General features: G+C 62.2%; 46 protein-coding genes (1 of these 46 running past the window's edge). 32 read left to right on the plus strand and 14 right to left on the minus strand.

Going from position 1 to position 57,671, the window contains the following annotated elements; translation table 11 throughout:
* Nucleotides 1-137 precede the first annotated feature (137 nt).
* Nucleotides 138-536, plus strand: coding sequence for an integrase core domain-containing protein (locus tag AC57B6_RS22145; RefSeq protein WP_496422113.1), 399 nt, complete (start codon nucleotides 138-140; stop codon nucleotides 534-536).
* Nucleotides 537-733: 197 nt separating this feature from the next.
* On the opposite strand, the gene AC57B6_RS22150 is transcribed toward AC57B6_RS22145, so the two are convergent.
* On the minus strand, nucleotides 734-1,459 hold the full coding sequence (locus tag AC57B6_RS22150) for a GntR family transcriptional regulator (protein WP_030102283.1): 726 nt from the start codon (nucleotides 1,457-1,459) through the stop codon (nucleotides 734-736).
* A 162-nt stretch (nucleotides 1,460-1,621) separates the two neighbouring features.
* On the opposite strand from AC57B6_RS22150, the gene AC57B6_RS22155 reads away from it, so the two are divergent.
* The 4 genes from AC57B6_RS22155 to AC57B6_RS22170 all read left to right on the plus strand — a co-directional run bounded on the left by AC57B6_RS22155 (nucleotide 1,622) and on the right by AC57B6_RS22170 (nucleotide 8,160).
* Nucleotides 1,622-2,842 (plus strand): pyridoxal-phosphate-dependent aminotransferase family protein, encoded by a 1,221-nt coding sequence (locus AC57B6_RS22155; protein ID WP_030102282.1) that lies wholly within the window; start codon nucleotides 1,622-1,624, stop codon nucleotides 2,840-2,842.
* Nucleotides 2,843-3,041: 199 nt separating this feature from the next.
* Nucleotides 3,042-4,328: an MFS transporter gene (locus AC57B6_RS22160; protein ID WP_028196019.1), complete on the plus strand. Its 1,287-nt coding sequence runs from the start codon at nucleotides 3,042-3,044 to the stop codon at nucleotides 4,326-4,328.
* A gap of 37 nt (nucleotides 4,329-4,365) precedes the next feature.
* On the plus strand, nucleotides 4,366-5,115 hold the full coding sequence (locus tag AC57B6_RS22165; protein ID WP_030102281.1) for a 2-keto-4-pentenoate hydratase: 750 nt from the start codon (nucleotides 4,366-4,368) through the stop codon (nucleotides 5,113-5,115).
* A gap of 24 nt (nucleotides 5,116-5,139) precedes the next feature.
* Entirely contained in the window at nucleotides 5,140-8,160 is a 3,021-nt protein-coding gene (locus AC57B6_RS22170; protein WP_496422114.1) for an FAD-binding and (Fe-S)-binding domain-containing protein, read from the plus strand.
* A 13-nt stretch (nucleotides 8,161-8,173) separates the two neighbouring features.
* Here the strand turns inward: AC57B6_RS22170 and AC57B6_RS22175 are convergent, their stop codons facing one another.
* Nucleotides 8,174-9,094 (minus strand): AraC family transcriptional regulator, encoded by a 921-nt coding sequence (locus AC57B6_RS22175; protein ID WP_028196022.1) that lies wholly within the window; start codon nucleotides 9,092-9,094, stop codon nucleotides 8,174-8,176.
* Between the two features lie 162 nt (nucleotides 9,095-9,256).
* Here AC57B6_RS22175 and AC57B6_RS22180 point away from each other — a divergent pair, with 162 nt between their 5' ends.
* Nucleotides 9,257-10,156 (plus strand): DMT family transporter, encoded by a 900-nt coding sequence (locus tag AC57B6_RS22180; RefSeq protein WP_496422115.1) that lies wholly within the window; start codon nucleotides 9,257-9,259, stop codon nucleotides 10,154-10,156.
* Nucleotides 10,157-10,181: 25 nt separating this feature from the next.
* On the opposite strand, the gene AC57B6_RS22185 is transcribed toward AC57B6_RS22180, so the two are convergent.
* A complete protein-coding gene (locus tag AC57B6_RS22185) occupies nucleotides 10,182-11,099 on the minus strand; it encodes a LysR substrate-binding domain-containing protein (RefSeq protein WP_496422116.1) in 918 nt (305 codons plus the stop codon).
* 231 nt (nucleotides 11,100-11,330) lie between these two features.
* On the opposite strand from AC57B6_RS22185, the gene AC57B6_RS22190 reads away from it, so the two are divergent.
* The 7 genes from AC57B6_RS22190 to AC57B6_RS22220 all read left to right on the plus strand — a co-directional run bounded on the left by AC57B6_RS22190 (nucleotide 11,331) and on the right by AC57B6_RS22220 (nucleotide 18,987).
* Nucleotides 11,331-12,659, plus strand: coding sequence for an MFS transporter (locus tag AC57B6_RS22190; RefSeq protein ID WP_454808425.1), 1,329 nt, complete (start codon nucleotides 11,331-11,333; stop codon nucleotides 12,657-12,659).
* A gap of 120 nt (nucleotides 12,660-12,779) precedes the next feature.
* Complete coding sequence (locus AC57B6_RS22195) at nucleotides 12,780-14,039, plus strand: CaiB/BaiF CoA transferase family protein (protein WP_496422117.1); 1,260 nt, start codon at nucleotides 12,780-12,782, stop codon at nucleotides 14,037-14,039.
* A 40-nt stretch (nucleotides 14,040-14,079) separates the two neighbouring features.
* On the plus strand, nucleotides 14,080-14,880 hold the full coding sequence (gene scpB, locus AC57B6_RS22200; RefSeq protein WP_496422118.1) for a methylmalonyl-CoA decarboxylase: 801 nt from the start codon (nucleotides 14,080-14,082) through the stop codon (nucleotides 14,878-14,880).
* 630 nt (nucleotides 14,881-15,510) lie between these two features.
* Nucleotides 15,511-16,227 (plus strand): ABC transporter permease, encoded by a 717-nt coding sequence (locus tag AC57B6_RS22205; protein ID WP_046572056.1) that lies wholly within the window; start codon nucleotides 15,511-15,513, stop codon nucleotides 16,225-16,227.
* Nucleotides 16,224-17,120: a glycine betaine ABC transporter substrate-binding protein gene (locus tag AC57B6_RS22210; protein WP_454808424.1), complete on the plus strand. Its 897-nt coding sequence runs from the start codon at nucleotides 16,224-16,226 to the stop codon at nucleotides 17,118-17,120. The genes AC57B6_RS22205 and AC57B6_RS22210 overlap by 4 nt, the downstream gene beginning before the upstream one ends.
* 14 nt (nucleotides 17,121-17,134) lie before the next feature.
* Nucleotides 17,135-17,788, plus strand: coding sequence for an ABC transporter permease (locus tag AC57B6_RS22215; RefSeq protein WP_028196030.1), 654 nt, complete (start codon nucleotides 17,135-17,137; stop codon nucleotides 17,786-17,788).
* Nucleotides 17,785-18,987 (plus strand): osmoprotectant ABC transporter ATP-binding protein OsmV, encoded by a 1,203-nt coding sequence (locus tag AC57B6_RS22220; protein WP_028196031.1) that lies wholly within the window; start codon nucleotides 17,785-17,787, stop codon nucleotides 18,985-18,987. Before AC57B6_RS22215 ends, AC57B6_RS22220 begins: the two co-directional genes overlap by 4 nt.
* Nucleotides 18,988-19,092: 105 nt before the next feature.
* On the opposite strand, the gene AC57B6_RS22225 is transcribed toward AC57B6_RS22220, so the two are convergent.
* Both AC57B6_RS22225 and AC57B6_RS22230 read right to left on the minus strand, forming a co-directional pair.
* A complete protein-coding gene (locus AC57B6_RS22225) occupies nucleotides 19,093-20,088 on the minus strand; it encodes a LysR family transcriptional regulator (protein ID WP_081833023.1) in 996 nt (331 codons plus the stop codon).
* Complete coding sequence (locus tag AC57B6_RS22230) at nucleotides 20,085-21,521, minus strand: MFS transporter (protein ID WP_496422119.1); 1,437 nt, start codon at nucleotides 21,519-21,521, stop codon at nucleotides 20,085-20,087. Before AC57B6_RS22230 ends, AC57B6_RS22225 begins: the two co-directional genes overlap by 4 nt.
* Before the next feature lie 65 nt (nucleotides 21,522-21,586).
* Between AC57B6_RS22230 and AC57B6_RS22235 the strand changes: the two genes are divergently transcribed.
* The 3 genes from AC57B6_RS22235 to AC57B6_RS22245 all read left to right on the plus strand — a co-directional run bounded on the left by AC57B6_RS22235 (nucleotide 21,587) and on the right by AC57B6_RS22245 (nucleotide 23,362).
* The gene (locus AC57B6_RS22235; protein WP_496422120.1) at nucleotides 21,587-22,273 is read left to right on the plus strand and encodes a helix-turn-helix transcriptional regulator; all 687 of its coding nucleotides are present in this window, start codon (nucleotides 21,587-21,589) and stop codon (nucleotides 22,271-22,273) included.
* 136 nt (nucleotides 22,274-22,409) lie between these two features.
* The gene (locus AC57B6_RS22240; RefSeq protein ID WP_028196034.1) at nucleotides 22,410-22,667 is read left to right on the plus strand and encodes a hypothetical protein; all 258 of its coding nucleotides are present in this window, start codon (nucleotides 22,410-22,412) and stop codon (nucleotides 22,665-22,667) included.
* Nucleotides 22,668-22,762: 95 nt separating this feature from the next.
* Entirely contained in the window at nucleotides 22,763-23,362 is a 600-nt protein-coding gene (locus AC57B6_RS22245; RefSeq protein WP_028196035.1) for a LysE family translocator, read from the plus strand.
* 33 nt (nucleotides 23,363-23,395) lie between these two features.
* On the opposite strand, the gene AC57B6_RS22250 is transcribed toward AC57B6_RS22245, so the two are convergent.
* The 6 genes from AC57B6_RS22250 to AC57B6_RS22275 form a co-directional block, all read right to left on the minus strand.
* Nucleotides 23,396-24,619, minus strand: coding sequence for a winged helix-turn-helix domain-containing protein (locus AC57B6_RS22250; protein ID WP_496422121.1), 1,224 nt, complete (start codon nucleotides 24,617-24,619; stop codon nucleotides 23,396-23,398).
* A gap of 201 nt (nucleotides 24,620-24,820) precedes the next feature.
* Entirely contained in the window at nucleotides 24,821-25,108 is a 288-nt protein-coding gene (locus AC57B6_RS22255; RefSeq protein ID WP_496422122.1) for a hypothetical protein, read from the minus strand.
* A gap of 172 nt (nucleotides 25,109-25,280) precedes the next feature.
* Nucleotides 25,281-26,993 carry an FAD-dependent oxidoreductase gene (locus AC57B6_RS22260; RefSeq protein WP_406869037.1) on the minus strand — a complete coding sequence of 571 codons (1,713 nt, stop codon included), beginning with the start codon at nucleotides 26,991-26,993 and terminating at the stop codon, nucleotides 25,281-25,283.
* A 93-nt stretch (nucleotides 26,994-27,086) separates the two neighbouring features.
* The gene (locus tag AC57B6_RS22265) at nucleotides 27,087-28,082 is read right to left on the minus strand and encodes a DedA family protein/thiosulfate sulfurtransferase GlpE (protein WP_028196039.1); all 996 of its coding nucleotides are present in this window, start codon (nucleotides 28,080-28,082) and stop codon (nucleotides 27,087-27,089) included.
* Nucleotides 28,083-28,424: 342 nt separating this feature from the next.
* Nucleotides 28,425-28,676, minus strand: coding sequence for a hypothetical protein (locus tag AC57B6_RS22270; protein WP_028196040.1), 252 nt, complete (start codon nucleotides 28,674-28,676; stop codon nucleotides 28,425-28,427).
* Between the two features lie 477 nt (nucleotides 28,677-29,153).
* Entirely contained in the window at nucleotides 29,154-30,857 is a 1,704-nt protein-coding gene (locus AC57B6_RS22275; protein WP_496422123.1) for a methyl-accepting chemotaxis protein, read from the minus strand.
* 300 nt (nucleotides 30,858-31,157) lie between these two features.
* Between AC57B6_RS22275 and AC57B6_RS22280 the strand changes: the two genes are divergently transcribed.
* Nucleotides 31,158-34,709 (plus strand): ATP-binding protein, encoded by a 3,552-nt coding sequence (locus AC57B6_RS22280; protein ID WP_496422124.1) that lies wholly within the window; start codon nucleotides 31,158-31,160, stop codon nucleotides 34,707-34,709.
* 12 nt (nucleotides 34,710-34,721) lie between these two features.
* Here AC57B6_RS22280 and AC57B6_RS22285 read toward each other — a convergent pair whose 3' ends face one another.
* A complete protein-coding gene (locus AC57B6_RS22285) occupies nucleotides 34,722-36,122 on the minus strand; it encodes a GntP family permease (protein ID WP_028196043.1) in 1,401 nt (466 codons plus the stop codon).
* 311 nt (nucleotides 36,123-36,433) lie between these two features.
* On the opposite strand from AC57B6_RS22285, the gene AC57B6_RS22290 reads away from it, so the two are divergent.
* The 14 genes from AC57B6_RS22290 to AC57B6_RS22355 all read left to right on the plus strand — a co-directional run bounded on the left by AC57B6_RS22290 (nucleotide 36,434) and on the right by AC57B6_RS22355 (nucleotide 53,588).
* Nucleotides 36,434-37,900 carry a sigma-54 interaction domain-containing protein gene (locus AC57B6_RS22290; RefSeq protein ID WP_496422125.1) on the plus strand — a complete coding sequence of 489 codons (1,467 nt, stop codon included), beginning with the start codon at nucleotides 36,434-36,436 and terminating at the stop codon, nucleotides 37,898-37,900.
* An 87-nt stretch (nucleotides 37,901-37,987) separates the two neighbouring features.
* A complete protein-coding gene (locus AC57B6_RS22295; protein WP_496422126.1) occupies nucleotides 37,988-38,248 on the plus strand; it encodes a hypothetical protein in 261 nt (86 codons plus the stop codon).
* Nucleotides 38,249-38,757: 509 nt separating this feature from the next.
* A complete protein-coding gene (locus AC57B6_RS22300) occupies nucleotides 38,758-38,961 on the plus strand; it encodes a hypothetical protein (protein ID WP_028196045.1) in 204 nt (67 codons plus the stop codon).
* A gap of 91 nt (nucleotides 38,962-39,052) precedes the next feature.
* Nucleotides 39,053-40,252 carry a serine hydrolase domain-containing protein gene (locus AC57B6_RS22305; protein WP_496422127.1) on the plus strand — a complete coding sequence of 400 codons (1,200 nt, stop codon included), beginning with the start codon at nucleotides 39,053-39,055 and terminating at the stop codon, nucleotides 40,250-40,252.
* Nucleotides 40,253-40,487: 235 nt separating this feature from the next.
* Nucleotides 40,488-40,778, plus strand: coding sequence for an H-NS histone family protein (locus tag AC57B6_RS22310; RefSeq protein WP_454808405.1), 291 nt, complete (start codon nucleotides 40,488-40,490; stop codon nucleotides 40,776-40,778).
* 623 nt (nucleotides 40,779-41,401) lie between these two features.
* Complete coding sequence (fae, locus tag AC57B6_RS22315; protein ID WP_028196048.1) at nucleotides 41,402-41,926, plus strand: formaldehyde-activating enzyme; 525 nt, start codon at nucleotides 41,402-41,404, stop codon at nucleotides 41,924-41,926.
* A gap of 82 nt (nucleotides 41,927-42,008) precedes the next feature.
* On the plus strand, nucleotides 42,009-43,046 hold the full coding sequence (locus tag AC57B6_RS22320) for an aldo/keto reductase (protein ID WP_496422128.1): 1,038 nt from the start codon (nucleotides 42,009-42,011) through the stop codon (nucleotides 43,044-43,046).
* Nucleotides 43,043-44,482: an NAD-dependent succinate-semialdehyde dehydrogenase gene (locus AC57B6_RS22325; RefSeq protein WP_028196050.1), complete on the plus strand. Its 1,440-nt coding sequence runs from the start codon at nucleotides 43,043-43,045 to the stop codon at nucleotides 44,480-44,482. The genes AC57B6_RS22320 and AC57B6_RS22325 overlap by 4 nt, the downstream gene beginning before the upstream one ends.
* A gap of 127 nt (nucleotides 44,483-44,609) precedes the next feature.
* Nucleotides 44,610-45,995 carry an MFS transporter gene (locus tag AC57B6_RS22330; protein ID WP_496422129.1) on the plus strand — a complete coding sequence of 462 codons (1,386 nt, stop codon included), beginning with the start codon at nucleotides 44,610-44,612 and terminating at the stop codon, nucleotides 45,993-45,995.
* Between the two features lie 362 nt (nucleotides 45,996-46,357).
* Nucleotides 46,358-46,921, plus strand: a complete 564-nt coding sequence (locus tag AC57B6_RS22335; protein ID WP_025496028.1) for a fimbrial protein — start codon at nucleotides 46,358-46,360, stop codon at nucleotides 46,919-46,921.
* Between the two features lie 82 nt (nucleotides 46,922-47,003).
* A complete protein-coding gene (locus AC57B6_RS22340) occupies nucleotides 47,004-47,747 on the plus strand; it encodes a fimbrial biogenesis chaperone (RefSeq protein WP_025496029.1) in 744 nt (247 codons plus the stop codon).
* A gap of 134 nt (nucleotides 47,748-47,881) precedes the next feature.
* Nucleotides 47,882-50,611, plus strand: a complete 2,730-nt coding sequence (locus AC57B6_RS22345; protein ID WP_496422130.1) for a fimbria/pilus outer membrane usher protein — start codon at nucleotides 47,882-47,884, stop codon at nucleotides 50,609-50,611.
* Between the two features lie 37 nt (nucleotides 50,612-50,648).
* Nucleotides 50,649-51,680: a fimbrial protein gene (locus AC57B6_RS22350; RefSeq protein ID WP_496422131.1), complete on the plus strand. Its 1,032-nt coding sequence runs from the start codon at nucleotides 50,649-50,651 to the stop codon at nucleotides 51,678-51,680.
* A gap of 306 nt (nucleotides 51,681-51,986) precedes the next feature.
* Nucleotides 51,987-53,588 carry a peptide chain release factor 3 gene (locus tag AC57B6_RS22355; protein WP_025496032.1) on the plus strand — a complete coding sequence of 534 codons (1,602 nt, stop codon included), beginning with the start codon at nucleotides 51,987-51,989 and terminating at the stop codon, nucleotides 53,586-53,588.
* 87 nt (nucleotides 53,589-53,675) lie between these two features.
* Here the strand turns inward: AC57B6_RS22355 and AC57B6_RS22360 are convergent, their stop codons facing one another.
* Both AC57B6_RS22360 and AC57B6_RS22365 read right to left on the minus strand, forming a co-directional pair.
* The gene (locus AC57B6_RS22360) at nucleotides 53,676-54,839 is read right to left on the minus strand and encodes a fimbrial protein (RefSeq protein ID WP_281664050.1); all 1,164 of its coding nucleotides are present in this window, start codon (nucleotides 54,837-54,839) and stop codon (nucleotides 53,676-53,678) included.
* Between the two features lie 142 nt (nucleotides 54,840-54,981).
* Nucleotides 54,982-55,851, minus strand: a complete 870-nt coding sequence (locus tag AC57B6_RS22365; RefSeq protein WP_046572043.1) for a LysR substrate-binding domain-containing protein — start codon at nucleotides 55,849-55,851, stop codon at nucleotides 54,982-54,984.
* 376 nt (nucleotides 55,852-56,227) lie between these two features.
* On the opposite strand from AC57B6_RS22365, the gene AC57B6_RS22370 reads away from it, so the two are divergent.
* Nucleotides 56,228-57,671, plus strand: partial view of a bifunctional acetate--CoA ligase family protein/GNAT family N-acetyltransferase gene (locus AC57B6_RS22370; protein ID WP_281664048.1) — the 5' portion only. It continues 914 nt past the right edge of the window; the window shows 1,444 of its 2,358 coding nt (coding positions 1-1,444); the start codon lies at nucleotides 56,228-56,230; its stop codon lies off the right edge, out of view.

The raw sequence follows: 57,671 nt of genomic DNA on the forward strand, positions 1-57,671 counted from the left end.
GACATGCAGCTCACGACTGGAAGACGGCCATGAACCAATTCGCTATCCTCTATCAGGATCGCTTCATCAGATCACCCGTGTAATTCTCCAAACGCCTTAAACACGGAAATTCTGACACCCCCACGATGCGCGCGGCCATGATTGATCTGGGGGTCGAGCCATCGTTCAGCCGGCCACGCGTCAGTAACGACAACGCCTTTGCTGAGTCGCTGTTCCGTACGGCGAAGTACTGTCCGTTATGGCCTGAGAAACCGTTCGATACGCTGGAGGCAGCCCGGGAATGGGTGCAGCGCTTCGTGCAGTGGTTCAACGAGGAGCACTGTCACAGCGCATTGAAATATGTCAGCCCGGGACAACGGCACCGAGGTGAAGCCAACGACCTTCTGGCTAGACGGCGTGCGCTATACCAGAGCGCACGCATGCAAAATCCTGCCCGATGGTCGGGCGCCATCCGCAACTGGCACCTGGCAGACAAAGTCCATCTGAATCCGGAGCGCACCCTGGCATCGGCTCACAGATACAAGCAGGCAGCGTAACGGTTCAGACGACAACTACCTTGACACACACCGCAGGCAAAGAAAAGTAGGTGCTGCCCCGCACAGGGGCAACGCTAATAGACCACTAACAATTCAAGGAAAGGCCAAAAGACCAACGAGAGCAACGCCAAACAGACCACGAACCCAGCGGGGCAACGCCCAAAAATCCAGATCAACAACAAACCCGCCGGGCAGGCTCAAGCCTTCAACACCGAAGCCGCCACCTCCTCCCTCGATTGCACCTGCAAAACCGCATCCCTCTTATCCAGCAAATGCTGCCGAAGAATCGCGCTCAACTTCTTCCCATCCCGCGCTTCAAGCGCCTTCAACATCTCATCATGATCATGAATCGCGCTATCCCACTTAGGGATCTGAAAATTCGACCGAAACCGCAACGCCTGCAAGCGCCGATTCACAGCAACATAAGTCTGCCGCAGTGCTGAATTCCTCGCCGCTTCATTGATCTTGTCGTGAATCGCCTGGTTGCGGCTGTAGTACCCAGCCAGATCGTTCTGCGTCCGGCAAGCCAGCATCGCGTAGTGCAGCGCCTTGATCTCAGCAAGCTCCGCAGCCGTCATCCGCTCCGCCGCCAGTTCGCCGGAAAAAGCCTCCAGACCACTCATCAACTCAAAGGTCTCGCGCAACTCCGCTTCCGACATCTTCGACACCGACGCACCGCGGTTCGGCGAAATCTCGATCAGCCCTTCGGCGGCGAGCACCTTCAACGCCTCCCGCAACGGCGTGCGCGAAATCCCCAGCGTCTCGCATAACTCGCGCTCGTTCAGTTTCTTGCCCGGCTCCAGCACCCCCTCGACGATAAAACGGCGAATGTGCTCCACCACCGTGTCGTGCAAGCGCTGACGCTCAACCTTCGGCATCAGCGGGGACGCGGCCACACCCGCATCGAAATCCGAATTTTGCATACAAAAATCCTCAACATCGTGTTAGGCAGGATTTTAGCGGAAGCATCCAGATTAGTTAATAGCGCGGGTAAACACCGGTATCGACAGGCAATTTTCGCCTTGGATCCGTCACGGATCGTCTGATATAGTTTTTTGCATGCAAAATTCAATCGGAGGAGCCCAATGCTCAAGTTAGACTTTCACCCCGCTGGCCGTCACTTCCTGCAGATCCCGGGTCCGAGCCCGGTGCCCGATCGCATTCTCCGTGCGATGAGCTACCCGACCATCGATCATCGCGGCCCCGAGTTCGGCGAACTTGGTCTGAAGGTGCTCGAAGGCATCAAGAAAATCTTCAAGACGCAACACCCGGTGGTGATCTATCCGGCTTCCGGTACGGGCGCTTGGGAAGCGGCGCTGTCGAATACGCTCAGCCCCGGCGACAACGTGTTGATGTTCGAGACCGGTCACTTCGCCACGCTGTGGAAAAAGATGGCGGAAAGCCTCGGGCTGAAACCGGAGTTCCTCGGTCTGCCTGGCATCGAAGGCTGGCGTCGTGGTGTGCAACCGAACATGATCGAAGAGCGCCTGCGCGCCGACACGCAACACGCGATCAAGGCAGTGTGCGTCGTCCATAACGAAACCTCCACGGGCGTCACCTCGGATATCGCCGCCGTGCGCCGCGCAATCGACGCCGCCGGCCATCCGGCGCTGCTGCTGGTCGACACGATCTCGGGTCTCGCCTGCGCCGACTATCGCCATGACGAATGGGGCGTCGACGTCACCGTGTCGGGCTCGCAAAAGGGTTTGATGCTGCCGCCGGGCATCAGCTTCAACGCGATCTCGCCGAAGGCGGTGGCCGCCAGCAAGCAGGCCAGATTGCCGCGCAGCTTCTGGGACTGGACCGACATCGTCGAGATGAACAAGACCGGCTACTGGCCGTACACGCCGAACACGAACCTGCTGTACGGGCTCAACGAGGCGCTGGAGATGATTCTCGGCGAAGGGCTCGATAACGTGTTCGCCCGTCATGAGCGTCTCGCCGAAGCCACCCGCCGCGCGGTTCGCGCGTGGGGTCTGGAGATTCAGTGCGCGGACCCCGCCGTGTATAGCCCGGTGCTGACCGGCGTGATGATGCCGGATGGCATCGATGCCGACGCGGTGCGCAAGGTCATCTACGAACGCTTCGACATGTCGCTCGGTACCGGTCTCGGCAAGATGAAAGGCCGCATGTTCCGCATCGGCCATCTGGGCGACTGCAACGACCTGATGCTGCTGGCAACACTGGCCGGTTGCGAAATGGGTCTGCGGCTCGCGGGCGTACCGCTCAAGGAAAGCGGCTTGCCTGCCGCTATGGAGTGGTTGAGCCAGCCGACTCAGGCCTCGGGACTGAAAGCCGCAGCGTAAGCACCTTAAGCACCTGAGCACCTGAGCACTCAGGCGCTTCTCGCAGCAGGGGAGGGCGGGAGCACTTCCCTCACGAAGCCGCGCATAGAACGCGGCTCATGAACAACAGGCGATGTTCCCGCGGCGCAGGTCGCTGACGGGCGACGATGCAGCGCGCCATTCCAGGCGCGCCGTCGACAGACTGCAATGGAGAGAGACGATGAAGCGGTTTCGTGTGAGCAGTGCGACCAGTATCGTTATAGTGATGCTCTGCATCATGTACTTCATCACCTACCTTGACCGCGTCAACGTCAGCACCGCGGCGGCAGGTTTTGGCAAGGAATTTGGCCTGTCCCATACTGAGGTGGGCCTCGTGTTTTCCGCTTTCGCTTACCCGTATCTGATTTTTCAGATCATCGGTGGCTGGGTCAGCGACCGCTTCGGCGCGAAACGCACGCTGATCTTCTGCGGCGCCATCTGGGGTGTCGCGACGCTGCTGACCGGTCTCGCGGGCGGCCTGGTCTCGTTGCTGGCCGCACGCGTGCTGCTCGGTTTCGGCGAAGGCGCCACGTTTCCCGCCGCGACCTCGGCCATGGCGCGTTGGGTCGCGAAAGAAAAACGCGGGTTTGCGCAGGGCATCACTCACGCGGCGTCGCGTATCGGCAATGCGGTGGCACCGGGCTTGATCGTGCTGGTGATGGCCACATGGGGCTGGCGCGAATCGTTCTATATCTGCGGCGTGTTCAGCTTGCTGTGGGTCGCGGTGTGGGCGTTCACGTTCACCGAACATCCGAAAGATCATCCGCGCATCACGGCTGAGGAACTCGAAGTCTTGCCCGCGCCGAAACCGAAAGCGGCCGGCGTGCCGTGGGGCAAACTGTTTCGCCGCATGTGGCCGGTCACGATCGTGTACTTCTGCTATGGCTGGACCTTGTGGCTGTTCCTTAGCTGGATTCCGCAGTACTTCCTGCACAGCTATCACCTGCAACTGCAAAAGTCGGCGATCTTCGCCTCGGTCGTGTTCTTTGCCGGCGTGCTCGGCGATACGCTCGGCGGCATTGTGACCGACTGGATCTTCACACGTACCCGCAGCCTGAAGCGTGCGCGCAGCTGGATGGTGTCGGTGTGCATGTTCTTTTGTCTTCTCTCGCTGATTCCGCTGATGTTCACGCATCACCTGTATGTGTCGATGGCGTGCCTTGCGTCGGGCTTCTTCTTCGCCGAAATGACGATTGGTCCCATGTGGGCGATTCCGATGGATATCGCGCCGGAATACTCAGGCACCGCGAGCGGCATGATGAACACCGGCTCGGCTTTTGCCGCGATCGTCTCGCCGGTGGTTGGCGGATTCCTGATCGACTACTTCGGCAGCTGGGAGTTGCCGTTCGTCGGCAGCATGCTGTTGATGGCGCTCGGCGTGGTGCTCGCGTTCCGCATGCAGCCGGAAAGCAAGTTTGACCTCAATGCGGCCGACAAAGCGCATGCGACTACCGGCGTGGGCGCATAAGCAGGCAGCACCGTTCCTTCTTTTCGCCTTGAAAGCAATGACAACATCACTGAGTCAACGTCTCGCCGACGCGCGCCGCCATCACCTGACGCTCGATGCGTTGCCGGCGGAGCAGATTCCAGCAGACGGCGCCGCCGCCTACGCGATCCAGCACGACATTCTGCGCGCGCTGGATGCGCCGATCGGCGGCTGGAAGATCGGCGCGAAGTCCGACAGCGGCCCGATCCAGGGCGCACCGCTGCCGGCGAGCGATCTGCACGCCGACGGCGCACGCTTGTCGCGCAAAACCTTCACGCCACTGGGACTCGAACTGGAGATCGCATTCCGCTTCGGCCGCCGTTTCGAGCCATCAGCCACGTCTTATAGCGAAGCCGACGTGCTGGGCGGTATCGGCTCGATCGGCACGACCATCGAGATCGTGGCGAGCCGTTATGCCAACTGGCCCGACGTCGACAGGCTCGCCCAGCTTGCTGACTTGCAGAATCACGGCGCGCTGATCGTCGGCGAATTCACGCCGTATCGCGAGGATTTTCCGTTTTTGTCCCCGTCGTTGCGGTTCAGCTTTGAAGGCCTCGACGTGGTCGAGACGACGCCCGCCAATCCGGCCGGCGATCCGCGACGCCTTCTGACATGGCTTGTCAATCACGCGACGTCGCGCGGCATTGCGATCACGCCGGAGATGATCGTCACGACCGGTTCGTATACCGGAATGTTTTTCCCGCAGAGCGCGGGCACGGCCAGCGGGCGCATTGAAGGGCTCGCGCCGATCAGCCTGACACTGTACTAGTCCGTTTTCTTCCAGGCCGACGATATGACGAACCCCACCTCCGCTTTGCTCGTCAAGCCGATCCATCTCGTGCCGTCCGCCGCGCGCCTGACGACGCCGCTCGCACAGCATCTGCGCAAGTCCTTGCGCGGCGACGTGTTATTCGATGCGGCGAGCCGCGGCCGTTATTCGACCGACGCGTCGATCTACCAGATCACGCCGATCGGCGTGGTGGTGCCGCGCGATCAGGACGACCTGCGGATCGCGTTGGAGATTGCGCGTAGCGAGAAAGTGCCGCTGCTCGCGCGCGGCGCGGGTACCAGCCAATGTGGCCAGACGGTCGGTGAAGCGCTGGTTATCGATACCAGCAAATGGTTGAACAACATCGTCGCGTTCGATGCCGACGCGCGTACCGTGACGGTAGAGCCGGGCGTCGTGCTGGACCACCTGAACGCATGGCTGAAACCGCACGGTCTATGGTTTCCCGTCGACGTCTCGACGGCGGCGCAATGCACGATCGGCGGCATGGCCGGCAACAACTCGTGCGGTTCGCGTTCGATCGAATACGGCAACATGGTGCACAACGTCGAGGCGATCGACGCGATTCTCGCCGACGGCAGTGAAGCACATTTCGCGTCATTGCTGCAGGCGCCGCAAGGCGCGCGCCTGCAGCAGATCGTGGAAGGCGTGAAGCGGATTGCCGAGCGCGAGCATGATGAAATCGTCGAGCGCATCCCGAAGGTGCTGCGGCGCGTATCCGGCTACAACATCGACCTGTTCGATTGCCAGAACCCGCGCGCTTATACCGACGACGGTATCGCCAATCTCGCGCATCTGCTGATCGGTTCGGAAGGCACGCTGGCGTTCAGCCGGCAATTGACGCTGAAGCTCGCACCGCTGCCTCAGCATAAAACGCTGGGCGTGGTGAATTTCCCGACCTTCTGGCAAGCGATGGACCTCACGCAGCACATCGTCAAGCTGAAGCCGGTGGCCGTGGAGCTGGTCGATCGCACGATGATCGATCTGGCGATGAGCAATCCCGCTTTCCGGCCGGTGATCGAGAAGGCGCTGGTCGGCGAGCCGCAAGCGATCCTGCTGGTGGAATTCGCGGGCGAGAACGCGGATCAGCAGCTTGCGTCGCTCAAGCAACTCACCGAACTGATGGCCGATCTGGGCTTGCCCGATTCGGTTGTCGAGATGCCTGCCGCGAACGAACAGAAAGCGCTGTGGGAAGTCCGCAAGGCTGGGCTGAACATCATGATGAGCATGAAGGGCGACGGCAAGCCGGTCTCCTTCATCGAAGACTGCGCGGTTCCGCTCGAACATCTGGCGGAATATACGAGCCGCCTGACCGAGGTGTTCCATCGGCACGGGACAGAAGGCACGTGGTACGCGCATGCGAGCGTCGGCACGCTGCACGTGCGGCCGATTCTCGACATGCGGCGCGACGGGGCGCTCAAGATGCGCGCGATCGCCGAAGAAGCGGCCGCCCTGGTGCGTGAATACAAGGGCGCATATTCGGGTGAGCACGGCGACGGTTTGTGCCGCGGCGAATGGGTCGCATGGCAATACGGGCCGCGTCTGAACCAGGCGTTCACCGAGATCAAGGCGCTGTTCGATCCGGACAATCGTTTCAATCCCGACAAGATCGTGCGTCCGCCTAAGATGGACGATGCGCGCAATTTTCGCTTCGCGCCGGGCTACGCCGCGCGTCCGATCGAGACCGCGCTCGACTGGTCCGCCTGGAACGTCGAACGCGATCCGCTGACGGGGCAGGAGACCTTGCCGGGCAGCGGCAATGATTTGTCGGGCGGTCTCGCGAAGGCCGTCGAGATGTGCAACAACAACGGCCATTGCCGCAAGTTCGACGCGGGCACCATGTGCCCGAGTTATCGCGTGACGAAGGATGAGCAGCACGTGACGCGAGGACGTGCGAACACGTTGCGTCTGGCGATCTCCGGGCAACTCGGCGAAGCAGGACTTGCCAGCGACGATGTGAAGGACACGCTCGATCTGTGCGTCTCGTGCAAGGGCTGCAAGCGCGATTGCCCGACGGGCGTCGATATGGCGAAGTTCAAGATCGAGGCGCGGGCGGCGCGCGTCAAACGGCATGGACTGCGTCTGCGCGACAGGCTGGTGGCCTTCATGCCGCGCTATGCCGCAACGGCGAGCCGGGTGCCTGGATTGATGGCGTTGGCCGATAACGTGCCGGTGTTGTCGGCATGGTTCAAGCGGGCGGTAGGTTTTGCGCCGGAACGCACGCTGCCGCGTTTCAGGAAATCGTTTCTGGCGAGCGCGTTGGCGGCGAAGCCGCCTCGAGGCGGCGCGCTGAAAGAAGTGCTGCTCTTCGTCGATACGTTCAACAACAACATGGAGCCCGAGAACGCACGCGCCGCGCAACAGGTGCTGGAAGCCGCCGGCTACACGGTGCACTTCAATACGAGCCACGGCGAGCGGCCGGTGTGCTGCGGCCGGACCTTCCTCGCGGCCGGTCTGGTCGATGAAGCGAAGCAGGAAGCACGACGCATGCTCGATCTGTTCAAACCTTTTGTCGAGCGCGGCGTGCCGATTGTCGGATTGGAGCCGTCGTGTCTGCTGTCGTTGCGCGACGAGTTTCTGCACTACGGTTTCGGCGAAGAAGCACAACGGCTTTCGAAACAGGCGTTTCTGTTCGAAGAGTTTCTGGTGCGCGAGGAAAAGGCCGGACGCTTGCGACTCGCATTGAAGCCGTTGGCAAAGGAGCAGGCGCTCGTACATGGTCACTGCCACCAAAAGGCTTTCGATGCGTTCACACCCGTGCAAACCGTGCTGAAGTGGATTCCTGACCTGAAGGTGTCGACGGTGGAATCGTCGTGCTGCGGAATGGCGGGCAGCTTCGGCTACGAAGCCGAGCATTACGCGACATCGCAGGCAATGGCGGAACTCTCGCTACTGCCGGCGGTGCGCAAGATCGACGGCAATACGGTGATGGTCGCGGACGGCACGAGTTGCCGGCATCAGATTCACGACGGGGCGGGCGTCGACGCGATCCATGTTGCGCGTGTGCTGGCAATGGCTTTGCAGTGAGGGCGGTGAACCACTAGGCGGCGCCGACAACCTGTCGATATGCCGCCGGCGCCACGCCGACGCTTTCACGAAAGCGATGGCTGAAATGGCTGGCGTTGGCATAGCCGCATTGTTCGGCGACTTGTGCGAGCGGCAGCCTCGTGGTGCGCAGCAGCGTGCGGGCGCGTTCGAGCCGTTGCTGCGCGATCCAGGCGGCGGGCGGAAGTCCGAACGACGTGCGGAACATGCGCGCGAGATGGAACTCGGATAGTGCCGCCACACCGGCAAGCTCGCCGAGCGTGAGCGTTTGCGCGAGATGGTTCTCGATGTAATCGCGCAAGCGCCGCCGGGTCGCAACCGACAAACCGCCCTTCAGCGACGTGTCCGTGCGGCGCACGCCTTGTGCGCGCAGCAGCAGGCTCAAGACCTGATGCGCGGCCTCATTCGTCCGCAGCAGGCCGTCGGGATCCTGCCAGTCTTCGTTGGCGAGCGATTGACACAGGCTCGCGATGCGGGCGTCTTCGAAATAGGTGCGATCGGCCAGCGTCAGTTCGCGCGGCTCGCGATCGAGTTCCTGCACGGCGCGCTGCGTGAAGTGTTCAGGCAGGAAGTACAGATGCATGAAATGCATGTGACCGCGCACCCACCAGCGCGATTCATGGTCGCCCGGCAACGCGCAAAGCCGCGACGGCGCGCCGTAGCGCCCGGGCATCTTCTGCCGCTCGGTGCGATAGCCGCCGTCCAGATAGCACGACAGCGTGTGATGGCCGGGCCGCTCATAGATGGTCTCGGCTTCCTCGGTTTCGCGTGTCCAGAGCGCGATGGCAAGCCGGTCGCCCAGCCACGCGAAGCGTTCGAGATTCGCGTTGGCGCTCTGCAGCGTGTGACAAACCGACTGAAGGCCGAACGGCGTTTCAGTGGGTTCGATCACGGAGGCGGGCAGGGTGGTGTTCACGGAGAGGAGCGGGCTGCATTCGATGATAGGGTGAGCGGCCAGTATACGGCGAGCGGTCGCGGGCGGTGTATCACCCCGAAAAAGTGCGCAATCCTGGACAACTGCCTTTGCCGGCGCCGCAGCATAGTGGGACTCTCGCTTATTGCTGCCACAGGCTTCGTCATGAATTTTTTGCTCTATGCCGCCACCGTGCTGATCTGGGGCACCACGTGGATCGCGATCAAATGGCAATTGGGTTCGGTACCGCCGCCGGTGTCGATTGCGTGGCGGTTCTGGATTGCGGCACTGGTGCTATTCGCGCTGCTGCGCATCATGCGCCGGCCGATCTGGCCGCCGCGCGCCGCGTGGCGCTTTCTTGCCGCGCAAGGTCTGGCGCTCTTCTGCCTGAACTTTCTGTGCTTCTACTACGCGGAACAGGTGGTGCCGAGCGGCCTCGTCGCGGTGGTGTTTTCTACCGCGCCGCTGCTGAACTCGATCAACGGCCGGCTGTTCATGGGCCGTCCTTTGCAGCCGTCGGCGATTGCGGGGGCGGCATTGGGGCTGGTCGGCATCGTCTGCCTGTTCGTCCAGCAGATGGCCGGGCACCTGGGCGACCACGCGGTGTGGCTAGGGCTCGCTATCGCGTTCCTTGGCACCTTGTGCTTTTCGGCCGGCAATCTGCTGTCGAGCCGGATGCAATCGATGGGCTTGCACCCGTTCGCCACCAATAGCTGGGCCATGCTGATCGGCGCGAGCATCCTGACGGTGGGAAGCGTGCTGGCCGGTTTCTCGTTCTCTATCGAGCCTGACGTGCGTTATCTCGGCGCGCTCGCCTATCTGGCGATCTTCGGCTCGGTGATCGGTTTTACGGCGTACCTGATGCTGGTTGGACGCATGGGACCGGAGCGGGCCGCTTACTGCACCGTGCTGTTTCCAATTGTCGCGCTTGCCGTCTCGACGATATTCGAGGGCTACCAATGGTCCGCGTTGGCGGTGCTCGGGCTCCTGCTGGTGGTGGCCGGGAATCTGATGGCATTCGATCTCACGCGGCGGCTCTTCGTGCGGCGCGTGAGCGCGTCCTGAGCGCACCGCGCTTCGGCGCCGTGCCTTAATCCGCCGCGGCCCACTCCGGCCGCTTGCCAAGGCTGTCGAACAGTTCGAGTATCGTCGCCTTGACCTTCTGCACGGCATTGCTCAGCAACGCCGTGTCGTGCCAGCAGAGCGACAGCTCGCGCGAGAAAAGCGGGTGATCGACCTTGGCAAGCTTGAGCTTGTGCTCGTCGAGTTCAACGTGCGCGGCCGTCCACGGCAGGATCGTCACACCTAACTTTGCCATCACCGCGGCGAACAACAGCGCGGTGGAACTAGCCTCGAACAGAATCTCGCACGGCAGCCCGGCCTCGCGCAGCGCCCACTCGACGCGGCTGCGAATCGTATTCGGCGCGCTGGGCAGGATCAGAGGCATACGCCCGAGTTCGGCGATCGACACCGACTCGTGTGGCATCTGAAACTCCGGCCACGCGATCAGATAGAGCACCTCGGTGAGCAGCTTCTGCGCGGCGACCCCGCGCGTTTCGACTGCGTCTACCACCACAGCCAGTTCCACCCTGCCGCTGCCGATCAGACTGCCGAGTTCCGCGCTCGGCGCTTCGAGCAGTTCCAGCGCGATGCCTGGGAAGCGGTCGCGAATCGTGCGTGCAAGCGGGATCGCCACCATCCGCGCCGTGCTCGACGGCATGGCAACCGACACTTTGCCCTGCGGCAGCTCCGCGTCCTGCCGTAGCAACTCGCGCGTGCTGTCGGCCTGGCGCAGCAACTCGATCGCGTGACGGTACAGCGTTTGCCCGGCCGCGGTGGGCGCCACGCCCTGCACGCTGCGCTCGAGCAACTGCATCCCCAGATTGCGTTCCAGATTACGCATCTGCTGGCTGATCGCGGGCTGGGCGATATGCAGGGCCTCGCTCGCGCGCGTGACATTGCCGAACTCCACCACTTTGACGAAATACCGTAGCTGCCGCAGGTCCATGCTCGTCGCTCGCTCCTTGATCCCATAACAAAATCCGATTGAGCTAGAGAAATATCATATTTTTAGATTATCGAGTGGGTTCTTATACTCGACTCACAAAAACCGAAGCGTGCCCAGCGTGAGCTGTCCGGCGCAGCTTCAAAACGGCCGGCGTCCGTCGGCGGCAACCATGTTGCATGAGGCCCGGGTAGCGCGCTAAAGCGCGAACTCTGGTCGACACAGGAGACAAGAATGGCTAAAGCGATCACCGCGTCGGCGCCCGGGCTCAAGGCCGGGCGCACGCCTCTCACCCGCGAGCAGATCGGCGGATTCTGGGCGGTTTACTCGGGATGGGTGCTGGACGGCGTGGATTCCGTGATCTACGCGCTGGTGCTGATTCCGGCGCTCACCGAGTTGCTGCCCAACTCCGGGATTGCCGCGACGCCGGGCAATCTGGGCATGTACGGCTCGATCCTGTTTGCGCTGTTTCTGATCGGCTGGGGGCTATCGTTCATCTGGGGGCCGCTCGCCGACCGTTTTGGCCGTGTCAAGACTTTGGCCGCGAGCATTCTGATCTATTCAGTGTTCACCGGCGCCGCGGCATTCGCGCACAACGTCTGGGAATTGGCCGCCTTCCGACTGATTGCCGGTATCGGCGTGGGTGGCGAGTGGGCGCTGGCGGGGACTTATGTTGCCGAGAGTTGGCCGGAAGATCGCCGCAAGATGGGGGCGGGCTATTTGCAGACCGGTTACTACGTGGGGTTTTTCCTTGCTGCTTTGTTGAACTACACGGTCGGCGCGACGTATGGCTGGCGCGCGATGTTCCTGTGCGGTCTCGCTCCGGCGCTGCTGGCGATCTTCACGGTGCTCAGGGTGAAAGAGCCAGGGCAGTGGCGCAAGGCCACGCATGGAGTCGGTCAGACGAACGCCGCAGCCGCGCCGAAACGCCGGCCGCTGATGGAGATATTCGCACCCGCCTATCTACGTCGCACGTTGACGAGCGCGAGTCTCGTGGGCGTCGCGATCATTGGCTTGTGGGCCGGGTCGGTGTACGAAGCGAGCGCCGTCGTGACGCTGGCGACACGCGCCGGCATCGACCGCGTCGGCGCGGTGCATCTTGCTTCGATCGGCGCCGCGGTGTTGTCGGTCGGGACGATCCTCGGCTGCCTGGCAGCACCGTGGCTGGCGGAGCGGCTTGGGCGCCGCGTCGCGCTGGGGGTGTACTTCGCCGGCATGGCGGTGTCGATCGTGGTTGCTTTCGGCTGGATCTTCTATCTGCCGAACGGGCTCAACCCGTTCATGGTGTCGCTGCTGTTTCTTGGCTTCTTCGGCGGCAATTTCGCGATTTTCTCGCTGTGGCTGCCCGAGCAATACCCGACCCGGATACGCGCCACCGCGTTTGCCTTCAACGCGTCGGTGGGCCGCCTGCTCGGCGCCGGTGTGAACTTCCTGCTGGCTGCCGCGATTCATTGGCAAGGCTCGCTCGGGTTGCCGATTGCGTGGACCGCGGTGGCCTTTGGGATCGGCCTGCTGATCTTGCCGTTTGCTGTCGAGACCCGTCATCAGACGTTGCCGGAATAGCGCCTCGCCGAGCGCATCGATCGCGCTGCCTGCTCCGGTCTTTGGGTGTTGCAGTGCGGGCAGCGCGCAAGCGCGTCACACAGGTTATTCGCAGCCGTCATCAATTCGCTGGAGAACTGAATGCAAGCGTTACAAGGAATCAAGGTCGTCGAACTGAGCCGTGCGCTGTCGGGGCCGTTCTGCTCGATGGTGCTGGCCGATCTCGGCGCGGATGTCATCAAGGTCGAACCGGGTCCGGGCGGCGATATGAGCCGGACCTGGGGGCCATTCGACCGAGGTGTGAGTACCTACTATCTCTCCTGCAATCGTAACAAGCGCGGCGTGTGCATCGACTTTCGCAACCCCGAGGGACTGGCGGCGATTCATCGGCTGATCGACGATGCCGACGTCGTGATCGAGAACTTCAAGCCTGGCACCATCGACAGCATGGGGCTCGGTTACGACGTGCTCAGCGCGCGCAATCCGCGGCTGGTGATGGGCAGCATCAATGCATTTGGCGCGGATGGTCCGATGAGCGGCTGGCCCGGTTTCGACCAGATCGCGCAAGGGTATTCCGGCCTGATGAGCCTGACCGGTTTCGCCGATGGCGACCCCACGCGTACCGGCACCGCGATCGGCGATCTGAGTTCGGGCATGTGGCTCGCGATGGCGATCCTGTCCGCGTTGTTGGAGCGCGAGCGAACCGGGCGCGGCCAGCATGTGAGCACCTCGTTGCTTGCGAGTCTGGTGGGGCTTTTGAGCGTGCATGGGCAGCGCTACCTGAGCCTTGGCGACATTCCACGCCGCACCGGCAACGCGCATGCGGTGATCGCGCCCTATGGCGTGTTCGAAACCGCCGATGGCCCGCTCAACATCGCGCCGATTACGTCGGACATGTGGCTGCGCTTGTGCCAGTTGCTGGATTTACCCGCGTTGCCGGACGACTCCCGCTTCGCGACCAACGAAGCCCGCGTCGCGCATCGCGACGAATTGAAGGTGGCGCTGGAAACGCGTTTAAAGACGCGTAGCAAAAGGGAGTGGACCGAACTTTTCATCGGCGTGGGATTGCCGGCCGGCCCGATCAATACGTTAGACGAAGTATTCGCCGACCCTCAGGTGCAGCACTGCCGATTGGTGGAAACGGTCGAGCATCCGACACTCGGCGCGCTGCGCCAGGTCGTCACGCCGGTATCGGGTTCGACGATAACGGGTGAGGCTTCGCCTCACATCAGCCGGCATGCGCCGCCGGGTCTTGGCGAACATACTGTCGATGTATTGCGCGAAGCGGGCTTCGACGAGGTCTCGATCAAGGCATTGCTTGCCGCCCAAGCGGTGCATCAACAGGGCGAGTATCTGTCGAAGGAGAAGGCTACGGAGCGCGAGGCTGGCATTACCCAATGAGCAGGATGCAAATCTTGAAACATGCTGTAGAGGTCACACAATGAACACACCGAACGCGTTGCCGTTCACGGTAACAGTTGAGATAGCGGATGAACGGATCGCACGTTTAACGTTCAGCCATCCTACGCGCAGGAATGCGCTCAGCGCGGAGTTATTGCAGGCACTCGACTCGCACCTCTGCGAGCTTGCTGCGCGGCGAATTCCGGTCGTGATACTGGGCAGCGGCATCGGGCAGGACGTTTGGAGCGCGGGCCACGATCTTGGCGAGTTGATGCACGACCGCGATCCGATTGCGTACGGCAAGCCGTTGGAGCAGGTATTGCGCCGCGTGCGTGCGTACCCGGGCGTGGTGATCGCGATGGTATCGGGTTCCGCGTGGGGCGGCGCGGTCGATCTGGCGATGAGTTGCGACCTGGTCGTTGCCGATGGAAGCGCGCGCTTCGCGATGACGCCGGCGAACATTGGCTTGCCTTACACCACGAGCGGCCTGCTGCGATTCTTCAACAATGTGCCGATTCACGTGCTGAAGGAGATGTTCTTCAGCGCGCAGCCACTCGACGCAGCGCGTGCCGAGCGCTTCGGCGTAATCAACCGCCTGGTCGACAGCGACAAACTGGAAGCAACGGCGCTTGAAATGGCGCGGGGAATAGCGAGCAAAGCGCCGCTGGCGATCCAGGCGGTGAAGGAGCAACTGCGGATACTTGAGGACCTGCAACCCATGCCTGTGCAGGCGATGGAACAGATTGCCGAGCTTCGCCTGCAGGCCTGCGAGAGCGCGGATTTCAGCGAGGGACTGACCGCGTTTTCGGAGCGGCGGCCTCCGGTGTTTGGCGGCAAGTGAACCATGAGCCTGCCGGGGTGATGAATGCGTGCCGCACGCACCGGCAGGGTTCAAGGTGAGCGTTTTCGGGAGCGAAGAAAGACCCTGACGGTGAGCTTTTTCGGGGAAAAAAGGGCAGGCCCCCCGCACGGGGCAACGTTGATAGACCGCAAACAGAACGAGAAAAGGTGCCCCCAGTTCGCCTTGAAAGCAGCACCGTAAATGCTATGGATTAACCACATGGGTAGACGAAGCTGTCCAACATCCGTATAATCCCAGCATCCTAACCGTGAAATCCCGGCTACATAGCTAAAGTTAGAAGGGGTTGAGTGCACATTGGCAGTAAATCGCATTCAGCCTTGCAGATCAAAAACCAGCACCTAGGGGCTCTGCCCCGCCAAGCGGACAAGCTACCTGGCGTAGCTATCCGCATGATCGATGGATCTGGCACCAGTCTTCGCTGACTGGCAAGCCACCGAAGGCGAAAGCAAAACCACCGCCCTCGCGCCGAGGAAAAAACAGACTCCCCGGCACCACTCGGTTCAATTCGCGGCACTAGCCGCGTCCCGAACTTCCCATTCGCAGCGTCGTCACGACGCCTGTGCGGCGTGGCTATTTCCGCGCGTCGCTCGAACAAGGAGGCGCATCTTCATGATTCAACGTCCTGCCAGACTGATCGGCAGTCTTGTCGCCATCGGCATTGTCGTCGCGCTGCTGTGCCGCGCGATCGACCCCGGCGCATTGCACCAGTACGCACCCGATCTCGTCTACTACACGAAACGGCATCTGCTGCTGGTCGGTTACTCGATGGCGCTTGCACTGCTGATCGGTATCCCCTGTGGCGTGCTGCTCAGCCGGCCGTCGTTCGCGCGTCATGCCGAGCGTTTCATGCAGATCTTCAACATCGGCAACACGATCCCATCGTTGGCAGTGCTGGCGATCGCGCTCGGCATCTTCGGCATTGGCGATATACCTGCGTTGGTTGCGCTGTTTCTCGCGTCGTTGCTGCCGATCACCCGTAACGCTTACGAAGGCATGAAAAGCGTGTCGCCCGCCTTGCGTGAAGCAGCCCGAGGTCTCGGCATGACCGGCTGGCAATCGCTGCTGCGCGTGGAGTTACCCAACGCGATGCCGATCATCATCGGCGGCGTGCGCACGGCGCTTGCGATCAACGTGGGCAGCGCACCGCTCGCATATCTGATCGGCGCGGACAGCCTCGGCACGCTGATCTTCCCGGGCATCTATCTGAACAATCAGCAGCAGCTTTTGCTTGGTGCCGCGGCCACCGCGATTCTCGCGCTGGTGCTCGACGGCGTCGTCTCGGCCGGCAGCCGCTACCTGCTCGCACGACGCGGGGTGACGGCATGATGAATCTGTTCAAACGCTGCCGCTGGATCGCAGCCGGTGCGCTGCTCTTTACCAGCCTCCATGCAAGTGCGGCCACCCTGGTACTCGGCGGCAAGAACTTCACCGAGCAATACGTCCTGACCGAAATCACCTCGCAGTATCTGCGCTCGAAGGGCTACACGGTCGACGCCCGCACCGGTCTCGGCAGCACGCTGTTGCGCAGTGCGCAGGAGAACGGCCAGGTCGATATCACGTGGGAATACACCGGCACGGCCGCGATTGTGTACAACAAGATCACCGAGAAGCTCGATCCGAAGACGATGTACGAGCGCGTGAAAGCACTCGATGCAAAACGTGGCCTCGTCTGGCTCGACTGCTCCCCGTTGAACAACACCTACGCGCTTGGTTTACCGCAGCAGGTAGCGCAGCAAACCGGCATCCGCACGATTTCGCAACTCGCCGCGAAGATCGCCGCCGAGCCGAAGAAGAAGCACGTGTTCGCGATGGATGCGGAGTTCGCCAATCGTCCGGACGGTTTGAAGCCGCTCGAAGCCGCCTACGGTATGCAGTTCAGCCGCGCGGAAACGCGTCAGATGGATCCGGGCCTCGTCTATACGGCGTTGCATAACAACCAGGTGCCGATCGGTCTGATCTACACGACGGACGGCCGCGTGAAGGGCTTCAACATCGTGCCGCTCGAAGACGACCGCCACTATTTCCCCGCGTATAACGCCACGCCGGTGGTGCGCAAACCGATCCTCGACCAGAACCCGCAACTCGCCGCGCAGTTGAACGCGCTGTCCGACGCGCTGAACAACGACGCCATGCTGGAGATGAACAAGCAGGTCGACATCGACGGCAAGCCGGTGCGTGAAGTCGCAGCGGAGTTCCTGCGCACGCACAAGCTGCCCTGAGCGGAGACCTTGATATGACTGTATTCGACTACTTATCGGCCAACTGGCCGGAACTTCTGCAACTGACAGTCCAGCACATCTGGCTGGTGGGTATCGCGGTGGGATGCGCGATTATCGTCGGCGTACCCCTGGGTATCCTGATCAATCGGCATGAGTGGCTTGCCGCGCCGCTGCTGAGCGTTGCAACCGTGGTGCTGACCTTGCCGTCAATCGCGCTGTTCGGCTTGATGATTCCGGTGTTCTCGCGCTTCGGCCAGGGCATCGGCGCGGTACCCGCGATCACCGCCGTGTTCCTTTACTCGCTGTTGCCGATCATGCGTAACACTTACCTTGCGCTACGCAACGTCGACGCCGGCATCAAGGAAGCCGGTATCGGCATCGGCATGACGGATTGGCAACGCTTGCGGCTCGTCGATTTGCCGCTTGCGGTGCCGGTGATTCTCGGCGGCGTGCGCACAGCGGTGGTGATGAACATCGGCGTGATGACGATTGCCGCGGTGATCGGCGCGGGCGGCCTCGGCACGCTGATTATCCGCGCGATCGGCCAGAGCAACATGATGAAACTACTGGTAGGCGCGGTGCTCGTGAGCGTGCTCGCGATCGTCGCCGACTTGCTGCTGCAAGCGCTGCAACGCTTGCTGACACCGAAGGGAGTACAAAAGACATGATCGAACTCGACAAACTGACCAAGACGTTTACGCAGAAAGACGGCCAGCCGGTACGCGCCGTCGACTCGGTGAGCCTCACTGTCGGCGAAGGAGAAATCTGCGTGTTTCTCGGACCGTCGGGCTGCGGCAAGACCACCACGTTGAAGATGATCAACCGTCTGATTGCGCCGACCTCGGGCCGGGTGCTGATTAACGGCGAGGACACCTCGGCGTTGAACGAAGTGGAACTGCGCCGCCACATCGGCTATGTGATCCAGCAGATCGGCTTGTTCCCGAACATGACGATCGAAGAGAACATCACGGTCGTCCCGCGTCTGCTCGGCTGGGACAAGAAGCGCTGCCGCGAGCGCGCAACCGAGCTGATGTCGATGGTCGCACTCGATCCGAAGCAGTATCTGAAGCGCTATCCGCGCGAACTGTCGGGCGGGCAGCAGCAGCGGATCGGCGTGATTCGCGCGCTGGCTGCCGATCCGCCGGTGCTGTTGATGGACGAGCCGTTCGGCGCGGTCGACCCGATCAATCGCGAGTCGATCCAGAACGAGTTCTTCCAGATGCAGCGTCAGTTGAACAAGACGGTGATCATGGTGAGCCACGATATCGACGAAGCGATCAAGCTCGGTGATCGCGTCGCCGTGTTCCGCCGCGGGCAACTGGTGCAATACGATCATCCGGACACGCTGCTCGCGCACCCGCGCGATGAGTTTGTCGGCGCGTTTGTCGGTCAGGACAGCACGTTGAAACGCCTGCTGCTGGTCAAGGCCGGTGACGCCGCGACGCAGCCGGAAACTGCCCGTGCCGATATGCCGCTTACGCGCGCGTTCCAGATGATGGACGACAGCGATAGCCGCTACCTGACCATCGTCGACGACAACCAGCAGGCGCTCGGTTACGTGACGCGCCGTGCCGCGCGAGCAGGGCAGGGTGTGTGTGGCGAGCATCTGAGCGAGTTCAAGGCAACGGTGAGCGCCGACGAGCATCTGCGCATCGTGCTGTCGAAGATGTATCAGTTCAACTCGTCGTGGATGCCGGTGCTGGATGGCGACGGTCGTTACGTCGGCGAAGTCACGCAGGACTCGATCGCCGACTATCTGAGTTCAGGCCGCTCGCGCCGGCAGACCGGTCAGGCGGCGATCGTGTCGCCTGCCTTGGCTGCGGCGGAAGCGGCCGCTGCTCAAGTGGCGGCGTCAGAGCACAGTTGAGATTCGGAACCACGATGGGTTGAGCCGCCCCAAACCGGCGGTGCGAAGGTCGCGCAGGCGCGTTGAGGCGAGCATTGCCGGTGCTGCTTATGCCGCCAATGCGCCCTAACGCGATGCCGTATCGACGTCGTAACACCCCTGCTGCGCATCGAGTACGGGCCAGAACGGCGGTTCGGCTAGCGGTGGCGATGCCTTGACCGTCCCCGGCGCATTTTCAAAAATCTCGGCGAGCCAGTCGACAAACGCCCGCACGCGCGGCGAAATCTGCCGGCTTTTCACATACGTCACAGAGATGGGAATTGCTGTGGGCTTGCACTTCGGCAAGACCTCGAGCAACTGTCCGGATGCCAGATACGGCGCGACGGTGGCGCGCCCGGGTTGAATCAGCCCCAGGCCTTCAAGACCGCATGCGAGATAGGTGTGTTCATCGTTCACATGAATGAAGCTGTCGACCTTCACCTTGCTCGGCCGCCTTGCCACGCTGAACTCGAAATCCACACGCCGCCCGGTTTGCGTCGACAGCCAGTTCACCGCGACGTGACCCGAGAGGTCGTCGAGATGCCTCGGCTGGCCGAAGCGCGCCAGATAGGCCGGGCTCGCGCAGGTTACGCGTTCGAGCAACCCGAGGCGGCGCGCGAGCAGTCGGGAGTCGGGCAACTCCCCCAGTTCGATGCTGCAATCCACGCTTTCGCTGACGGGGTCGAGGGTACGCTGAATCACACTGAGCGCCAGCTCGACATGCGGATGCAGCGCACGGAACGAGGCCAGCGCGGGCACCACGATCGACGCGGCGATCATCCCCGGCATCGCCACGCGCAAGCGGCCGCGCAAATTCTCCGGACGGTTGAACAGGCCCGATTCGACTTCTTCAATCGCGGCGAGAATCTGCGCGCAGCGTTCGTAGTACGCGGCGCCTTCCGCGGTCACCGTGACCTTGCGCGTCGTGCGTACCAGCAATTGCACGCCGAGCAGGGACTCGAGCGCCTGCACGGTGGTTGTCGCGGTGGCGCGCGGAATTTCGAGGGATTCGGCGGCGCGCGTGAAACTGCTGGCGTCGACGATGCGCACGAAGATCCGCATGGCCTGGACTCGATCTATCACGATGCTTCTCCGGTAAGGCGCGCTTGCGGGCGTTGGTGGACCAGCCCGGCAGCGAGTAGAGGCGCGAACGCGAACGTCGCGAACAGCCAGAGCGCGGTGTGTTGCGCACCAGGCAGCGGGGCGAGGGTCGTCAGACCGGCGCCATTTGCGACGAGGCCCGCGAGCGCCGAGCCGAACGCCATCGCGAACAGTTGAATGGTGGTGATCGAGAGTGACGCGAGGTTCTCTTCGCCTGGCTGCGCGGCGGTAAATACCCGGGTGAGCAGATGCGGCCAGCCGATCCCGACACCCAGCCCGACGCTCATGAGCGCCGCGCACAAGGCGAGCGTGCCAGCCGAGCCGTCGAACAACCCGGCGATCGGCATCAGCCACGCGAGGGCGGCGAGTCCGAGTGCCGCGACCAGCGGACCGGCGCGGCTCAGGCGCTGCGCGGCGGTGGCGGAGCGGCCCGCGCTGAACATCGAACCGATCGACCAGCCGGCCGCCATCAACGCTGTCAGATAACCGGCGGCCAGCGGCGAACGTCCGTGGATCGTCTGCAGGAAATACGGCACGAAGATTTCACTCGTCACGCCGATACCGAGCAGACTCATGGAGGCGTAGATGCTGCCGATTCGCGTACGAATCGAGAACGAGCCGCTCGGCAGCAGACGCAGAGCGGCGCCGCTGCGTTCGAGTCTGGCGAGCAGCCACACGAGCCCTAGGCCGGCGATGACGCCGAGCGCGTTCCAACGCATGTCTTCGGTCAGGGCGGCGAGGGAAATCACCAGAACCGAAGCGCCGAGCAGGCTGACCTTCAGCAACGGAATCGGCTGCGCCGCCGCGTCGCCATGCGTGCGGTTGTCGTCGACCTCGCGATGCACGATCACGGCGAGCAGCAGCACAACCGGCAGCAATACCCAGAATGCCAGGCGCCAATCGCCGAGCTGCGCGAAGATGCCGCCGACCGCCGGACCGCACAAGGTCGCCACGCCCCACATGCCTGAGACCAACCCCATTGCTCGCGGCCACAGGCGCTCTTCGAACACCACGCGAATCAGCGCATAACTGAGGGCGAGCAGAATGCCGCCGCCGAGACCTTGCAGCGTGCGGCCGGCGAGCATCCAGGGCATTGACGGTGCAATCGCGCACACCACAGTGCCCAACGCGAATACCGCCAGCGCGCAAAAGTACGCGGAGCGTGCGCCGAGCACCGCGAGCAGGCGCACCGACAACACCGAGCCGAGAATCGACGCGACCACGAACAGCGTGGTGTTCCACGCGTACAGTTCGAGCCCGCCGATGTCATGCACGACCGAAGGCAGGATCGTGGTCGCCACATACACATTGGTGGCATGCAGCGCGACGCCGCCGGCGAGACCCAGTGCCTTCCAGCCGTTACTGCCGCTGAGCAGATCGCCCCAGGCCGGCACATCCGATTGCAGATTTTTCATATCATGGACAGCCGTGTGTGGCTGGCTTATTATGCAAGTATTGGCTTGGATAATAATGTGCCCCGATGAGATATGCAAATGAAAGCTTGGAAAATTCGACGGTCGGCGCGCAGGCCGTGTCAACGTCTGCGCCGGTGGATCGCATCCTGAATCTGTTGAAGACGCAGGGGCCTTTGTCGACGGCTTCGATTGCGAGCGAACTCGGCATCACCGTCGAGGCTGCGCGACAGCAGATCCAGAAGCTGCTGGCGCAAGGCCTGATCGAAGGGCGCCAGGCGTCGCAGGCGGGGCCGGGGCGGCCGAGTCAAAGCTGGGGTTTGACGGAAGCGGGCAACGCGCGCTTTCCGGACACGCATTCGCAATTGACTGTGCAATTGCTCGGTTCGATTCGCCAGTTATTCGGCGAAGACGGGCTCGACAAACTGATCGATCAGCGCGCAATGGAAGCGCGCGCGAACTATCTCGCCGCGCTCAAGCCGATCAAGAGTCTCAAGGCGCGGCTCACCCGGCTCGCGGAGTTGCGCAGCGCCGACGGCTATATGGCCGAATTGCAAAAAGACGGGCGCGACTGGCTGCTGCTCGAGAACCACTGTCCGATCTGCGCGGCGGCGCGCACCTGCCAGGGTTTTTGCCGCTCGGAGTTGCAACTGTTCGCGGAGATCGTCGGTGAGGATGGCGCGATCGAGCGCGAGGAGCATGTGCTTTTGGGCGCGCGTCGCTGTGCTTATCGCGTGAGGGTCAAGAGCAGATAAAGTTCGTGCCGCGAAGAATCGCTGATGTGAATCGTGCTGGGTCCGATCACGAATGGACGGCGGGGCACGATCGGTATATAACAACGTGAAAGGATGGTTTTATTCACCGATGCATTAAACGGAGCGATGTTTCATCATGACGCAAGACGTAACGCCTCAGCCTCCCCCGGGCGACCGGCCCGATCTGGAACACCTCGATGCGGCGCTCAGTCACGTGGATCAGCAGGTGTCGTCAGGCAGCATTGCTTCGGGTGCCGCGAAGGGCATTCTGTATAGCCTGATCGAAACGCTCGGCGCGTTCGTCGGCGATCCCGACCTGCCGGAGCACGCACGTTCGGGTTATCAGGGGCTGCTGGAAGCCGCCCGCGAATTGCGCGCCAAGCTGGAACGCTGAAGGCGGTGTGATTCGGATCGCAGGCGCCGCGTCATGTCGGCGGCGCTCCACTCTGTGATAAAAAGGCGCATTGTTTATAACATTGCGCCTTTTTTATGCTTTCCTCGTCTGAAATCGCGTTGCTGGCGCTCGGCATTATCGTCGTACTGGTTACGCCGGGCCCAACCAATACGCTGCTCGCTGCGGGCGGGTTGCGCCAGGGCATACAGCGCTCGTTGCCGCTGATCGCTGCCGAACTGGCCGGCTATCTCCTGTCGATTTCAGTGTGGGGACATTTTCTCGCGCAAGCCGCGCGCGCGTTGCCGTGGTTGCCGTCGCTGCTACGTGTGGCGGCCGGCGTGTACATAGCGTATCTCGCGGTCGATATGTGGCGCGCGGCGGTGGCGTTGCCTGACTCGACTCAGCGGGCGAGCGGGATGCGCACGCTGTTCGTGGCGACGCTACTCAACCCGAAAGGCCTGTTGTTCGCGGGCACGATCTTTCCGGCCATCGCGTTCGCGCAGGTTCCCGCGTATGCCGTGGCGATGCTGATGTTCGCCTGCCTGCTGGTGCCGATCGCATTTGTATGGATCGCGTTCGGTGCGGCGCTCGGCAGCGGCAAACTCACTTGGCTGAATCCGGTAAAGATGCAGCGTGGCGCGTCGATCGTGCTCGGCGTGTTTTCGTTGTCACTCGCGTGGGCGGCGCTGCATTAAGACCGCGGATGGTCGAGCGCGAGTGTCGCGCGATTACGCGTCCATCCTGCTGTCCGCGCTTAACGCGTCAAGCCATTCCGGCGGCGCCGAGGCGATTTCCAGTTGCGGTGTGCCGTGCCAGTCCGCACAGCGTTGCAGAGCCCGGCGCAGATCGCCCGCAAGCCTCGCGCTGAATCGCACGCCGGGTTCGATGTGCAGCGATTTCAGTTCGAACACGCCGTGGGTCCGATGCGCTTTCGCATCCACGCGGCCGACCAGGCGCCCCCGGCTCAAAAGCGGCAACACGAAGTAGCCGTATTTGCGCTTTGCCGCCGGTGTGTAGCATTCGATCGCATAGTCGAAGTCGAAGAGCGCGGCGGCGCGCTTGCGGTCCCATACCACCGGATCGAACGGTGACAGCACCGTGGTGACGGTTGACGCGAGCCTGCCGCTCGCCGCGTCGTCGATCATCGGCGCGAATTCATGATGGACGAAGGTGTCCTGCTTCCAGCCCTCCACTTGCACCGGAATCAACTCTCCCTGGTCGGCAAGCGCTCGCAGTTCGTCGCGATAGGGGCGGCGCGGCAGCCGGTAATAATCCGCGACCCAATCGGCACGCACGACGCCGAGCGCGCGGCAGGTACGGCGTAACGTTTGTGCAGTGACGGTTTCTCGCGGCGGCAGATCGCGCGCGTCGTCCCAATCCGGTAATACGCGTTCGGTCAGATCGTAGACGCGATGAAAATTGCGCCGCTCGGCCACCATCAGTTGCCCAATCGCGAACAGCACTTCCAGATGGCGTTTCTCCGGCTTCCAGTCCCACCAGCCGTTCCCCTTGCCTGCCTCGCGGACGAAGTCCGCTGACCGCACCGGGCCCGTCGCACGAATATGCGCCAGCAGTTTATCGATGTCCTTGCGATGCTTCTTGTGCCACTCGGCGGCGTACTTCCAACCCATGTCGCTCGGGTCGAGCATGCGGTGACGCAGCAGGCCGTAGTCTTCGGTCGGCACGAAACAGGCTTCATGCGACCAGTATTCGAACAGGTTGCCTTCGGCGAGATGTTCGTCGAGCCACTGCTGCGGATACGCGCCGAGCCGGCTGAACAGCACGAGATACGGACTGCGCGCGACCACGTGAATCGTGTCGATCTGCAATTGCGCCATGCGCCGGATGGCGTCGAGCACGTCAGCCTTGACGGCTTTGCGGCGCGGCGGTGTCAGCAAACCTTGCGCGGCCAGATGCAGGGTGCGCGCGGCGGATAGAGGAAGAGTCTTCACGCGAGCGTCGGTCACGGCCTGAATTACGGACTTGTTGAGTCACGAGTGTGGGCCACTCGTGACGGCGATGGGAACGGACGCGAGGTCCGGCCAGGATCAGCAGCCGCTACTGTAGCGCGATTACGCAAGACGAATCGGCGTGCGGCACGACCGGCGCATGGCGCGATGCAAGGCAACGCGGCCGACCGGACATGGCTGGTCTCACCGATGGTGCCGATCCCAGCCGCGGTGGCGGCCATGGTCATGGTGCCCACGATACCCGCGGTAGTAATCGCCCCGATACCCATAGCCGTACGCCGGCCGCACCGGCGCATAAATCACCGGCGGCGGCGCATACACAGGTGGGGGTGCATAAACCACGGGCGGCTGGGCGTACACGGGGCCCGGCGTGTTGACGAACACGCCGACGTCCACCCGCGCTAGGGCGGAGGTCGATACGCAGGCGGCGGCAAGGCCGAAGGCGGCGAAAACGATCGCGCGTTGGATCATGCTTGTCTCCTGTTCCGAAAGAGTCAGCCATTCACTGTCGAATAGCTGACGACAATCTTACGGAACAGAAAGCAAAGCAGGTGCAACCAGTTGAAGGCGTGTGTAACAGCAGATTACCCGGCGACCCGCCCAAGGCGGCCCGCCGGGTCTGCGCGTATTCCAGCGGGGGGTCTCAAGCCCCCAATGCGACCGCTTCTCCCGCCGACACGGCCAGCAGTTGATGGATCTGCGCAACCACCGCCGCGCCTTCGCCGACCGCCGCCGCGACGCGTTTCGTCGAGCCGGCGCGCGCGTCGCCGATCGCATAGACGCCATCGACGGTAGTCGCGAGATCGCACACGGATGCACCGTCCACGCTGGTGCCGGTTAGCACGAAGCCCTTGTCGTCCAGTGCCACGCCGCAGGTGCGCAGCCAGTCGGTATTCGGATCCGCGCCGGTGAAAAGGAACAGATGCCGCGTATCGAAGCTTTCGGTGCCGTCAGGCAGCGGCTTCTTCAGGACGACGGACGCGAGGCCGATTTCGTCCGCTTCAAGCCGGCCAATTTCCGAGTTCGGGTGCACGAATACATTCGGAAGAGAGCGGATCCGGTCGATCAGATAGCGCGACATAGTGGCTTCAAAGCCGCTGCGGCGGATCAGCACGTGAACCTTGGCCGCGTGTGTAGCCAGATAGACGATCGCCTGGCCCGCCGAGTTGCCGCCACCCACCAGTACGATCTCCTGGCGCTTGCACAGCTTGGCCTCGACCGGCGACGCCCAATAATAGACGCCGCGCCCATCGAAGCGGTCGAGCCCTTCCAGCGCCGGCCGCCGATAGACCGCGCCACTCGCGATCACAATCGTGCGGGAGGTGATCTGGCCGCCGCACTTGAGCTCCAGCCGGTAAGGCGACTCTCCGCAATGCAGCGCTTTTACGTGGACCGGAATCGCGACGTGCGCGCCGAATTTCTGCGCCTGCACGAAGGCGCGGCCGGCCAGCGCCTGGCCGGAAATGCCGGTCGGAAAGCCGAGATAGTTTTCGATCCGAGAGCTGGCGCCGGCCTGGCCGCCCGGGGCGCGGCTGTCGAGCACGATGACCGACAGGCCTTCGGAGGCCGCGTACACGGCCGTAGCAAGGCCCGCCGGTCCCGCGCCGACAATCGCGACGTCGTACACATGCGAATCGTCGAGATCGGGCAGCAAGCCGAGGCAGGTGGCGAGTTCCGGCATGCTGGGGTGACGCAGCACCGAGCCGTCCGGGCAGATCACCAGCGGCATGTCTTCCTGTTGCGCGGCGAATTGCTCGATCAGACGCAGCGCGTCTTCGTCGCGTTCGTCGATGACCGAGTGAGGATGACCGTTGCGCGACAGGAAGCCTTGCAACATCACAAGCCTCGAGTCCCGGCTATTGCCGATCAGGATCGGACCGCCCGCACCTTTTTCGATCAGCGACACGCGCCGCAGGATCAGCGCGCGCATGATGCGCTCGCCGAGTTCGGCCTCGGCGACAATCAGCGCGCGCAGCTTGACCGGCGGAATCAGCAGCGCGTCGACCGCGTCGACAGCCATGCCGTTCACAAGTGCGGGCCGCCCGGACAGTTGACCGACTTCAGCGAGAAAGTGCCCCGCGCCGTGTTCCGCAATCACGACCTCGCGCCCAATGCCGTCGCGCTGATAGATTTTGACGTGTCCTTTTAACACCACGAACATGCCGGGACCGGTATGGCCGGTTTCGAACAGCAACTCACCGGCTTCCCAGTGGCCCACTTCGCCGAACCGGCGCAGACGGTCGATTTCCGTGCACGTGAGTTCGGGGAACATCTGATGCATGCGCGTCGAGAGCGACGAAAACGGCGCGTCGGCGACGACGGCTTGTTGCCCTTCTGCTTCTTGAGTCGACAGCATTGAACCGCTCCTTCTGTGTTCATCCTGATTGATCGACACGACGGGCGAAGCGGCGCGGGCGCGCGAGGGCGCCGATGTGAACGCGCTGCCGCGCTACACGGCCTTTGGCGCGATGTCGTCGTCGACCGCCACCTCGGGCGGTGGCATGCCGGGCAGCGCGTCCACCGCTCTGCCCGAATCGCGCCAGGCTTCCATGCCGCCGCGCAACGGCAGCACGTCGGCGAAGCCGGCTTCGTTCATCTGTTTGGCCATCCATGCCGCGGATATTTCGTTTGGGCACGAACAGTAAATCACCACCTTCTGATCGTGCGGGTACGTCGCGACGATCTCGTCGAGTTGCCGCTCGTCGGCAAATTGCGAACCGGGAATTACGAACGGGTCGAGCGCGCGCTTTTCCTGCGAACGGATGTCGAACAGGATCGGCGTCTTGCCTGCCGCGACCAGCTTCGCCAGTTCGTCGACTTCCATTCGCTGGGTCGCCAGCTTGGCGATCAGTTGGCGCCGGCGGATCCAGCGGTAGGCCGCATACAGCAGCAGCAACGCGACGGCCACCAGCGCGGCGGTGCGGCCGAGCCGTCCGGCCATGCTGAACAGCATGTCGATCTGCTTGGCGAACAACGCGCCGATGATCAAACCGGTGCCCGACCACAAGGCCGCGCCAATACCGTCATAAGTGAGAAACGTGCGGTAGCGCGCGCCCATCGCGCCGGCCATCGGAATCGATACGATCGACAGACCCGGCACGAACTTCGCCACGGTCAGCACGCGCACGCCCCAACGGCCGAAGAAGCGTTCGGTCTTTTTTACACAGGTGTCGCGCGACAGGGAAAGACGGCAGATCGCTTTTAGCGTGTTGCCGCCGTACAAACGGCCGGCGAGATACCAGGCGCTGTCGCCGATCAGTGTGGCGAATATCGACAACACGAGAACCGGCATCAACTGCGTACCCACGGAGCCGGGGTGCATGGCCGCCATCGCCCCGAACAGCACGAGCGACGGCATCGCCGGCACCGGCAGCCCGAGAGAGGCTGCCAGCACGTTCGCGAAGACGAGCGCCGGTCCATATTGCTCGACGAGATCATGTAGCATCGGCTTACATCCGCAGCCCTTTCGAGCACGGCGCTGGTAGGAAAAGCAAGGGAGAATGTAAAGATTATGGACGCATTTTCAAGACGTGCAAACGCTCGGCAAACGGACCGCTATCTGGCGCTTGAAAACCGGGCCGTAACAGGCCTGGCGAATTAAAAATGCGGATTAAATGCGCAAATCGAACAAGCTGAAATGATTAAAGCATACGCCACAAGCGAGCGGCGAATAACGCGCTACGGACGCCCGTAGGGCGCCCCGCAGTACACAAACCAGGCTTGACGGTGCAGACGCCGCGTGAGGCATTTATTGCAAGTGACAAGCGCAATGCCGAACGCGACAGCTTTACGGGCGATGATTGTGCTGTTCGCCCGGCAACTCCGCGCCGTGCGCGCGAATGGCCGCAATCAGTTCGGCAGGCGTGATTTCGTAGCGCACTTCGCGGTGAATGCCTGGCTTGCGCTCATCGACCTCGATCAGAAGAATGCCTTTGCCGTCTTCTGTCGATTCGAGGCGCAGCGAGCGGAGTTCGCGCGCCGTTGCGTCGTCGTATTCGGTGAGCAGGGCCATTGACCCGGAGGACCCGGTAGTGCGCATCGAGTTTGTCCTTGTTCCGTTGTTGATCGAACCATTGTAAAGGCAGGCTGGCGCGCCGTCTGTCGCGCCGCGCTCACATCTGGGAATCTACCCTTCCGTCTATCTATCTGCCGGGCGCCGCGCTGGCCAATAGCTGGCGAGGCCTGCTGGGCAACGCGGACCGTGACGGCCGCCCGATCGCGGGCCGCCCGATCGTGAACAGCCAGTTTAACGCGACTCCCCGCTGCGCCGGCTTCATTTTTCATGCCCTGCTGCGGTGCAACCCTTCTCCGTGGCTGTCATGGTGCTGACGCGCGCTTCGGCTAGGACCGGCGCCGCGCCGGAAACAACGTGCAAAAAAAAGCCCGTCCATGGAGGGACGGGCTGCTAAACGCCGTTGTTACTCGGGTCAGCGTGTCCTTACAACCAACTGAGCGCTGACGCCTTCATCGTGCTGCGCCAATTCCCTGCTGTCGAGGTGGGAGTAACGCCGATCCGTCAGATTAAAGCCGCTTCTTCCTGCCGGGCTTCGGGCGTCATTGCGTGCGTCGTGTCGTGCCTGAATCCGGGCGCCGGCTTAAGTGTCACATGCAGCGCCGCATGGTGCGCGGGCGCCGGTTGCACGGCACGCGGCGCGGGCGTTGCATCGGCGACCGTGAACAGGCGCACTGCTTCGTCCAGCACGTCGGCCTGCTCCGCCAGACGCTGCGCCGTGGCGGCCGCCTGTTCGACCAGTGCGGCGTTCTGCTGGGTGGCGCCGTCCAGATGCGAGACCGCCTGGTTGACCTGGCGAATCCCCTCCGCCTGCTCGCTGCTCGCATTCGCCACGTCGACGATGATCGACGACACCCGGCTCACTGCCTCGTCGATCACGCGCATCTGCGAGGTGGTGCGGGCAACCAGTTCCGTGCCCAGCGCCACTTCGGTCGCGCTCGCCTCGACGACCGTCTTGATTTCCTTCGACGACGCCGCGCACCGTTGCGCCAGCATCCGCACTTCGCCCGCGACGACCGCGAACGAGCGGCCCGCCTCGCCCGCGCGGGCCGCTTCGACGGCGGCATTGAGCGCGAGAATGTTGGTCTGGAACGCGATGCCGTCGATCACGCCGGTGATGTCCGCAATGCGTTTCGATGCCGCCGTGATACCGGCCATGGTCTGCTCGACCTGACCCGCGATCTTGCCGCCGACGGCCGCCGCCGCTTGCGCGTCTTTCGCCAGATCGAGCGCGCGCACGCTGGCGTCGGCGTTGGCTTGCACGGTAGTGGTCAATTGTTCCATGGTGGCCGCCGTCTCTTCGAGCGACGCCGCCTGCAATTCGGTGCGGCGCGCGAGGTCGACATTGCCGCTGGAGATTTCACGCGCGTTGTCGAGCATGCCGGTGATCTGCGCGCGCACGTCGTAGACGATCGCCGCAAGATTGGCCTTCAACTGATTCAACGCCTGCAGCACGTCGCCGAGATCGTCGTGACGCGCGATCATCAGATCGGCGGTCAGGTCGCCGGCGGCGAGGCGGGTTGCGAAACCGGACATGTCGCGAATCGGTCTCGCGAGTTGCCGTGTCAGCATCCGCCATGACAGCAGGCTGAACGCGGTTGTGACGCCGAACGCCATCCAGAACGGCGCGGGCGGCGTGCCTCCCCATGCAGCGAGGCCGGTCAGCAACAAAGCCAGCGGCGTGATCGCATAGCCGACCGCCGCACGCGTCGCGACCGGCAGGCGCATCAGCGATTGCACACGGCCGGACACACCCGTACGCACGACCACGCCGCGATGCAGCCTGAACGCACGCGACGCACCGGTACGGATGCGCGTGTACAGCGCTTCGGCGGCGCGCACCGCGTCGCGTTCTGGTTTCACACGCACGCTCAGATAGCCGACCACGGTGCCTTTTTCGACCACTGGCGTGACGTTCGCGTGCACCCAGTAGTGGTCGCCGTTCTTGCGGCGATTCTTGACGAGCGCGGTCCACGGGCGGCCGTCGCGGATCGTCGCCCACATGTCGGCGAAGGCTTCGCGTGGCATGTCGGGATGGCGGATCAGATTGTGCGGCTGGCCAATCAGTTCTTCGCGCGTGTAGCCCGAGACGGCGATGAAGGCCGGGTTGCAATACTGGATGCGGCCGGTCAGATCGGTCGCGGAAACAAGCATCTGTGACGAAGGGAATTCGTACTCTTGCCCGGTGACGGGCTGATTGTTGCGCATGGCTTTCCTTGCAGGTGCGGACGCGCGACCGCGCGGTCCTTACATCCAAGCAAGGAATAACGGCATTAACCACGCGAGCTTGAGGGTTTTCCCAGTAAACCACTCAGGTTTATCGCTCGCTGTGCCGTTATCGCAAGGTTGTCTTCATGCGCGCTGCGTCGTCGGCGAAACGGGTGCCAGATGCGTTTCACGGCCCCTTCAAAAGCGTTACACTGCGCCGGACAAGGCCTGCAGACGCATTTCGTCGCCCCCGACACCCGCAGTGGTCTGCCTGCGCGAACCCGCTATTCAAGCGACCCGATGCAGAAGATCCTCGACCGGACTCAGGAGTCACTGGCCCACGCGTTTGCTTCGCTCGCGCAAAGCGCGAAGCGTCAACAGCGCCTGTATCTCGCGACGATCGGATCGTTGATGCTGATCGTGGTGATATTCACGTTGCTGCTGGCGGTTCTCGCCGCGGCCAAACAACTGGATTACCGGCGCGCCTTCGCCACGCAGAATGCCGCTGATATCACCGCGCTGCTGCATCGCGAGCAGGCTTTTTTGCGGCGCGCAGAATTGACCCTGGCCTACTACAACACGTTCGACGGTAAGTTGCCGTTACCCGAGGGCATGGTGGAATCGGTCGAGAAAACGGGGGCGGCGCGCAGCCTCGTGGAGATGGGCGGCGCGCACATCGATCTGCTGGTCGGCGATGCGACCCGGGCGGCCTGGGGGCCGCAGTTGAATGTGAAACTCTCGCGTCTGTATCAGACCGGGGAGTCGACGCTGGCGACCGAGCAGGCCTTCGCGTTGCGCCAGCGTGCCATGCTGGTCGGACTGAACGAAGACTACGCGGTCATGCTTCCGGCAGTCGACGCGCCAGGCGCCGCATCCGGCACCGATGCGCTGTTGCCGCAACCGGAAGCCATCGGCACGCTGCGCGACTCGATCGAGCGCCAGTTGCAGGCTCAAACCGGCAAGCGCGTGCCAGGCAAAGGCGAGCTTATCTGGCTCGGCCCCTATCGTGAACCGTTGCAGGGCATACCGGTGATCGCCGCCGTGAGCGCCTACTATGACGGCGACACACCGGTCGCGCTCATCACGACGAATATCCCGGTCAGCGGATTGCCGGACTATTTCAGCCGTCCGGCGGCCGAAGGGACGCTGCTGCTCATGAGGCCGGATCGCCGTGTGATTGTGTCCTCGCCGCCGGTCGATCCGGGCACGTTGCAAATGCTTCGGGACATCGTTGTCGACATGCCCTCCGACGGTTATCGCTACACGCGCGACGGCGCTGTGCTGGCCGAGCCGCTCACGCCGGAATTCGGCTCAATGGTAGGCTTTCTGCCGTGGCGGGCGTTAGTCTGGGCGCTGCGCTGGCAACTGGGGACACTTGCCGGTCTTGCCCTTCTCGTACTGGGATCCATCGCGCTAACCGCGCGTCTGTGGGGGCTGCGTCTGTTACAGAAGACGTACGCCGAAACTACCCGTGCGCTGGAAAGCGAAACCATCAATCACATTCTCGTCAGCGCGACGCCGATTGGTCTATGCATTGTTCGGCAAAGCGATTTTTCGATTCTCACTGCCAATGCGTTGGCCGGCGAGCTGCTGCATATTGAACCGGGTAGCAACCGCTTGCCGCCGCATATCGTCGGCGAGTTCTCGGCGCAGGCGCCGGATAAGCCTTCCGTGATGGCGTTTGCAAAGGTCGCCGCTTTTGTCGCGCCGGCGCGATCCTCGCCGCCCGCTGCGCATTTATCGCAGCCACCAGCGCAACCGCAATCGCAACCGCAACCGCAACCGCAACCGCAACCGCAGGCGCAGCCACAGGCACCAGTGTCGGCGGACGAGAGCGAAGCGCCACCCGCGCAGTTTCTGCAATTCACTTACGCGGCCGCACGTTATGCCGGCGAGGACGTCCTGTTCTGCGCGATTCTCGACGTGACCGCGCAGCAGGCGCTTGAACAGCAACTACGGCTCGCGCAGCAGCACTCCGAGAGCATGATGCGGGCGCGGTCGAATTTCTTCGCGTCGATGAGCCACGAAATCCGCACGCCGTTGAACGCGCTGCTCGGCAACCTCGAACTGTTCGCGCGGACCCCGGGTCTCGAAGCGCATACGCAACGGCTCGCCACGCTGGAGGTGGCCGCCGGTGCGCTGCGCGGCATCGTCAACGATATTCTCGACTTTTCGAAGATCGACGCCGGTGAGATGAAACTCGTGAGCGAGTCGTTCAGACCAATCGACGATCTGGAAAATATCGCGCTTTCCTACGCGCCGATGACAGGCGAGCGTGCGATTCGTTTCTATTCGCATCTGTCGCCGACGCTCAACCAGGTCTTGCGCGGCGATCGCACGCGCATTGCGCAGATCGTCAACAACCTGCTGAGCAATGCGTTCAAGTTCACGTCGTGCGGCAAGATCACGTTGAGTGCGGAAGTGAAGGACGACCTCCAGGGCCGCCCGATTTTGATCTGCCGGGTCTGCGATTCGGGCATCGGCATGGACCAGACGCTGGTGGCGCGCATTTTCAATCCGTTCGAGCAGGGCGAAGCGAGCACGTCGAGCCGCTATGGCGGCACCGGCCTTGGCTTGTCGATCTGCGCGCGGCTGTGCGAGCTGATGGGCGGCCATATTTCGGTCGAAAGCGTGCTGGGTGTCGGCAGCGCGTTCAGCGTTTCGATCCCGCTCGCACCGCCTCCGGATGAGTTGCGCGAGCCGGCCGTCGAACCGGTTCACCGGGGCAATGCGCTGGTGGTGTCGCAGGAACGCGAGTCGGGGAAGATCATCGACAGCGGCCTGCATCGGGTAGGGTGGGCGGTTCACACGGTCGGATCGATGCGCAGCGCACAAGCATGGTTGCGTGTGAACCGGCCGGACGTGATGGTGGTCACCGGCGAATACGATCTCGACGCGATTGCGTCGTTGCGTGCGGCGCATCCGGCAGGCGTGGTGTGGATCACCCGCACCGGACCTCATCGTCCGGTAGCGCGTGGCGACGGCGTGCTCGAAGTGACGGAGTTCAGCCACAAGGCGATTCTGGCTGCGGTGGATATGGCCGTCACGGGGGCTGCCGAGGTAACGGCGGCGCTGCCGCCGGCTCCCGCCGCATTGCCGCTTCCCGAAGCCAATCCGGCCTTGCAGGGCTTGACGGTGCTGGTCGCCGAAGACAATCCGCTGATCCAGACCCTGATCGTCGAGCAACTCGACGCGCTGGGCTGCCTGCCGACGATTGCCGGCGACGGACGCCAGGCGCTGGCAGCATTCGAGCAAGGGAATTTCGAAGTGGTGCTGACCGATATTCACATGCCGGTCATGGATGGATACGGCTTGCTGGCGGCACTGCGTGAAGCGCACGCGGACGTGCCGGTGCTTGCATTTAGCGCGGTAACCGACAGTCAGCAGGAGGCAGGCTGGCGCGAGCGAGGCTTTAGCGGGTATGTCGCGAAACCGGCGTCGCTGGACGAGTTGGCGGCGGCGCTGCACGCGGCGGCATCAACAAGAGTTGCGCCGGCGGCCGCAGTCCCGGCTGCGGCCGGCCCGGCCACCCCAGCCGCCCCGGCGAACACGCTCGGCGCGGACGACAAGTCGCGTTACATGACCATGCTCAAGGAGCATCTTCAAAACGATCTGCCAAGGCTGTTGGCGATCGTCGAAGAGGAGGACCGGGAAGCCTTGGGCGGCTGGGCGCATAGCGCGGCCGGCGGGTTCCTGGTGGTGCAGGAGCAGCGATTCGCACAGCAGTGCCGCGAACTGCAACGGCTATGCGAGAACGGCGAACGTTGGACAACCGAAATGGACGAACGCGCGATCTCGCTGCATGAGGCGATATGCGATCACTTCGGATTGGACGAAGCGTCGATGCACTGACTTCTCAGCCGATCACACCAGCCCGGTCATGTAGTACACCGCGATCACGAAGAAAACCGCCAGCGTCTTGATTACCGTCACGGCGAAGATATCGCGGTACGACTGGCGGTGCGTGAGCCCCGTCACCGCCAGCAGTGTGATCACGGCGCCGTTATGCGGCAGCGTGTCCATGCCGCCGCTCGCCATGGCGACGACCCGGTGCAACACTTCCATCGGGATATGCGCCGCTTCCGCGCCCTTGATGAACGTGTCGGACATGGCCGCGAGGGCGATGCTCATACCGCCCGATGCCGAACCCGTGATGCCCGCCAGCGAGCTCACCGAAACGGCGGCATTGACGAGCGGATTCGGAATGCTCTTCAGCGCGTCGCTCACTACCAGGAAGCCCGGCAAGGCCGCGATCACGCCGCCGAAACCATACTCCGAAGCGGTATTCAACGAAGCCAGCAACGCGCCCGCCACCGCAGCCTTGGTGCCGATCGCAAAGCGCTCGCGCACGCGGCCGAACGCCGTTACCACGACCATCACGATACCGAGCAACAGCGCGCCTTCAACGGCCCAGATCGCGACGACGCTTTTGATCGTCGTGGTAACCGGTGCATGGATGCCCGGCAGGATGTCCGGCGCGATCGTGTACGACGCGCCGTACCAGTTCGGAATCCAGCGGGTCAGCAGGAAGTTCGCCACGCCGACCAGCACCAGCGGCGCGACCGCGAGCAGCGGATGCGGCAGTTGCTTCGATTCGACACGTTCCGGTTCGTTGACGAGATCCGTGCCGTAGCCTTCGCCGGTCGCCATGGCCGCGCGGCGGCGCCATTCCAGGTAGGTGAGGCCGACCACGATGATGAACAGCGAGCCGATTACGCCAAGCGTAGGCGCGGCCCAGGACGTCGTCTTGAAGAAGGTGGTCGGGATGATGTTCTGGATCTGCGGCGTGCCCGGCAGCGAATCCATCGTGAACGAGAACGCGCCGAGCGCAATCGCGCCGGGCATCAGGCGTTTCGGAATATTGCTCTGGCGGTACAGCTCGGCCGCGAACGGATAGACGGCGAACACCACCACGAACAGCGAGACGCCGCCATAGGTGAGCAAGGCGCACACCGCGACGATCACCGCGTTGGCGCGCGAGCGGCCAATGTAGCGGATGGCCGCGGCCACGATCGACTCCGAGAAACCGGATAGTTCGATCACCTTGCCGAACACCGCGCCCAGCAGAAACACCGGGAAGTAAAGCTTCACGAAACCGACCATCTTCTCCATGAAGATGCCGGAGAACACCGGGGCGACGGCGCCCGGATCGGTGAGCAGCACCGCGCCGAGAGCGGCGATCGGCGCGAATAGAATGACGCTGTAGCCGCGATACGCGGCAAACATCAGAAACGCCAGCGCGGCGAGGACGATAACAAAGGACATTGAGTCTCCGAAGCTTGGTTGTTCTACGTGTATGCCGTCCCAATGAGAGCGACGGCCCGGCGCCCGCAAATGCAGATTCCATGCCACCTGCACTGAAGCGGCCTGTCCATTGATTTCACAGGCGAAGTTTGAAACGTGATGCGGCCGATTGTACCCAAACGTCTCTAAATCGGGACGCAAATCAGCCGAACATAAGTCCATTCGAGGTTAAACCCTTATTGGGTGAGCTTGCTGGCGATCTCGTCGATGAGATAAGCTGTCTACAATATGAGACAAACATAACTAAAACGATAGCCGGAGACAGCGACACCATGATGAACGACTGGGCAGGTCTTCCTGCCACATACGGCGACGTACTCCGCCGGGCGATGGAATCGCTCTTCCGGACGTTCGAAAATTTCAGTGAAGGCACATTCATCGTCGACGCCGAGGCACGCGTCGTCTGGATCAACAAGCGCTACGCGGCGCGCTTCGGTTTTTCGGACCCGCAGCAGGCGATCGGCCGGGATTGCGAGGAAGTGATTCCTAACAGCCTGATGCGCGAGGTCGTGAATACCGGCAAACCGATTCTGCTCGACATCCTCGAAACGGATCGCGAGCCGCTGGTGGTGACGCGGCTGCCGTTGAAAGACGACGCCGGCGAAACGGTCGGCGCGGTGGGTTTCGCGTTGTTCGACGAACTGAAGGCGCTCACGCCGCTCTTTTCCCACTATTCCCGCGTGCAGGAAGAGTTGATCGCGACGCGTCAGTCGCTCGCGCAGGCAAGGCGGGCGAAGTACACGTTCGGCAGTTTTGTCGGCACGAGCGCGGCGAGTCTCGAGGTCAAGCGCCAGGCGCGCCGCGCCGCGCAACTCGAGTCGCCCGTACTGTTGCTCGGCGAAACCGGCACCGGTAAGGAATTGCTGGCGCATGCCATTCACGGCGGGTCGGCGCGGGCGAATCAGCCGCTCGTGACGGTCAACGTGGCGGCGATTCCGGACACGTTGCTCGAAGTCGAATTCTTCGGCGCCGCGCCCGGCGCCTATACCGGCGCGGACCGGAAAGGGCGGGTCGGCAAATTTGAGCTCGCGAACGGCGGCACGCTGTTTCTCGACGAAATCGGCGACATGCCGCTGCCTTTGCAGGGCAAGCTGTTGCGCGTGCTGCAGGACAAGGAGTTCGAGCCGCTCGGCTCGAACCGGATCGTGCGCGCGGATGTGCGGATCATCGCCGCGACTTCTGCCGATTTGCCGGCGCTGGTCGCAGCGGGGCGTTTCCGCGCAGACCTGTTCTATCGGCTTAACGTGCTGACAATCCAGGCGCCGGCGCTTCGGGAGCGTTTGTCCGATATCGAAGCGCTTGCCTACGCCATGCTGGAGGACCTGTCGACGCAGGCGCGCGGCGCCAGTCACTTTGAATTGCAGGACGATGCATTGCAGCTGCTGTGTTCGTACGGCTGGCCCGGCAATGTGCGCGAGCTGCGCAATACGTTGGAAAGGGCGGTGATGCTGTCGGACAGCGAGCGAATCGATGCGCGTGCGCTGGCGCCGTTTATCGGTCCGTCACATGGTGGCCATCGTCCGCAGGTATCTATGGTCCCCGAGACGCAGGCTTCGGACCCGGCTTCGGTGGCGCCCGGCGCGACTTCGTGGAGCGAGGCCATGGCCGCATTCGAAAAGCGGTATCTGAGCGACGCCCTGCGCGCCAACGGTGGCCGCGTGATCGAGACGGCGATGCAGATCGGCATGGGCCGCGCGACGCTCTATAAGAAGATTGCGGCATACGGTATCGAGGTGTGACAAAGTCCGGCGTCATCGAATGACGCAGCGCAATGGCCGCGTGGCACAATCGCTTGATCGAAAAACAAGACGTGATCGGGGTTTCAAATGAAACACAGCCTTTCCCTTTTCGCGCGCCGGGCCTGTGCGGCGCTGGCGCTTCCCGCAATCGCTATTCTGGGTGGTTGCAGCAGCAGCGCGCCGCTGTTTCTATCCGACGGCCGACCGACTACGCTGGTCCAATGTCCAGTCGGCTCCGACTCCTGCTCGCAGCAGGCAAACGCGGCTTGTGGCGGTGCTTTCGACATCGTGCGCCAATCCAGCGATAACGGCACGCTCAGTCTGATATACGCCTGTCGCGCAAAATAACGTTATGCCAGCCAACAGCCGGCGTAACGGGAATGACAATTTCCTTTCCTTATTCCCGCCGCGCAGGCGTGACGGCGGGCGTCTCCCCTCTTAGTGCAAACCCCTTTTAGCGGCCAAATCCGGCCATGCGGCGAGTTGACGTTGCCCAATACGCATATGGTCGTTATCAATACCTGGCTTCAATGCGCATTTCTGAAAACGGTTATCATGCGCGTTGCGTATTTATTGAACTGCTCCCAAGTCATTGCTTATATTGTCCGTGCCGATCATAAAGCGCTCCGGGTTCTCCATTAAGCCGGGTCGGTGCGGCACCTAACGGAACGTGAAGATTCCGGGCAGTATCCTCGTCTGGCGGGCTCAGCGTTAAAACATATATGAAGATTTTGCCGAGTTACGGCAGGCCGGATTAACGGCGCAAGAAAGTTTTTCCGTTTGAGTGGCTGGATGATGTAATTGCGGCATGCTTTATGCTTTTTAAACGAGTCCAATGCGTAATTCCGGGGAAAACAATGAATCATCATCAACTCGAAAAAGATATCGAACATCTTGAGCATGTAATTTCACATATCTCTGCAGAAGACCGCATCCCACTGTCCTATTGGCGCAACCGCATCGCTTTGGTGTCCGGGGCGGCCCTGGTGCCGGCGCAGGCCAGTCGCGTCAAACGGCTCGATGCAGCCCTGACGGCATTGGAGGGGCGGAAAAAGGCGTGACCCCCCTCAGGAGGGAGGGTGACGTGTACCGCCTGATCGGGTAACGTTTCCTGAAAAATAAGGGAACGTAACATTTGGGATCAGGAGGAGCATGCAACCTGCAGGACTTTCAACCGTCAGGCTGACGGCGCTCACGAACGCCATGCAAGGCTATGTGGAGCGCGACGAGGTGGCGGGCGTCGTTTCGCTGGTCTGGCGGCGCGGTGAGATCGGCTATTTCGAGCCGCTCGGCCTGCGTGACGAAGCGGCGCAATTGTCCATGGAGCGCGATACGCTGTTTCGTATCGCCTCGATGACCAAGCCGGTTACGAGCGCGGCGATCCTGATGCTGGTCGAAGAGGATCGCCTCGCACTCGATACACCGGTTTCCATGTGGCTGCCTGAGCTGGCGGCGCCGCGCGTGCTGCGCGACCCTACCGGCCCGCTCGACGAAACCGACCCCGCCAGAACGCCGCTTACCGTGCTCGATCTGCTCACGCATCGTGCCGGCTATCCCTATCACTTCACCGCCACCGGTCCGTTGGCCGAGGCTTACGCGGCGGCCTTCAACGGTATTGAAGCGCGCGGCGACGCGAACGCGTGGTTAAAACGTATAGCCAGTTTGCCGTTGATGTTTCAACCCGGCTCGCGCTGGCACTACGGCATCGCGACCGACATTCTCGGCGTGCTGATCGAACGAGTCAGCGGCATGCGGCTCGGCGACTTTTTCCGGACGCGGATCTTCGAACCGCTGGGCATGCGCGACACGGCGTTCTGGGTGCCCGACGCGCAGCTCGCGCGTTTGGCGACGGCTTATGGCGTCGCGCCGGGCACGCAGCGGCGCGTGATCGAAGATCATCCGTCGGCAAGCCGCTGGGCAAATCCTGACCGGTTCCAGAGCGGTGGCGGTGGCCTTGTCTCGACCGCGCAGGACTATCTGCAATTCGCGCAGCTATTGCTCGGGCGGGGGCGCGTCGGCTCGACACGTTTGCTGTCGCATCGCTCGGTCGATCTGATGCGCTCGAATTTTCTGACCCGCGACCAGCGTCGTGTGCCGGCGTTCGGCCAGGTGATGTGGGCGGGTCAGGGTTTTGGCCTCGGTCTGTCCATCGTCGACGATCCGGCGCAGCAGTTGCCGCTCGGCTACCGCTCGGCAGGTTCGTTCGGCTGGCCGGGCGCGTATGGCACCAGTTGGTTTGCCGATCCGGTGGAAAACCTGATCGGTATCATGCTGATTCAGCGGCGGGCCGTCGAACCCTTCCCGATGTCGCTCGATTTTGAACGCCGCGTGTACGATGCAATTGACGATTGAGTGCATTGGCCACGGCAGTTGAACCGGCCATCCTGAACCGCGGGTAACCGTGCCACCCGGCGCGAACGCACCTTATGCGGGCCGCCTGACGAGAGTCGCCTTGCGGGTCTCTCTATCCGGCACTTTTTTCGTCTGATAGTGTCCTCCAATCCCCTACGGGACTTCCTTCGGGGCGGGGGACTTCTTCTGGGGCGTCCGCGCACAGCGGCTCGTCAAATCGATCGGAGTACCTGCCATGGCCACCTACAAGCAGTTGACCGCGCAACTCGAAAAGCTCCATAAGGAAGTCGCCGCGGCGCGCGAAAAAGAAATCGCGCAGGCGATCGCCGACATCAAGCAGAAGATTGCCGACTACGACCTGACAGCGGAAGAGCTGGGTTTTACGAAGAAGCATGCGGCAGCACGCAAAACCGCTTCGGTAGCCAAGTACCGCAATCCGAAAACAGGCGAGACGTGGACCGGCCGAGGCCGTTCGCCTGGCTGGCTTGTGGGCAAGAATCGCGAGCGCTTTCTGATCGAAGGTTGAAGATATGTCGAGCGTCGCGCATGCGCGCAACGCGCCTGATTTTTCTGAAGTGAGCTTGCGCAAAGTTTTTCTTGCACCGCTGAGAGGGTCCCGAAAACGCTCACCTTTCGCCGGAGCTTGCAACGCGCAGCGCGGATTTCACGCGCTGCCTCGTGTCAGGACGGATTGTTTCGGTGAGCCTGGTTTTGTCGGACGACGCACCTTGCGGTGCGCTCATCTCTGCGGGCTGGCGTAACGGGCCGCCGTCCTCGAAACCCGCGCCAGCCTTTGCTGACGGGCTTTCCCAGGCTATGCGAAGCATCGCGTGGCGGGTCGCCCGGTTGCGCTACTACCTTTTCCCCTGACGTTGGCCGACCAATGAATCTCACGCCATGAGTGCGTGAGCGGCTCGTGGTGTCTTCACTTTTCATCCCCATTCGAGGTTCGCAATCGCGAGTCCCGAAAACCCTCACCTTTGCGCGTGTCCGGATGCGCGGCGCAGTGCGTCGCGTCGTCGCCATGCAGGGTGCTCGGGCAAACCCGGAGATGAGTTCGCCTCATACCCTGGATCAAAACTCATCGATACATGGTCGCGAAGACCCGACAGCACAATGGGTCATCTACTCACCCCCGACGGATAGACCATGAGCGTATCGACAGACAAGCAACTCTTTATCGGCGAAGGATTCGAAGGCCCAGGCGTCAACCTCGCGCACATCAACGTGCTCGTCGGCCCGCGCAACGGGCCTGCGGGTCAGGCTTTCGCCACCGCGTTGGCGACGCCTTCCGCGGGGCACGCGCCGTTCGTCGTGATCGCGAGGCCAGGCGTGCCGACCAAGCCGCTCACGCTGTATGTGAACAAGGCGCAGATCGGCAGTGACTTCCACGGCAACGCGACGTGGGGCGCTTCGCAAGCCGGTATTGCGAAGGCGGTAGCGGAGTCGCTCGAGAACGGCACGCTGCCGCCCGAAGCGGAAAACGATTGGGTGGTGGTGTCGGCGAACTGGGTCAATCCGGCCACGGATAATCTCGACGCCGTCTTCGACAACAACTACCGTGCGTGCAAAAACGCGATCCTCGCGGCGATGAAGGGGCTGCCGCATCGTGATGAAGTGTTCGCCGCCGCGCGCGACGTATCGAATCCGTTCTACACCCCCAAACAACGTTAATCACGCGCAACGCGGTTCGCGCGCCGTGAGTGCCGCGCAATCGACGGCGCAACTGGATGCGATCAGCAAGGAGATAAGCACGATGGAATACATTCGCCTCGGCCAATCGGGCCTCAAAGTTTCGCGCCTGTGTCTCGGCACGATGAATATGGGCACGCCGCAATGGAAGCCGTGGATTTTCGACGAGGCGCAAAGCGAGCCGATCGTGCGCCACGCGCTCGAAGCCGGTGTCAACTTTATCGACCTCGCTGATTTCTATTCGACCGGTGTCGGTGAAGAAGTGGTGGGCCGGATTCTGAAGCGCATCGCACGCCGCGAGGAAATTGTCGTGACGACCAAGGTTGGCTACGACATGGGCACGTATCAGAACGCCGGTGGTCATTCGCGCAAACACATCATGGATGGTATCGACGCTTCGCTTACGCGGCTCGGCATGGATTACGTCGATATCTACATGCTGCATTTCTTCGACGTGAATACGCCGGTCGAAGAAACCATGGGCGCGTTGAACGATATCGTCCGCGCCGGCAAGGCCCGCTATATCGGCGTGTCGACGATGTACACGTGGCAGTTCGCCAAAATCATGCAGGTGTGCGAGCGCAACGGCTGGCACAAGCCGATCAACATGCAGTTGCAACTGAACCTTGCCTATCGCGAGGAAGAGCGCGAAATGATTCCGTACTGCCAGGATCAGGGCGTCGGCGTGTCGGTGTTCAGTCCGTTGGCGCGGGGTCTGCTGACCTGCGAGCCGAATTCGACGCGTAACCAGACTGACTTCTTCACTGCGCAAATGTATGGCGATGTGGCTTCGCGTGAGATTGCCGCTTCGGTGGCGCGGGTGGCCGTGCGGCGTGGCGTGTCGGCTGCGCAGATCGCGCAAGCCTGGGTGCTGAATCACGGCGGCGTGGCGAGCATGCTGGTGGGCGCGGATACGCCGGCCCAATTCGATAGCGCATTGGCCGCGTTGAGCACGAAGCTGTCCGACGACGAACTGTTCGAACTCGAGCGCAATTACACACCGTGCGATCTGATCAACGACTACACCGCCGGCAAACGCATCGCGCGTGAGCCACGGCTTGCGCAAGGCAGCTTCGTCGAAACTTTGGAGAAAGCGGCATGAATGAGTTTTTGCGGACTGGCCACTATATCGGTGGCGAATGGTACGAAAGTGCGACGCGGTATCCCGTCCTGAATCCGGCGACGGGTGAGGTCATCGCTCAAGTGGCCAAGGGCGGCGCTGCGGAAACCACCCAGGCCATTGCAGCGGCCGAGCGTGCGCTTCCTGCATGGCGGAAACTCACGGCGAAAGAGCGCGGTGCCCGCGTCAGGCGATGGGGTGAGTTGATGCTCGAACACCGCGAGGCACTGGCCGAACTGCTGACGCTCGAGCAAGGCAAGCCGCTCGCGGAGGCGCGCGGCGAAGTTGGCTACGCCGCGAGTTTCTTCGAATGGTTCGCGGAGGAGGCAAAGCGCAGTTACGGCGACGTGATTCCGAGTCCGAATCCCAACGCGAAAATCATCGTGACGCGCGAACCCGTGGGCGTGGTCGCGGCGATTACGCCGTGGAATTTCCCGCTCGCCATGATTACGCGCAAGGCCGGACCGGCACTCGCGGCGGGCTGCACTATGGTGCTCAAACCGTCCGAGGAGACGCCGTTGTCGGCGTTCGCATTGGCGGTGCTCGCTGAGAAGGCCGGGATTCCGGCCGGGGTGTTCAACATCGTGTCCGGCGATGCGATCGAAATCGGCGGCGTGCTGACGGCGTCCGAGGTGGTGCGCAAATTGTCGTTCACCGGTTCGACACGCGTCGGCAAACTGCTGGCGAAGCAATCGGCGGACACGCTAAAGAAGCTGTCGCTGGAGTTGGGTGGCAACGCGCCGTTCATCGTATTCGACGATGCTGACCTCGACGCGGCCGTGCAAGGCGCGATGGCATCGAAATTCCGGAATACCGGGCAAACCTGTGTCTGCGTGAATCGCTTTTACGTGCAAGACGGCATTTACGACGCATTCACGCAGGCGTTGACCGCGGCGGTGCGCAAGATGCGCGTCGGCAATGCGTTACAGGGCGATGTCGAGCAAGGTCCGCTGATCAATCAGGCGGCGCTGCGCAAGGTGGAAGCGCACGTTGCCGACGCGCTGCAGAAAGGCGCGACGGTGCTGACCGGCGGCAAGCCGCATGAGCTCGGCGGCACGTTCTACGAACCGACGGTATTGGCGGATGCATCCGGCTCGATGCTGATCGCGTCGGAAGAAACCTTTGGGCCGGTCGCGGCGTGTTTCCGTTTCCACACCGAAGAAGAGGCGATCGCGGCTGCGAACGACACGCCGTTCGGCCTCTCCGCCTATTTCTACACACGTGATCTGGCGCGTGCATGGCGGGTCGGCGAGGCGTTGGAAAGCGGCATGGTCGGCATCAACGAAGGCATCTTATCGACCGAAGTTGCGCCGTTCGGCGGCGTCAAGCAATCGGGCCTCGGGCGGGAAGGGTCGAAGTACGGTCTCGACGAATACACCGAACTGAAGTACATGATGATGGGCGGCCTGCGCGGCTAGCCCCGACTCAGGTGCTCATGTGTCCGCCGCGCGTGGCGCAGCCTGTGCGACGGACATGCGCGGCCATTGCGGGTGAATGATGCCATGTCGCCCGCGTAATGGCCGTCAACATAACGAAGGAGACACTGTGAGTAATCAGGATTCCCAGGTGGCCGCCATCGGTCTCGTTGCCACTCCGCCGCGCGCCGCGATACCCTCGGCGCACGCAGCTATTCCTCTCGACGACGTTCCGTTGAACGCGTTTCATATCAAGATCGCGGGTTTGACCTTTGGCGCGCATTTTACCGAGGGCTTTGCGCTGGGGACGATCGGCTATGCGCTCGCGTCGCTGAACCGGCAGATGCCGCTCGACGCTTTCTGGATGGGCATGATCGGCAGTTCCGCGCTGATGGGCATTTTTCTCGGCAGTCTTGTGTTCGGCTGGCTGTCGGATCGTCTCGGACGACAGAAAATCTTTCTGCTGAGCTTCCTGATCATCACCTTGGCGGCTTTCGCGCAGTTCTACGTACGCTCGCCTCTGGAGTTGTGTTTGCTGCGTGTGCTGATCGGTTTCGGGATGGGAGGCGACTTTGCCGTCGGGCACGCGATTCTCGCTGAATTTTCGCCACGCAAGCATCGCGGCACCTTGCTGGGGTCATTCAGCGTGGTGTGGACGATTGGCTACGTGGCGGCCAACGTACTCGGCATGCATTACGCGGATGCCTCTCCGGACGCATGGCGCTGGCTGCTCGCATCGGCTGGCTTCCCGGCCTTGCTGGTGCTGATTCTGCGCATGGGCACCCCCGAGTCGCCGCGCTGGCTGCACGGCAAGGGACGCGCCGAGGAAGCCAAGGCGATCGTGTTGAAGCATTTCGGTGCGAACGTGACACTCGACGGCGCGCATGACGACCACACGCAAATGCCTGGCGGCTTTATGCGTCTGTTCAAAAAGGACCTGATTCGCCGGACGATTTTCAATTGCGCGTTCTTTGTCTGCCTTGTGATCCCGTATTTCGCGATCTACACGTTTCTGCCGACCATCCTCAAGGCGATTCATTTGAACAATGATTCGGGCGCGGATTTCCTGCTGAACGGCTTTCTCGTGCTTGGCGCACTGATCGGCATCTGGCTGACGATCAAGTTGCCGCGGCGCGTGTTTCTGATCGGCTCGTTCGCGGTGACGTGTTTGTCACTGATTGCGTTGAGTGTGCTGCCGGAATCGGCGACGCTTGGCGTGATCGTGGCGTTTGCGTTGTTCACGCTCACGATGTCTGCATTCTCTAATCTGGTGGGCGTGTTTCCGCCGGAGTGCTTTCCGACCGAAGTGCGCGCATGTGGGGTCGGGCTCGCCATTGCATGTAGCCGGCTCGGATCCGCGGTCGGCACGTTCCTGCTGCCGCTCGGGATCGTACAGCTTGGTTTTCACGCCACCATGATGGCGCTGGCGTTTGTTTTGTTCGTCGGGATGATGGTGTCGATTGCGTGGGCGCCGGAGACCAGGCATTTGACTTTGAACGAGGCAGCGCGCGGATAGCGCGGCACTGCATTATCCCGGTTCCTGGAGAGCCCGAAGCGTCTGAATGACGCTTCGGGCTTTTTTCGTTGGTGCCCAGCGAATTGCACTGCTTCGCGTCTCATAAATAGGAACTTGTCAGATAAACCCGAAAAGTTCGGAAGAACAATCTTAAAAATTAAGAATGCTCTGAGATACACCTGTAAGGCAAAACCCTAACATTCAATTACGCCCTGAACATGATTTCAATCGCAACTGAAGGACAGCCATAACTGGCGGTGCCAAAAGACATTGAAACGGCGAAGGCGAGCGACGAATGAGTGATGAGCACAGATTCGTCGTCGAATTTGACCACGACCTTTTAACCAAGTGGAGCAGTAACAATGAAAAAGTCTTTCCTCCCTACGCTCGTCGTCGCAGGCAGCCTGTTGGGTCTCGCATCGATCGGCGCTCACGCAGCTGACGGCACGATCACGATTACCGGCACGGTGTCGGATAGCACATGCTCGGTCAACGGCGCAGCGGCCGGTACGGCTGCCGACAAGGCCATCGTACTGCCGGCGGTTTCGGCCAACTCGCTGGCTGCTGCAGGTGCTGTGGGCGGCACGTCGAGCCCGACCGACCTGGCCTTCAGCCTGAGCGGCTGTACGGGTACCGCGACCAAGGCGGTTGCACGTTTTGAAAACGGTCCGAACGTCGATCAAACCTCCGGCTATCTGAACAACCAGGCGGCAGGCGGTGCAACCAACGTGCAAGTGCGTTTGCTGAACGCGAACATGCTGCCGATCAATATCACCACGGGCGCGAACAACGACCTCACCAACAACGGTGCGACGATCGCCAGCGGTAGCGCGGCGCTGAAGTACTTCGCTCAGTACTACTCGAAGGGCGGCGCCACCGCAGGTGCCGTGAACACGTCGGTGCAGTACACGATGCAGTACCAGTAATACGGCGAACGGAGGCGTTCGCATATGCGAGCGCCTCTTTTTTGCGGCTCTATTTCGAGATTGATCAAAAAAGGTGAATGACATGAAAGTGCTCGGTCGAATGGCGATAGGACTCGGTTTTGCCTGTGCGTTGCTGGCAGGCAGCGCAGATGCAAGCGTGACGATCGGCGGAACGCGTGTGGTGTATCCGCTCGACCAGCGCGAAGTGACAGTCAAGCTGGATAACGACAGCCGCGAGCCGTCGCTGGTCCAGGTGTGGATGGACGAAGGCAATGCCGATGCAAAGCCGGGCGATATTCACGTGCCTTTTGTCATCACGCCGCCGATTTTCCGGATGGACCCGCGGAAGTCGCAAACACTTCGCGTGATGTACAGCGGAGAAGCATTGCCGACGGATCGCGAATCGGTGTTCTGGCTCAACGTGCTGGACATTCCGCCGAAGGCGGCCAACAGCGGCGAACAGAACGTGCTGCAACTGGCATTCCGCACCCGTATCAAGGTTTTCGTGCGCCCGTCGAAGCTGCCGGGCAAGCCGGAAGAGGCACCCGCACAGTTGAGCTGGAAGGTCGTGCCGTCCGCGGATGGCAAGGGACAGGCGGTCAGCGTTTCGAATCCGACGGCGTATCACGTGTCGTTTAGCGAGATCGACGTCGTCAGCAGCGGCCACACGTTCAAGAACGAAACGGGCGGCATGGTTGCTCCGCATGCCACCGAGGTATTTCCAATCGCGAAGATGAATGCGGTTGGTGCAGGCTCGACTGTTCACTTCACCGCGATTAGCGACTACGGCGGCGCGATGCCGGGCGAGGCGCAACTCGGTCAGTAAGACGAAGGCCTGACGCGAGGCGGCGCCCAGCCGCCACCTTCTCCAAACAGTTTTCACAGACAGCGCGAGTTGCTCCGGCAACTGGCAAGGGGCGACTCACGCCTGCTGTTTGCCAAATTGAAGTCAATCGAATCATGAAACTCTCACCTCACTATCAGTCACATGTTCGCGCCGGCTCCCAGCATGGCCCGTTTGGGCTGAACCCGGTCACGGCCGTCGTTTTGATGGCTTTCGGGGTGGTGGGAGCGTTTCAATCGGTAACTGCAAAGGCAGCCGAACCGGACCAACCCACCACGGGTGTCATGTTCGACACGACGTTCCTGAGAACCGATGCGTCCCAACCCGTCGACGTCGCGCGCTTCGCGCATGGCAACAATGTATCGCCGGGCGTTTACATGGTCGACGTGTGGCTCAACGGCACGCGCGTGGCGCGCGAGGAAGTGCGCTTTGTAGCGCAGCCCAATGGCGATGGCGCGCGCGCGTGTCTCAGCCGCAAGCTGCTGCGCAACCTCGGCGTGGACTTCGCGAAGGTCGTGGCGGATACCGGTGCAAAGACTGGCGACGCCGCCGACGTTCATGAAGGCAAGAGCGGCGGCGAATCGAAGCGCGAAGCCGACTCGACCGGTACCGCCGGTTCACATGCCGTTAGCGAAAATGAATGCGTCGATCTGACCGCCGTGGTGCCTGAATCGTCACTCGACTTTGATTTCTCGGAGCAGAAGCTGACGCTCTCGGTGCCGCAAAAGTACATGAGCAATGCGGCGCGGGGCTATGTGCCGCCGGAAATGTGGCAGCAAGGCGTCAATGCCGGTTTTGTTAGCTACAACGCGAATACTTATCGTACGGATGGTTCGGGCGCACATTCGACACAGAGCTATCTGGGCCTGAACGCGGGCGTGAATATCGGCTCCTGGCATCTACGCCATCAGTCGTCGTTGTCCGCGGGAACGGGGCAGGGCACGCAATTCGACAACATCGCCACCTACTTGCAGCACGACGTGACGAAGCTGCGTTCGCAGGTCACGCTGGGTGACAGCAATACGACCGGCGACGTGTTCGACAGCGTCGCGTTCCGCGGCGCGCAGATTGCCACAGACGACCGTATGTTGCCCGAATCGCTGCGCGGCTATGCGCCGGTGGTGAGAGGCGTGGCGGAGTCGAACGCTCGTGTGACCGTGCGTCAGAATGGACAAGTGATCTACGAAACCAGCGTTTCGCCTGGCCCGTTTGAGATCAAGGATCTGTACGCGACCGGCTACGGCGGTAACCTCGACGTGATCGTGACCGAGGCGGACGGCCGTACCAAGAGTTTCAGCGTGCCGTACGCGTCGGTTGCACAGTCGCTGCGTGCGGGGACCACGCGTTTCTCGGTGACGGCCGGCCAGTTGCGCAATCAGTTTCTCGAGACAAAGCCGAACTTTGCGCAGTTCACATTGCAACGTGGCCTCACGAACCTCGTTACCGTCTATGGCGGCGGTATCGCGGCGAACGGCTATATGGCGGGTAACGCGGGCGCGGCACTCAACACGAAGTTCGGCGCATTTTCCGCCGACATAACCGGCGCGCAGACTCAGGTGCCGCAGCAAGGTTCGCAGCAGGGTACGAGTCTGCGGATCGGTTACAGCAAGTTTATTGACCCGACCAACACCAACATTGCGGTCGCTGCGTACCGTTTTTCGACTTCGGGCTACCTGAACCTCGCTGACGCTGCGTCGGTGCGCGACCTGGCTTCGCACGGCGGCGACATCAACACGGTGTTTCGCGAACGCAATCGCCTACAGCTCACGGTCAACCAGAATTTCAAGGACAAGGGCACGGTGTTTCTGTCCGCGTCGTCGCGCCAATACTGGAATCGCAACGGCAACGACACGTTCTATCAAGCCGGCTATACGAACAGTTTCAAGTACGGCACATACAGCATCACGGCGGGACGTACGCGCTCATCGAACGGCGCGCTGTCGAACGAGTATTTCGTCAGCACAACGATTCCGTTGGGCCATAGCCAGCATGCGCCATTGCTGTCGACCAACCTGTCGAACAGCTCGGGTGGCAGCACCAACATGCAAGCGAACCTGAGCGGTTCGCTGGGCGACAACAACGAGTACTCGTACAACGCGTACGGCACGTATGGTCATAGTAGTGGCAGCAACACCGGTAACGCTGGCGTGAGCGCTGTCTACCGCGCGCCGTATGCACAAATCATGGGTTCTGCGAGCACCGGTTCGGGGTCGAGCCAGGTTTCGGCTGGCGTGAGCGGAACAGTGGTCGCGCATCCGGGCGGCGTGACCTTGTCGCAGACGGTGGGCGATACGTTCGGCATCGTGTCCGCACCGGGCGCGGCCGGCGCGGCTGTTTCGAGCGCAGCGGGCGTGAAGCTCGACAGCCGTGGCTATGCGGTCGTGCCTTACCTGACGCCGTATGCGGTGAATACCGTCGACATCGACCCGAAGGGCACCTCGACGGACGTCGAATTCGAATCGACCTCGGAGCAAGCCGTGCCGCGCCTGGGTTCGGTGGTGATGCTGAAGTACAAGACCGTGAACGGCCGTGCGGCGCTGGTTCGTGCGCCGATGCTGGGCGGCAAGGCGTTGCCGTTTGGCGCTGACGTCACCGACGACGCCGGTCACACCGTGGGTGTGGTCGCACAGGACAGCCGGATTTTCGCGCGCGGCTTGCAGGATCAAGGAGCGTTGTTTGTGAAGTGGGGCGCAGCGGCGTCGGAGCAGTGCCGGATTGATTATGTGTTGCCGAAGTCGAGTGGGAAGGCGGGGGCGGCTTATATGTCGGTGGAAGGGCATTGCGTGGGTGAAGCGGGCGCGAGAAGTGCGGACGCGGGCGCGCCGTCGCAGCGCGCAATCAATTAAAGAGGGCGGTATTGTGTGCGAACGAAATGATCAAAAAATGGGTGGCCGGTTTGTTGCCGCGTGGCGCCGTGTTTGCGGCCTGGTCGTTGTGGTCGTGGCGATGTTCTTCGCAGCGACATCGGCACATGCGACGTTGTCCTGCGCCGGCTATAGCAACACCGGCAACGCGATCAGCGCAGGCCGAGTCATTGTTCCCCCCTCTGTCGCCGTTGGCACAACTGTCGCCACCTTGCCGGTCCTGTTCACCGTTGCGGGTTGTTTTGGCGCGATAGCCGGCGACCAAGTCATCTACACCATGCACACGTCCGGCGCGTTGGCGGCGGGCTTCAACGACGTCTATCAGACGAACATTCCGGGTATTGGCATTCGATATCAGGTTCATCCGCGATGCCCTGGGGCAACCAACCCCGGGACGCTCGCCAATAACGGCATCCAGTCGGTCTGCACGATGCTGCTAGGCACTAATGGCGGGCTGGGGTGGGATTTTTATCCCAGTCTGGTTGTAACCGGCGCCATTCCAGCGGGCGGGACGGTGTTGACCACCGTACCCACGGTTGTGGTGGGTTGGCAGATGGCAGGACAGGCAGAGCAGGCTCTGGCTAATTTTTACACCGGCGCCGCAAGCGGCACGATTGTCACGCCGGCGTGCACTGTGACCGAGACCGCAAAGTCCGTCGGGCTTCCGCCGGTGCTCACCAGTTCAATGGCATCCGGCGTCGGAGCCGTGGCGGGCACCCAGTCATTCTCCCTGAGTTTCATGTGTTCGGCCGGTGCGAACGTCTACATGACGCTGTCAGACGCGGTCAATCCGGCAAACCGCACGACCACGCTTGCGCTTGCGTCGGACTCCACGGCCAAGGGCGTCGGAATTCAGGTCTTGAATACCGCGGGATCGCCTGTTACGTTCGGGGCGGATTCATCGGCAAGCGGAAATCCGGGGCAATGGTTGATCGGCGCATCGGTGAATGGGCCGCTCAACGTGCCGTTAAGCGCGCGCTATATCCGCACGGGCGCGGTTTCGGCGGGATCCGTCAAGGCTCTGGCGACGCTCACCATGTCGTACCAATGAAGGCGGCAACCTTGCACTGCCCGACATGGGCGGGTTGCGGCGGCGGGCGGCATTTCGCATAGCCTTTTCTTACGACCGTCCCCATGACGTGTATCATTCGCTCCTTGCGCCGTTCTGCGCCGGCGAGTCCTGCTTTCTCGAACGCTCGTTCGTGACCCGTTTCCCGAGCGGCCCTGCGCCCCTTGCGACGCGGGTTTTCGTCTTGCTATCGAAGCGCCGTGGCGCGAGGCGAGGCGGATCGACTGCGACGAGCAGCCCGCAGCCGCCGCAGACCGCCCGAACCCCTATCCGTGACCGCCAGACCCGATGTCAGTCTCCGAACTCAAACGCCGCCGCACGTTCGCGGTCATTTCCCACCCGGACGCGGGCAAAACCACGCTTACTGAAAAGCTGCTGCTGTTCTCGGGCGCGATTCAGATCGCCGGTACCGTGAAGGGCCGCAAGAGTAATCGCTACGCGACCTCGGACTGGATGGAGATCGAAAAGCAGCGCGGCATTTCCGTCGCCAGTTCGGTCATGCAGTTCGAGTACGGCGATGCCGTCATCAACCTGCTCGACACCCCGGGCCACGAAGACTTCTCGGAAGATACGTACCGTGTGTTGACGGCGGTCGACGCCGCCGTGATGGTGATCGACGGCGCCAATGGTGTCGAAGCGCAGACGCTGAAGCTGCTCGAAGTCTGCCGCAGCCGCAAGACGCCAATCGTTACCTTCATCAATAAGCTCGATCGCGAAGTGCGCGAGCCGCTCGAACTGCTCGACGAGATTGAACAGCATCTGGGCGTCGCCGCCGTGCCGTTCACGTGGCCGATCGGTATGGGCAAAGACTTCCAGGGCGTCTACGACATCCAGCGCGACCAGGTGCGCCTGTTCCGCGCCGGGCAGGATAAGGCAGGTGGCGAAGTCGAAACGCTGCATGCGCTCAGCGACGAAGAAGGCGAACGGCGCTTCGGTCATGCCTGGGTGAAGGCAAAAGAAGAGATCGACCTGATCACCGGGGCTTCGCCGGATTTCGATCGCGAGCAGTTTCTATCGGGTCAGCAATCGCCGGTGCTGTTCGGCTCGGCAATCAATAACTTCGGCGTGAAGGAAATTCTCGACGCGCTGGTCGATCTGGCGCCGCCGCCATCGATGCGTATGACGGTGCAGCGTCCGGTGATGCCGGACGAGCCGAAGTTCACCGGCGTCGTCTTCAAGGTGCAGGCGAACATGGACCTGGCACATCGTGACCGCGTCGCATTCATCCGCGTGTGTTCTGGGCATTTCGAACGCGGCATGGCCGTGAAGGTCACGCGCACGAACAAGACCTTCCGCGCCAACAACGTGGTGACGTTCCTGTCGCAGCGCCGTGAGACGGTGAGTGAGGCATATCCGGGCGACATCATCGGTATCCCGAATCACGGGACGCTGAGTCTCGGCGATACGCTGACCGAAGGTGAGCAATTGCAGTTCGTCGGTTTGCCGTTTTTCGCGCCGGAAATTTTCCAGACTGTTGAAGTGGTCGATCCGATGCGAGCCAAGCAACTCGGCGAGGCGCTGAAGCAACTCGGTGAGGAAGGTGCTATTCAGGTGTTCCGGCCGGAAGTGGGCGGCTTGATGATTCTCGGTGCGGTCGGGCAGCTTCAGTTCGAAGTGGTGTCGCACCGGTTGTCGACGGAATACAAAGTCGACGTGCGGATGGCGCCTGCGCGTTACCGGATGTCGCGTTGGGTGACTTGCGACGATGCGGCGGAATTGCGCCGTTTCACCGATTCGTATGCGGCGCGGATCGCTTTGGATGCATCGGATGCGCCGACGTATCTGGCGTCGCATGTGTCGGAGATCGAGGTCGCACAGAAGGCGTGGCCGAAGATTGTGTTCAACGAATTGCGCGAACATTCGGGCGCGCCATTCAAGAAGGCGATGTAGGCAGGATATGTCCGCGCTTTCACGCGGACGCTGATAGATCATGCAAGGCCCCGTCGAGTGACGGGGCCTATTTCGTTTACGCCTGTTTCACTGATACGACATGGTGAATGTCGCCGTGCCTTTAACAATGCCTGGAACCAATGTTCCCGGCGTCCGGATGTACTGGACGGTCAGTGGTACGTTCATGGCGCCGCCCGCAGCGGTACCGGCTGACCATTGATTGACGTTGGCCGCACTGGACGAGTCGGGCCCGTATGCAACTGGTGTCGATCCGTTCAGGATTTGCATGCCGACGCCAGTCGCCGATGAGCCTGGCGCAAGCCCCAGCGTGGTCGAACGGTTGGACACGTCTGATGCGTCAGTTAAGGTCACCTTGACATTGGTTCCTTGTGAGCAACTGAGACCGATTTTCATCGGCGTCGCTCCTGAGGTCGCACCTGTGGTGCTCAAGTCCTTGGCGAAGACTTTCGGTAAGGTTACGTCAACCGAGGAAGTGGTCACGCTACAGGAACGCACGGTGACGGTTCCGTTTACCGCAATACCTGAAAGCGACAATTGATTTATACCGTCCGTCATTGTGAACCAAGAGGCAGCGCTATAAGACAGGGCATTACCACTGCTGACGTTGATCGGACCGGTTGCCACCAGGTCGATGCGCATTTGGAGATAGCCCGTTCCGTATGCACCAGCGCTCGGAAGCGTATAACTCCATGACACCGGCGCCAGGGTAGCCGTAGTCGGTGTGTTGTAGTAGGTCGTACTGGACCATACGTAGACGCGCACGCCGATGCCGGGAATATTCGTTGGATATATGCCGGCATTTCCGCTCCCCGACATGACGATAGACGAGGTTTGCGTGCGGCTGATATCGCAGTTAGCAGCTTGGTGCGCAATGAGCGTGTCATACGGGGCCGTCTTCGTGGCTAGGACGGTGCCAACAGCCACATTTGCAGGCACGGTTATGCTGCCCATGGCAATGTTGGCTGACGCGTAGCTGCTGCCTTGGAAAGAACAGGCCGCGCTGGCTGAGAGGCTCGTACCGATGCCCAGCAGACATGTGGCCATTGCCACGATGTACCGTGCCCGTCGCCGAGGGTTCAAGCTTGTTTTCGCGGGAAAGATACTGAAAAGCGTATTCATAATGGAATCACTTTGGATTGAGTCTCGCTGAAAGGCAATGCGCTGGATGTCTTGTGTGTGAAGTGCCTTAGTTGCTTCTTTCGGCACATAACCGCTCTGCTCTTCAAGCAAATTGAGAACGGTGACTGGGATTAAAAATTCCCTGGCCCGATCAGGTAATTCCGATATTGAACCGGCGACATCTCAATAAACATCGGAATATTCTCAATTTGTAGGAATATTCCGATCTGTTCGTCCCGAAACCCAAGACGCCTCACCCCATCTTCAAAACCTCTTCCCGCATCCACCCCGCAAACGCCTGCACGTACTCCAACCCGGCATGCTCTTGCGCCACGTCGAGCCAATACCCAAACGGCCCCGTCACCTCGATATCGGAAAACAGCGCGAGACTTCCATCGGCCAGTTCCTCGACGATCATGTTCCGATCGACGATCGCCAGCCCCGCACCTTTGCGCGCAGCGCGGATCGCCTGCTCGAGCGTTGAAAACTCGATGCCATTCTCCGCGTAACGCGCGGGCATGCCGGCCTTCGCGAGCCAGTTGGGCCACAACTCGAGTCGCGTATCGTTATGCAGGACATGAAGCGCCGGCATGTGTTCGAGCAGGATGTCGAGCGGTTGACCGAGCAGGCTCGGCGCGCCGACCAGCACGTGACGCTCGATCATCAACAGTTCGGAATGCGCATCGGGGAGCGCCTCACGTCCAAAGCGGATGTTGCAATGACAGTCCGCGGTGGGCGCGGTGCGCACGGAGAGTTCGACGTCCGGCATTTCGTCCGCCAGCGATCCAAGCCGCGGCGAGAACCACTGCGTCGCAAATGTGGGCGGTACCGCCAGCACGAGGCGGCGTTTGCCTTTCGCTGCGGTGATCTGACGGAAACCACGCTCGATCGTATCGAAGGCGTCGGAAAGGCAGGGCAGCAGTTGCAGGCCCGTCGGCGTCAGGCGGATACCTTTGTGATCGCGCTCAAACAGTTTTTCGCCGAGCGATTCCTCGAGCAGCTTGATCTGCCGGCTCACCGCGCCTTGTGTCACGCAAAGGGCAACCGCCGCGCGATTGAAACTCATGTGACGCGCCGTTTCTTCAAAGAAGCGCAACGCGATCAGCGATGGCAAGCGCCGCATAACTCACCTTCTATTTCTTGTGGTCATCCGCGCAAACGCCGTGGATTCAGAGGCAAATCTCAGACCCAGGCGTGGGCGGAATCAGGTTGTGCTGCATCGCCGGCGGCGCGTTGTCTCCGACGCGCTGCCTAGTTCACCGCGTCACGGTGAACCGGCGATTTTCAAGGCAAACCGCTTTCATAGCGGCCTCAGAATTGTCGCATCGAAGGTCGCCGCTTTGCCTAATCGCGATAAAAAACTCCAATGTAGGTTGATGCTGGTCGGATAGAGGGGGCCGCGTCGTCAAGAAGCCTCCGCGCAAGGTCCGACTTCGCCTATCCTGACGAAGATGCGCGCCGTCCCGTCGGTGCGCCCCATGCCAATCGGCGGAGCACCCGTGACTGTTCGCAATCTGGACGCCTTGTTCCGACCCAAATCCGTTGCCGTGATCGGTGCCTCCGAGCGGCCGGGCAGCACTGGCGCGATGGTGTGGTCGCGCGTGCTCGAAGGCGGCTTCAACGGCCCGCTCTGGCCGGTCAATCCGAAGTACGAGATGCTCGGCGGTCATCGTGTGATTGGCGACGTCGGCGATCTACCGGAGGCGCCTACCGTCGCAGTGATCTGCACGCCGCCGGATACGTGGCCTGGCATCGTTCATAAGCTCGGTGGGATGGGCACGCGCGCGGCGATCATCGTCGGCGAAGCGCGGGGTGACGGCGATCGCCTGCAGCTCCGGCATGCGCTCTCGGCGGCGCGGCCGCATCTGCTGCGCATCGTTGGGCCGGGCAGCCTCGGCGTGGTGTCGCCGGCGCTGCACGCGCATCTCGGCGCGCCGTCGTGCACGGTGAAGGCGGGTGGAGTGGCGTGGGTCTCGCAGTCGAATGCGCTGACCAATGCCGTGCTCGGCTGGGCGCATGCGCGCGGGCTTGGGTTCTCGCACGCGGTGGCGCTGGGTGGCGAAGCCGACGTAGATGCCGGCGATGTCCTCGACTACCTCGCGAGCGATCCCGGCACGCGCGCCATCCTGCTCGAACTGGATACGGTGCGCGCGGCGCGCAAGTTCATGTCGGCTGCACGGGCGGCAGCGCGCAACAAGCCGGTGCTGGCGTTGCGCTCGGGCCGTGCCGATCCTGCCGACGGGCTCTACACCGCCGCTTTTCGCCGCGCGGGCATGGTGCGGGTGGACTCGCTCGACGATCTGCTCGATGAAATCGAAACGTTGGGCGTCGGCCGCGTCGCGGCGGGCGCCACGGCCACGCTGATCACCAGCGATAGCGGCCTTGCCACGCTCGCCTGCGACGCCTTTGCCGCAGCCGGCGATACGCTCGCACCGTGGCCCGCTGAAGCCGACGCGGCGTTAGCCGAGGCATTGCCATACGCGGTGGCGGGCAACCCGCTGCAACTCGGCGACGATGCCCGTCCGGAGCACTTTGGCACAGCGCTCAGACTGCTCGCCGAGCATCGCAGCAGCGGCACGGCATTCGTGGTGCACGCGTCGACGCATGGCGCACCGGTCGGCGAGGTTGCGCAGGCGTTGATCGAGAATCAGCGTTTCGCGTATCGCGGGCTGCTGGCGTGCTTTTTCGGCGGCGTGGATGCGGCGACGCGCGACGCGCTGCATGCACAGGGAATTCCGGTCCACACCACACCGCAACGGCTCGCTCGCGCGTTTGCGCGTCTGGTCGACTACCGGATGGGCCGCGAGTTGCTGATGCAAACGCCGGAGGGTTTGCCGGCACAAATTCCCGAGGCGATCGACGCCGCTCAGGCGCAAGCACGCGCCGCACTCGCCGCAGGTAAGCACCAACTAACCGGCGAAGCGGCGGCGCGCCTTCTTGGGC

It is taken from the genome of Paraburkholderia sp. BGA-UO-ETr-F12, from assembly GCF_059567945.1.

Coding starts and splice junctions, on each gene's coding strand:
- AC57B6_RS22145 (WP_496422113.1), top strand. CDS start 138: ATGATTGATCTGGGGGTCGAGCCATCGTTCAGCCGGCCACGCGTCAGT.
- AC57B6_RS22150 (WP_030102283.1), bottom strand. CDS start 1,459: ATGCAAAATTCGGATTTCGATGCGGGTGTGGCCGCGTCCCCGCTGATG.
- AC57B6_RS22155 (WP_030102282.1), top strand. CDS start 1,622: ATGCTCAAGTTAGACTTTCACCCCGCTGGCCGTCACTTCCTGCAGATC.
- AC57B6_RS22160 (WP_028196019.1), top strand. CDS start 3,042: ATGAAGCGGTTTCGTGTGAGCAGTGCGACCAGTATCGTTATAGTGATG.
- AC57B6_RS22165 (WP_030102281.1), top strand. CDS start 4,366: ATGACAACATCACTGAGTCAACGTCTCGCCGACGCGCGCCGCCATCAC.
- AC57B6_RS22170 (WP_496422114.1), top strand. CDS start 5,140: ATGACGAACCCCACCTCCGCTTTGCTCGTCAAGCCGATCCATCTCGTG.
- AC57B6_RS22180 (WP_496422115.1), top strand. CDS start 9,257: ATGAATTTTTTGCTCTATGCCGCCACCGTGCTGATCTGGGGCACCACG.
- AC57B6_RS22185 (WP_496422116.1), bottom strand. CDS start 11,099: ATGGACCTGCGGCAGCTACGGTATTTCGTCAAAGTGGTGGAGTTCGGC.
- AC57B6_RS22190 (WP_454808425.1), top strand. CDS start 11,331: ATGGCTAAAGCGATCACCGCGTCGGCGCCCGGGCTCAAGGCCGGGCGC.
- AC57B6_RS22195 (WP_496422117.1), top strand. CDS start 12,780: ATGCAAGCGTTACAAGGAATCAAGGTCGTCGAACTGAGCCGTGCGCTG.
- scpB (WP_496422118.1), top strand. CDS start 14,080: ATGAACACACCGAACGCGTTGCCGTTCACGGTAACAGTTGAGATAGCG.
- AC57B6_RS22205 (WP_046572056.1), top strand. CDS start 15,511: ATGATTCAACGTCCTGCCAGACTGATCGGCAGTCTTGTCGCCATCGGC.
- AC57B6_RS22210 (WP_454808424.1), top strand. CDS start 16,224: ATGATGAATCTGTTCAAACGCTGCCGCTGGATCGCAGCCGGTGCGCTG.
- AC57B6_RS22215 (WP_028196030.1), top strand. CDS start 17,135: ATGACTGTATTCGACTACTTATCGGCCAACTGGCCGGAACTTCTGCAA.
- AC57B6_RS22220 (WP_028196031.1), top strand. CDS start 17,785: ATGATCGAACTCGACAAACTGACCAAGACGTTTACGCAGAAAGACGGC.
- AC57B6_RS22230 (WP_496422119.1), bottom strand. CDS start 21,521: ATGAAAAATCTGCAATCGGATGTGCCGGCCTGGGGCGATCTGCTCAGC.
- AC57B6_RS22235 (WP_496422120.1), top strand. CDS start 21,587: ATGAGATATGCAAATGAAAGCTTGGAAAATTCGACGGTCGGCGCGCAG.
- AC57B6_RS22240 (WP_028196034.1), top strand. CDS start 22,410: ATGACGCAAGACGTAACGCCTCAGCCTCCCCCGGGCGACCGGCCCGAT.
- AC57B6_RS22245 (WP_028196035.1), top strand. CDS start 22,763: ATGCTTTCCTCGTCTGAAATCGCGTTGCTGGCGCTCGGCATTATCGTC.
- AC57B6_RS22255 (WP_496422122.1), bottom strand. CDS start 25,108: ATGATCCAACGCGCGATCGTTTTCGCCGCCTTCGGCCTTGCCGCCGCC.
- AC57B6_RS22260 (WP_406869037.1), bottom strand. CDS start 26,993: ATGCTGTCGACTCAAGAAGCAGAAGGGCAACAAGCCGTCGTCGCCGAC.
- AC57B6_RS22265 (WP_028196039.1), bottom strand. CDS start 28,082: ATGCTACATGATCTCGTCGAGCAATATGGACCGGCGCTCGTCTTCGCG.
- AC57B6_RS22270 (WP_028196040.1), bottom strand. CDS start 28,676: ATGCGCACTACCGGGTCCTCCGGGTCAATGGCCCTGCTCACCGAATAC.
- AC57B6_RS22275 (WP_496422123.1), bottom strand. CDS start 30,857: ATGCGCAACAATCAGCCCGTCACCGGGCAAGAGTACGAATTCCCTTCG.
- AC57B6_RS22280 (WP_496422124.1), top strand. CDS start 31,158: ATGCAGAAGATCCTCGACCGGACTCAGGAGTCACTGGCCCACGCGTTT.
- AC57B6_RS22285 (WP_028196043.1), bottom strand. CDS start 36,122: ATGTCCTTTGTTATCGTCCTCGCCGCGCTGGCGTTTCTGATGTTTGCC.
- AC57B6_RS22290 (WP_496422125.1), top strand. CDS start 36,434: ATGATGAACGACTGGGCAGGTCTTCCTGCCACATACGGCGACGTACTC.
- AC57B6_RS22295 (WP_496422126.1), top strand. CDS start 37,988: ATGAAACACAGCCTTTCCCTTTTCGCGCGCCGGGCCTGTGCGGCGCTG.
- AC57B6_RS22300 (WP_028196045.1), top strand. CDS start 38,758: ATGAATCATCATCAACTCGAAAAAGATATCGAACATCTTGAGCATGTA.
- AC57B6_RS22305 (WP_496422127.1), top strand. CDS start 39,053: ATGCAACCTGCAGGACTTTCAACCGTCAGGCTGACGGCGCTCACGAAC.
- AC57B6_RS22310 (WP_454808405.1), top strand. CDS start 40,488: ATGGCCACCTACAAGCAGTTGACCGCGCAACTCGAAAAGCTCCATAAG.
- fae (WP_028196048.1), top strand. CDS start 41,402: ATGAGCGTATCGACAGACAAGCAACTCTTTATCGGCGAAGGATTCGAA.
- AC57B6_RS22320 (WP_496422128.1), top strand. CDS start 42,009: ATGGAATACATTCGCCTCGGCCAATCGGGCCTCAAAGTTTCGCGCCTG.
- AC57B6_RS22325 (WP_028196050.1), top strand. CDS start 43,043: ATGAATGAGTTTTTGCGGACTGGCCACTATATCGGTGGCGAATGGTAC.
- AC57B6_RS22335 (WP_025496028.1), top strand. CDS start 46,358: ATGAAAAAGTCTTTCCTCCCTACGCTCGTCGTCGCAGGCAGCCTGTTG.
- AC57B6_RS22340 (WP_025496029.1), top strand. CDS start 47,004: ATGAAAGTGCTCGGTCGAATGGCGATAGGACTCGGTTTTGCCTGTGCG.
- AC57B6_RS22345 (WP_496422130.1), top strand. CDS start 47,882: ATGAAACTCTCACCTCACTATCAGTCACATGTTCGCGCCGGCTCCCAG.
- AC57B6_RS22350 (WP_496422131.1), top strand. CDS start 50,649: ATGGGTGGCCGGTTTGTTGCCGCGTGGCGCCGTGTTTGCGGCCTGGTC.
- AC57B6_RS22355 (WP_025496032.1), top strand. CDS start 51,987: ATGTCAGTCTCCGAACTCAAACGCCGCCGCACGTTCGCGGTCATTTCC.
- AC57B6_RS22365 (WP_046572043.1), bottom strand. CDS start 55,851: ATGCGGCGCTTGCCATCGCTGATCGCGTTGCGCTTCTTTGAAGAAACG.